Source organism: Pseudomonas botevensis (genome assembly GCF_019145475.1).
In the GTDB taxonomy this organism is placed as follows: domain Bacteria; phylum Pseudomonadota; class Gammaproteobacteria; order Pseudomonadales; family Pseudomonadaceae; genus Aquipseudomonas; species Aquipseudomonas botevensis.
The window spans coordinates 1-53,184 of the sequence record NZ_JAHTKI010000004.1 but is presented as its reverse complement, the minus strand read 5'-3'; the positions used below and the strand labels follow the sequence as shown (position 1 = coordinate 53,184).

The window sequence follows — 53,184 nt, the reverse complement described above, 5'->3', positions numbered from 1 at the left end:
CGGTTACCGCCAAGGCCGTTTCGCCAGCATTGCGCTCGAAGACGTACCCAAGGAGTACAACGTCGTCGCGGTGGCCTTCATGAAGGGCAGCGGGATTCCGACTTTCAAGCCGTTCAACGTTTCCGATGCCGAGTTTCGCCGCCAGGTCGGCGTGCTCAACAGCCAGGGGCGGGCGGTGCTGATTTCCCTCGGCGGTGCCGATGCCCACATCGAACTGCGCAGCGGCCAGGAGCGTCCTCTGGCCAACGAAATCATCCGGCTGGTGGAAACCTATGGTTTCGACGGTCTGGACATCGATCTTGAACAGAGCGCGATTGATTTCGCCGCCAACAAGACCGTGCTGCCGGCCGCGCTGAAACTGGTCAAGGATCACTACGCCGGCCAGGGCAAGCATTTCATCATCAGCATGGCGCCGGAGTTCCCGTACCTGACCAGCACCGGCAAATACGTCGGCTACCTGCAAGCGCTGGAAGGCTACTACGACTTCATCGCTCCACAGTTCTACAACCAAGGCGGTGATGGCGTCTGGGTGCCGGAAGCCAACAACGGCAACGGGGCGTGGATCGCCCAGAACAACGATGCGCTGAAAGAGGATTTCCTCTATTACCTGACAGAAAGCCTGGTGACCGGTACTCGCGGCTTTACCCGTATTCCGGCGGACAAGTTCGTCATCGGCCTGCCGGCCAACGTCGATGCGGCTGCCACCGGTTATGTGATCGACGACACTGCCGTCGGCAACGCGATGAAACGCCTGGCGATCAAAGGGCATCCGATCAAGGGCCTGATGACCTGGTCGGTGAACTGGGACAACGGCACCAGCAAGGATCGCGTGCCCTACAACTGGGAATTCAGTCGGCGCTATGGGCCGCTGATCCATGGGGCGCGGCTGTCTTCGCCAGAGTCTGATGCCGTCGCACCAGGCGTCGCCCGTCAGCAGTAAATGAATGAAAGCCCGGTAGCGCTGCCGGGCTTTTTTTCGTTCTTGGCGGGTGGTTTTTCGCCTACGATGGACGCCTTTCGATGACAAAAAAGGATCAGGCGTCATGTCTACCACAGCCGAGCGGGTCAACATTGTTGAAACCCAGGTGTTGTCCCACGACTGGTATCTGCTGAAGAAAATCACCTTCGATTACCAGCGCAACAACGGTGACTGGCAGCGTCAGACCCGTGAGGTCTACGACCGGGGCAACGGCGCGGCGATTCTGCTGTTCAACCGTGAGAAACGGACCGTGGTGCTGACCCGCCAGTTCCGCTTGCCGGTGTTCGTCAACGGTCATGACGGGTTGCTGATCGAAGTGGCAGCCGGTTTGCTGGAAGGTGCGGCACCGGAGCAACGGATTCGCGCCGAGGCCGAGGAAGAAACCGGCTACCGCGTCCATGATGTGAAGAAGGTGTTCGAGTCTTACATGAGCCCTGGCTCCGTGACCGAAAAGCTGCACTTTTTCATTGCTGAATACGATTCGGCGTCGAAGGTCGGCGACGGCGGCGGTCTGGAGGAAGAGACCGAAGAACTGGAAGTGCTGGAGTGGCATTTCGACGAGGCACTGGCGGCGTTCGCGCGTGGCGAGATCTGCGATGCCAAGACCATCATGCTGTTGCAGTACGCGGCGATGAACAAGCTCTTTAACAACTGATTGTCATGCTCCCGCATTGGCATGTGTTGCCTTTGTGGGAGTAGGCCTGCCCACGAGGGCGGCCTACATCCAGAACGAGATCAGAACAGGTCGCCCGTACGACCTGTTTCGCGAAAACCCTCAAGCGTCAGCAATCGCTCCTTGGCCTCAAGCCCGCCCGCAAACCCGGTCAGTTTTCCTGACGCCCCAATCACCCGATGACAGGGTGCAACGATCGAAATCGGATTGCGCCCGTTCGCTGCGCCTACCGCACGTACTGCCGTGGGATGACCGATCTGGCGGGCGATTTCGCTGTAGGTCCGGGTTTCACCGAAGGGAATGGTCAGCAGCGCCGCCCAGACCTTTTTCTGAAAGTCGGTGCCGACAAAGTCCAGGTCCAGCTCGAAGCCGTTGCGCGTGCCGGCAAAATATTCTGCCAGTTGCCGGGCGGTTTTCAGCAGCACCGGATTGTCCGGCGCCTCGCTCATCGGCCCCAGGCGTACCCGGTTCGGTTTGTCGTTTTCCCAGAGGATGGCCGCCAGTCGTGAACCGTTCGCGACCAGCTTCAGCTCGCCGACCGGCGAGGGCAGGGTGATGAACGTGTAGGCCATGGCGACAGACTCCGGATCGGTACGAAAACAGCCGCCAGCATACTGCCGGATCGGGGAGGCGCAAACCGCAATCCCGACCATACTGCTTGTTGCTCTCAAGTGTTCCCCCTGTGTGTTGCATCAATCCAAAACAAAAAAGAGATCGACTCATGAAGTACGAACCTTTTGCCAAGTCGCTGATAGCGACGTCACTGACACTCAGTTGCCTCATGGCCCACGCCGCTTCTGTAGCGCCGGTCGCGGCGGAAAACGGCATGGTGGTCACCGCCCAGCACCTGGCCACCCACGTTGGCGTCGATGTATTGAAAAGCGGCGGCAACGCCGTCGATGCAGCGGTTGCCGTGGGGTATGCGCTGGCGGTGGTCTATCCCGCCGCCGGTAACCTCGGTGGCGGCGGTTTCATGACCATTCAACTGGCGGACGGGCGCAAGACCTTCCTCGACTTCCGCGAAAAAGCCCCGCTGGCGGCGACCGCCGACATGTACCTCGACAAACAGGGCAACGTCATTCCCGACCTGAGTACCCGTGGCCATCTCGCGGTGGGCGTGCCGGGCACCGTGTCCGGCATGGAACTGGCGCTGACCAAGTACGGCACCAAGCCGCGCAAGGACATGATTGCCCCGGCGATCAAACTGGCCGAAGACGGCTTTGCACTGGAGCAGGGCGATGTCGATCTGCTGGATTACGCCACCGACGTGTTCAAGAAGGACATGAAGGACTCCGGCTCGATCTTCCTGAGCAACGGTGAACCGATGCAGGTCGGGCAGAAACTGGTGCAGAAGGATCTGGCGAAGACCCTGCGGACCATTTCCGAGAAGGGCGCCGACGGCTTCTACAAAGGTTGGGTGGCCGACGCCATCGTCACTTCGAGCCAGGCCAACAAGGGCATCATCACCCAGGCCGACCTCGACAAATACAAGACCCGCGAACTGGCTCCGGTGGAGTGCGACTATCGCGGTTACCACGTCGTATCGGCGCCGCCACCGAGCTCCGGTGGCGTGGTGATCTGTCAGATCATGAACATCCTCGAAGGCTATCCGATGAAGGATCTGGGCTTCCATTCGGCCCAGGGCATGCACTATCAGATCGAGGCCATGCGTCACGCTTATGTGGATCGCAACAGCTATCTGGGCGACCCGGATTTCGTCAAGAACCCGATCGAACACCTGCTGGACAAGAACTACGCGACCAAGCTGCGCGACGCCATCGCGCCGCAGAAGGCCGGTGTGTCCGCTGAACTCAAACCCGGGGTCGCGCCCCATGAAGGCAGCAACACCACCCACTATTCGATCGTCGACAAGTGGGGCAATGCGGTGTCGGTGACCTACACCCTCAACGACTGGTTCGGTGCGGGCGTGATGGCCAGCAAGACCGGGGTGATCCTCAACGACGAGATGGACGATTTCACCTCGAAGGTCGGCGTGCCGAACATGTACGGTCTGGTGCAGGGCGAGGCCAATGCCATTGCTCCGGGCAAGGCGCCGCTGTCGTCGATGAGCCCGACCATTGTCACCAAGGACGGCAAGGTGGTGATGGTGGTGGGCACACCGGGCGGCAGCCGGATCATCACCGCGACTTTGCTGACCATGCTCAACGTCATCGACTACGGCATGGGCCTGCAGGAAGCGGTCGACGCGCCACGTTTCCACCAGCAATGGATGCCGGAACAAACCAACCTCGAAGATTTCGCGGCCAGCCCGGACACGAAGAAAATCCTCGAGAGCTGGGGGCACAAGTTTGCCGGTCCTCAGGACCCCAACCACATCGCTGCGATCCTGGTTGGCGCACCGTCCCTGGGTGGCAAACCGGTCGGCAAGAACCGTTTCTACGGTGCCAATGATCCGCGTCGCAACACCGGGTTGTCATTGGGTTACTGAGAGGCGTAAAAAGGGGGCGGACACGCGTCCGCCCCTGTCTCAAAGTTCGATCAAGGAAGGCACATCATGACCACCGCATTGCTGATCATCGACGTCCAGCGCGCCCTGTGCGCGGGCGAATACGAGTGCTACGACGTCACTCGCGTGATCGACACCATCAACGCTCTCAGTACACGCGCACGCAAGGCCGGGGTTCCGGTTGTGCTGATCCAGCACGAAGAGAAGGACAGTCCGCTGGCCCACGGCGCCGAGGGCTGGCAACTGGCCGAAGGCCTGGTCACGGCATCCAGCGACTTGCGTGTCGGCAAAACCACCCGGGATTCGTTCTACCAGACCAACCTGCAAAAACTGGTGCCGCTGGAAGACTTCGACCGCCTGGTGATCTGCGGCATGCAAACCGACTACTGCGTCAACGCCACCGTGCGCCAGGCCCATCAACTGGGTTACGACGTGGAGCTTGCAGCCGACGCTCACACCACGGTCGACAACGGCAACATGAGCGCCGAAGACATCATCGCCGAACACAACAAGGACCTGGCGCACCTGACCGGTTCGGTGGCGCGGATCGACGTCAAACCGGCTGCCGACATCCTTTTCTGAAGCACACCACACCCCGCTGTCCGGGGGAGCAGGCTTGCTCGCGAAGTCGAATCGTCGCTCCCCCAGAATTTCTGTGTCACTGCGACATCGTTTGAAGAATGGAATCCAGCAATGCCCGCTTTCAAGTGCCGGTACGCCGTCGTACTGGCGTACCTCTCGCTCACCCCGATGGTCCATGCCAGCAGTTTCGATTGCGCCAGTGCCGGCAATCCCGCCGAGAAGGCGATCTGCGCAGACCCCTACACCTCAAGCCTTGATGAAAAGCTTGGTGCACTCTGGCAGACAACGCTCCCCACAGTGTCCGACTCCAAGGCCCTCAAGGCCGATCAGCGCGAGTGGCTCAAGCAGCGCAATCGATGCGCAGAGGATATTTCCTGTTTGCGCCGCCAGTATCTGATGCGTATGAAAGCACTTGAATACGCGGCCAGGCCCTTCACCTGGAATGCGACCTGGCAAATGATTCCGTGGGGCACCTCCACGGCGGCGCAAGTGACCACATCACGTCAGGACGCTACGCACATCGCCTTTGATATCTCGGCGGCAAACGGCGGCAACTCTGGAGACATGGATGGCGTCGCCACGATTGCCGGTGCTGCCGCTCATTACGAAGGCGGGAATTGCACGTTGAAGTTCAGCGCATCCAACGGTCTGCTGGACGTTGAGCAGGAGGGGGGTGAAGGGGCGTGCGGCGGCGGGGTGGGCGTCTATTACGCCGGACGTTATGTCGCGTCAGAGCAACCCATATCGATCGACTACGATTTGCTCAGTCTGGGCGTGCTGCGCACGCCGCAGGAAGATCAAGCGTTGCGTGTTCTGCTCAAAGGCGACTATCAAACCCTGCTCAACAACAGTGGTTCGATGGTGACGGGCGAGGCATCGGCCGATGTGCCGGATGGCGCGGTCGATGAGTTCTGGGTACGAGGCCTGGCTTCCAGCAATGCGGCGATCCTGATGCGTGCGCCGGGCAACCGGTTGTGGCTGGTGCTGTTGGTTTTTGACGAGCAGCGCAAAGTCAGGGCGCGCTACTACACCAACGTGGCGAAATGGAAAAAACAGGTGCCCGATGTGCTGCAGGCCTGGCACGTACGAATGACGCACGACGAAGCTCTGCCACTGGATCTGATGCCGTAATCCATTGTGAGGCGGTATCGCGTCCCCCGTTCAGGTCGCAAACATCAACATCCGGACATCCCTCACCGGCTCGGCCACCACGCCCTCCAGCACCAGTCGCGTGATGGTCTGCGTCGCGTTCTCATAATCTTCATCCAGCGGCACCTCCCGTCCGGTGATGCGGCCCATTTGCCAGCCGATGTTGGTGTAGGTGCGGGTCGCTGACCAGATGAACAGCATCAGATGCTCCGGGTCGACCGGCGCGAGCAGGCCCCGGTCGATCCAGCTGCGCAGGCAATCGACGTTGCGTCGGGCTTCGGCGTGCAGCAGGTCGCGGCATTCTTCGGGCAGTTGGCGGCCGCCGAGCAGCAATTCGCCGCTGAACACCTTGGCAATTGCCGGATGTTCGCGGGCGATGCGGATGCGGGCGGCGACATAGGCGCGCAGGCCGATCAGCGGGTCGTCGCTTTCGCGCAGCACCGCCGAGGCTTCCAGCAGCGGTTCGACAAAGCCGAGCAGCACTTTGCCGTAGAGGTTTTCCTTGCTCTGGAAGTAGTAATACAGATTGGCCTTGGGCACGCCGGCGCGAACGGCGATGTCGCGGGTCTGGGTCGCGTCGAAGCCGTTGGCGGCGAATTCCTCGCTGGCGGCGGCGAGGATGAGTTGTTGATTGCGTTCGCGGATGCTGCTCATGGAAGTACGGATTTCAAGGACGGCATGGCAAGGTTCTGGCGAATTCGGTTTCGCAATATACAAAACTATATAGCGGTTAAGCCAGCGCACTCGGTCGACAGCGCTATGCTGGTTCCATTATTGAAAGTCATCGGGGAGGGCATATGGGTATTCAGGCATTGCGCGCCAGTGCGGTTCATCTTGAGGCGGTCGCCACACTGTTTGACGCCTATCGCGGCTTTTATGGTCAGCCGCCGAACCTCGCCCAGTCGCGGGCGTTCATCGCCGAGCGCATGGCGGGTGGTGAGTCGGTGATTTTTCTGGCTGAGAACGAAAACGCTGAAGCACTCGGATTCGTACAGTTGTACCCGTCGTTTTCGTCCATCGATGCTCATCGCACCTGGCTGCTCAGCGACTTGTTCACTGCGCCTGCGGCCCGTGGGCGGGGCGTCGGCAGGCTATTGATGAACACTACGCGGGACTTTGTGTTGGCGAGCGGCGCCAAGGGGCTGGTGCTGGAAACCGCCATCGACAATTTCACCGCGCAGGGTCTGTATGAATCGCTGGGTTATGTGCGCGATACCGGTTACTACACCTACAACCTCGATTTGCGAGGCGATTGATCGACTCTGACTTTTTTCGGGTTTTTCTGTTGTTTGGTCTTTTCCCGCAGACGGGCGATCACTAGAATCCGCCCCGGCTCTCCGCAATGGAGGCTCTTTGCTATCACTTAGGGAAGACATCATGCAATTCGGGAAAATCCTGGCGCTGGGCCTGGTGCTGACACTGGGCGGTTGCGCCAGTTTTACCAAGGACGAAGTGGCGCCGGTCACGCTGCCGTCGATGGCAAGCTATGCCAACAAGCCTAATGTCTATGTCGATTTCGATTTCTATCAGGGCGAGCCGAAAAGCGCTTCCGCCGTGGAGTTGCCGCAAGCGCGGGACATGCTCAAGCCGCAACTGCAAAAAGCCCTGACGGACTCCGGCCTGTTCGGTCGCGTCACGCTGGACGAATTCGAGAAGCAACCGGGCGACTACAGTCTGCGCCTGAAGATGTACAACCATCCGCCAAATGGTGGTGAGTTGGCGCTGGCGTTCATCAGTGGTCTGAGCATGACGATCATTCCGGCCTACGCCACCGACCAGTACACCCTGAGCCTGGAAACCCTCGATCAGCAAGGGCAGCCTCTGACCACAGCGAGCAATCATGACTCGGTCGGCACCTGGATGGGCATCTGGTTCATTCCTCTGGCGTTCAATACGCCCAAGGCTGCGGTGAGTGACACGTTCACTCGCCAGGTCAATGCGTTGCTCAAAGAATGGGCTGACAGCAACCGCCCGAAATACTCGGCCCTCTGATCCGCGTTGCGCGGGTAAGCAGCCAAAAAAAGAGCCGCAATCGCGGCTCTTTTTTTACCCTTATTTCAGGGCCTGAATGAATTGCGGATCGCTGTACAGATCCTTCAGCAAATCTTTCAGCATCGGGTTGTAGGCGTTGGCGGCGTTGGGAATGGCGATGAAGCCGAAGAAGCTGCTGTTCCACTCGTGGCTGACATCCTTGGTCGCGTCGTACACCACGTCGTTGCCGTTGAGCAGCGTGAAGCGTGCGGCGATTTTGCCGTCACCGGTGCCCATGCCGGCATTCAACTGGTTTTTCACCACCAGCACTTGCAGGTGGCGGGCGGCGTTCGGGTCAAGCAGGCCGGCCTTGCGCAGTTCCTCGGTGATGGCGTCCTGGATGTGCGCCGGGATGCTGCCGGTTGGCGAGCTGATCGGGTTGGCCCGGACCATCAGCGAGCCTTCGCCCGAAGCGGCCGTCACTTGCGGATTGCTGATCGCGTGCAGCGGTGGCGTTTGCTTGAGCTTCTGAACGTTGTCGTAACTTGGCTCGTAGCGGGTCATGGTCACGCCACAACCTTGAAGCAGCAGGGCCAGCAGCGGGACGAACAGCAGAGATTTTTTCACGGCATTTCCTTGCGTGTAGAGGAGGGGGGCGAATTATGGGCAGAGTGCCATCATCGAGCAAGGGTGTTCGCCCGCCTCATTCGACCCGGCGCAACAAACCCTCGATCTGCGCCAATTCCCAGGTGCTCAGCAGGCTGACCGGATCGGTGCCGAAGCGTTGCCGGCTGTCGAGCGTCCATTCGCGGCCGTCCGGGCAGCGGCACTGGCTGCAGTGATGCAGATGCTGGCCGTCGAATTCGAGTTGCAGTTGCCAGCCTTCGATGTCGACCGATACCTGACTCGTTCCCGCGTGGATCACTTGTAACGGACGAATACCCAGGGCCGCGTCGCGCAACTGCTGGCAGACTTCGCGGCGGGTCAATTCGGTCGACATGCGGATTTCCTTCGATAAAAACAGCGCGCAAGCATAGTGCGCCAGTCATTGGCTGTCAGCGATGACTGGCCCGATCCCGGACATTTCCGTAACATCCGCAACCCTTCTTTTCCCGCGAATATCAGCGGCCGTGCCCGTCGGCCGCTCTGTCAGGTATGCCATGAAACCGATTCGTCTGCGCGCCGATGTCCTGGCCGGACTCACCACCTCGTTTGCCCTGTTGCCCGAATGCATTGCGTTTGCGCTGGTGGCGCATCTCAATCCGCTGATGGGCCTGTATGGCGCGTTCATCATTTGTACGCTGACGGCGCTGTTCGGTGGTCGGCCGGGGATGATTTCCGGGGCGGCCGGTTCGATGGCGGTAGTGATCGTGGCGCTGGTGGTGCAGCACGGCGTGCAATACCTGTTGGCGACGGTGTTGCTCGGCGGGCTGATCATGGTGGCCTTCGGTGTGTTGCGCCTGGGCAAACTGGTGCGGATGGTGCCGCATCCGGTGATGCTCGGCTTCGTCAACGGTCTGGCGATCATCATTGCGCTGGCGCAACTGGAGCATTTCAAGAGCGGTGAACACTGGCTCAGCGGCACGCCGTTGTACCTGATGACCGGGCTGGTGCTGCTGACCATGGCCATCGTCTACATCCTGCCGCGCCTGACCCGCGCGGTGCCGCCGGCACTGGTGGCGATCCTCGGCGTGGGCCTGCTGGTCTACCTGCTCGGTCTGCCGACCCGCACCCTCGGCGACATGGCGCACATTGCTGGCGGTCTGCCGACCTTCGCCCTGCCGGACATCCCGTGGAATCTGCAAACCCTGGGCATCATCGCCCCGTACGCGATTCTGATGGCGCTGGTCGGGCTGCTGGAAACCCTGCTGACCCTCAACCTTACCGATGAAATCACCGAAACGCGCGGCTACCCGGATCGCGAGTGCGTGGCACTGGGTGCGGCGAACATGGTTTCGGGTGTGTTCGGTGGCATGGGCGGCTGCGCGATGATCGGGCAGACCGTGATCAACCTCAGCTCCGGCGGGCGCGGGCGTTTGTCCGGCGTGGTGGCCGGGATGCTGATTCTGCTGTTCATTCTGTTTCTGTCGCCGCTGATCGAGCGCATTCCTCTGGCGGCGCTGGTGGGGGTGATGTTCGTGGTGTCGCAGCAGACGTTCGCCTGGGCGTCGTTGCGGGTGCTGAACAAAGTGCCGTTCAACGATGTGCTGGTCATCATCGCGGTGACCACCATCACCGTGTTCACCGACCTGGCGACGGCTGTGCTGTGCGGGATCGTCATCGCGGCGCTGAACTTCGCCTGGCAGCAGGCCCGTGAGTTGTACGCCGATGAGCATCAGGAAGCGGACGGCAGCAAACTCTATCGCCTGCACGGTACGCTGTTTTTCGCCTCGACCACGCCGTTCCTGAACCAGTTCGACCCGGCCAACGATCCGCAGCGGGTCACCCTCGATTGCCGGCATCTGATCTTCGTCGACTATTCGGCCATCGCCGCACTGAAAACCCTGCGTGAACGCTATGCCAAGGCGGGCAAGCATCTGCAGGTGTTTCATCTGTCCGAGCGCTGCAAGAAACTGCTCAAACGCGCGGGCGTCGATCACGACTGAAGGCGTCTTCCTTCAACAACGTGGGAGCGGGGTGCCCGCTCCCACGATTGTTTGTGGTGTCTGTTCAGATGGCCGGGAAGTCGATGTCGGTCAGGGCGACGTTGTTCAGGTAGTTGGTCAGGGTCTGTACGGCGACGAGGGCGATGACTTCGATGATTTTCTTGTCATCGATGCCGGCGGCGCGGGCAATGGCGATCTGCTCGTCGCTCAGGTGACCACGGGTTTCGGTCAGCTCCCGAGCGAGGGCGGCGAACGCGTTGAGGCGGCCGTGGCGGGCCTCGCCAATTTCTAGCGCCGAGAGTCCGGCCTTGCTGGCGAACAGCGAGTGCGCCGTCAGGCAATAGTCGCAACCGTTGACCTGCGAGGTGGCGAGGTACACCGCTTCTTTTTCCTTGGCGCTCAGCGAGGTCTTGCCGAGTATGGCCGAGGCTTGCAGGTAGGTATCCAGCGCGACCGGAGCCTTGGCCAGGGTGGTGAACAGATTGGGCAGGAAGCCGATTTTCTTCTGCACGCCTTCAAGCGATGGGCGGGTGGCGTCGGTGGCGGTATCGAGGCTGAGGGGGGCGATGCGGCTCATGGTGATTCTCCGAAAGTCCGTCGCGAAGTGCGCCGGGGATGGAGTTCATGCTAATCAGCGCGGCTGGTGCTTTGGGTGCAAATCGTCGAGGATATACAACAGATCGTCCAAATCTGTCACCGAGAACATCCCCCATGGATCGCCTTTCTACTTTGCTCAGCCATTTCGGCGTCAATGCCGGCACGTTCCATAGCGGCACTTTCTGCGGCATCAGCGCCTACGGTGGCGAGCAGGCGGAAGGTCATGTGCATCTGTTGCAGGCCGGTCAATTGCGGCTCAAACCGGGGAATGAGCCTGAAGTCATCCTAAGCGAACCAACGCTGATTTTCTTCCCCCGACCGTTTGCCCATCGTCTGTTTGCTGACGAAGCCATGGACACGCAACTGGTGTGCGCCTCGCTGACCTTCGACGGCGGCGCGGGGAATGCCTTGGCGGCGGCGCTGCCGGACTACCTGATACTGAAACTCGGCGAGCTGCCGGAGATGGCCAACACTCTGGAATGGTTGTTCAAGGAAGCGTTCGACGGCCACTGCGGGCGCGTGGCGGTGATGGATCGTCTGTTCGAATTGCTGGTGATTTTGCTGCTGCGTCACCTCATCGGCAGTCGCGACCAGCAACCGGGGATGATGGCGGGGCTGGCGGACCCACGATTGTCCCGCGCCCTGAACCTGATGCACGAACAACCGGCCAAAGCCTGGAGCGTCGCCGAGCTGGCGACTGCCGCGAGCATGTCCCGGGCCGCTTTCGCCGAACACTTCCGGCAGGTGGTGGGGCAGACGCCAGCGGATTATCTGGTGAACTGGCGGGTCAGCCTCGCGCAGAAACGCCTGCGCGAGGGTCGACCGATTGCCTTGATCGCCGAGGAGGTCGGCTACGAAAGTCCTTCGGCGCTGGCCCGGGCGTTTCGGCGCAAGACCGGGCTCAGTCCGAGGGAGTGGAAGGCGGGCGCCCGTTGAAGATTACCGGGCAAATTTCTTCGCCCCGGCCACGCACAGAATCACCCCCAGCGTCACGGCGAGCATGCCGATACTGACCTGTTCATGCAGCAGCGTCGCCGCCAGCGCCAGGCCGAAAAACGGCTGCAACAACTGCAACTGCCCGACCGCCGCAATCCCGCCCTGGGCCAGGCCGCGATACCAGAACACAAACCCGATCAGCATGCTGAACAGCGACACGTATGCCAGGCACATCCAGGCCGAAACACTGATGCCATGCAGCGAGGCGGGCATCCGCCAGACGCTCAGCAGCGCCATCACCGGCAGCGACAGCACCAGCGCCCAGCAGATCACTTGCCAGCCGCCGAGGGCTCGCGACAGCTTTGCGCCTTCGGCGTAACCGAGCCCGCAGGCGAGGATGGCCGCCAGCATCAGCAGATCGCCGATGGGCGAAGCACTCAGGCCCTGGGAAATAGCGAAACCGACCACCAGCGCACTACCCAGCACCGAGAAGATCCAGAACACCGGACGCGGCCGTTCGCCACCGCGCAATACACCGAAAATCGCCGTAGTCAGCGGCAACAATCCTACAAAGACAATCGAATGGGCCGACGTCACGTACTGCAGCGCCAGCGCGGTAAGCAAGGGAAAACCCAGTACCACGCCCAGCGCCACGATCAACAACGAAAACCACTGGTCCCGCGCCGGACGCCGCTCGCGAAACAGCCACAACAGGCACAGCGCCAACACTCCGGCAATGGTCGCGCGGACGACGGTGAGGAACAGCGGATCGAACTCCAGCACCGCCAGGCGCGTGGCCGGCAACGAGCCGCTGAAGATCACGACGCCGATGAAGCCGTTGATCCAGCCACTGGTTTTTTCCAGGGCCGGGCTGGGCAGATGAGAAGTGCGTTCCATACGAGTTGCGCTCTGAAGTGGGGTTGCGTCGGATAAATCCTATGACTGAGAATCAGCACAATCAAAGAATTGTCATGGATACATCCCGACATGCCACGTTCCCGCTACAAGACTCTCGTTGACCGCTACGCGGCGGATATCCGCTCCGGTCGACTGCTGCCCGGTACACGCCTGCCGACCCATCGGCAACTGGCTGCCAGCGAAGGGCTGGCGCTGGTCACGGCATCGCGGGTGTATGCCGAACTGGAGGCCATGGGCCTGGTCAGCGGCGAAACTGGGCGTGGCACCTATGTGCGTGAAATTGCCTTGCCGCCGGGGCACAGCATCGATCAGAAAGATGTTGCGGTCGGCATGGTCGACCTCAATTTCAACTACCCGTCATTGCCCGGTCAGGCTGAGCTGCTGCGCACCGCGCTGCGGCAATTGGCGCTGTCGGGCGATCTCGAAGCACTGCTGCGTTATCAGCCCCACGCCGGACGTCAGCACGAGCGCGCCTCGGTTGCGCGATATCTGCAAACTCGCGGTGTGAATGTCGATGCCGAGCAGGTGCTGATCGTCAACGGTGCGCAACAAGGGCTGGCGGTGGCGCTGATGGCATTGCTCAAACCCGGCGATGTGATTGCCGCCGATGCGTTGACCTACTCAGGCTTCAAGGTGTTGGCCGAAGCGCTGCATCTGGAGGTGGTGGCGATTCCCGTGACCGCGCAGGGACCGGATCTGCCGGCACTGGAAAAACTCTGCCGCAGCCGTTCGGTGCGCGCCGTCTACAGCATGCCGACCCTGCACAATCCTCTTGGCTGGGTGATGCCGCTTGAGGCGCGGGAGCAACTGGTGGCGATTGCCCGGACGCATGATCTGACGCTCATCGAAGACGCGGCCTACTCCTTTCTGGTCGATAACTCACCGCCACCTTTGGCTGAACTGGCGCCGGAGCGAACGATTCATGTCTCGGGTCTTTCGAAAAACATCGCCACCGGCCTGCGCGTCGGTTTCATCGCCGCGCCCGTGCCCATGGTGCCGGCGCTGGAGCGCATCATCCGCGCGACAACCTGGAACACCCCAGGCGTGATGACGGCCATCGCCTGCGGCTGGCTCGACGATGGCACCGTCACGTTGCTCGAAGCGCAAAAGCGCCGTGATGCCCAGGCGCGTCAGGCGCTGGCGGCCGAGATCCTCAAGGACTTGCCTTGCATCGGCCATCCATCCTCCTATTTCCTCTGGCTGCCACTGCCGGAAGATGCCCGCGCCGATCAAGTGGTGGTCGAGTTGATGCAGCAGCAGATCGCGGTGTCGATTGCCGAGCCGTTCGTGGTTTGCGCCCACGTGCCCCATGCGATCCGGCTGGCGCTGGGTTCGGTGAGCATGGAGGTGCTGCGTCAGGCACTGATCAAGGTTCGGCAGGTGGTTGGGGCCTACCTGTAGCTGCGCTCCTGCGTCGCAAAATTGCTACCCTGTCGCCCGCCGAATTTCTGCTCCGGAACCCTGATGAAAAACATCACCGCACTGACCTTGTTGATCCTCAACGCCAGCCTGCTCAGCGTGCCCCCCGCCCTTGCAGCCGGCGACGCCGAGGCGGGCGGCAAAATCTTCCCGCGCCTGTGCGGTGGCTGCCATCAGGTGGGTGAGTCCGCCCGTCCCGGCTTCGGCCCTCAACTCAACGGCATTTTCGGCCGGCCCGCCGGCACCTCGGCGAATTACGTGTATTCCGATGCGATGAAAAACTCGGGCGTGACCTGGAATCGCGAAACCCTGACGGCGTACCTGAAAGACCCGAAAGGCGTAGTGCCGGGGACGCGGATGATCTTCTGGGGATTGAGTGACGAGGAAAAGATCGACGACCTGTTGGCCTATCTGCAGACGTTCCCGGCGCCGTGATCGCATCAACAGGGCGCTCAAGGATCGGCCGTCGCGGGCGATAAGTCCCCTGTCATTTCCTCGAAAACCTTTCGCCATGAAAAAGCTATTCGCTGTTATCTGTGGGCTCCTGCTGCTGTCGGGCTGCGTGACCAAAAATCTGAGCACGGAAGATCGCCAGCAGATCAAGACGCTGAAGATCCTGCCGGTGTTTGTCGCCGTCGATAACTTCAAGTACACGAGCATGACCCAGGCCTGGAGCGCCGGGCTTGGCGCCGGTGCAGGTGCGGCCAGCGGCATGGCTGCCGGGGCGTCGACAGCCGGGACCAGTGCGCTGGCGGGCGCAGGCTCCGTGGCCGGGACGAAGGCGGGTGATGTGGCGACCGGGGATATTTCCCGGGCGATCCGCAATAACATGCAGGCCCATGACATTGACCTGAGCAAATTGATCCGGCAGAGCTTTGCCGACCGGGTCAGGCAGGAGCGCCTGTTCACCATCGTCGGTGAAGGCGAGCAGGCCGATGCCGAGGTGGAAATCATGGTGTCGCAGTGGGGACTGTGCCTGAAGAACTTCAGCACCGTGCTGTATCCGGTGATCGGCGCCAACGCCTCGATCAAGCGTCAGGGTTCGTCGGTGTGGCGCAATTTCGAGACGATTTCCGTGTTCAACGATGCCAACACCATTGCCTATTTGCCTGAGCAGTACGCCACGGATGGGGAGGCGCTGCGCAAGGCGTTCACTCACGTCACGGATCTGCTCGTCAACAAGCTGGTGGATGACTTGAAACAGCCGTGACGGATTGAATCACGCCACCTGGTTCCGGCCCGCTGCCTTCGCCTGATAGAGCTGTTGGTCGGCGCGTTTGATCAGGGCGGTGTGATGATTGTCCGCCGGATCGGCCAGGCCCACGCCGATGCTCACCGTGACATCGCCCACCGCCGGGAAGAGCGCGTCGGCCACCGCCGTCCGGATCTTTTCGGCGACCACTTCGGGCGTATCGGGTTTGGCGATTTCCGGCAGCAGCACGGCGAACTCTTCACCGCCATAACGGGCGACGAAGTCGGTGGCGCGGGTGCTGAGCTGAATCAGCTGCGCCAGTTGCCGCAGCACGTCATCGCCGACGGCGTGGCCGTGGGTATCGTTGATGCGTTTGAAGTGATCGGCGTCGATCAGCAGCAGGGCGAACGGTCGGCCGGTGCGGCGGAACAGCAGGCTGTACTCCGTGAGCTTTTCGTCGAAGCGGCGGCGGTTGTAGACGCCGGTCAGGGCGTCGTGGGTCGCCAGGTTCATCAGTTCGGCGTTGGCCTGGGTGAGGGCGGCGGTGCGCTGGGCGACGGTGGCTTCGAGTGAGGCATTGGCGTCTTGCAGTTCGCGCTCCTTGGCCAGCAGCGATTGGGTCATGGCGTCGATGGACTGGCCGAGCTGGGCGATTTCCTGCACCGGATGTTGCAGCGCGAAGTGCGCGCCGGGCTGGTTGTTCTGCACCTGTTTGGCCGAATGCGCCAGTTGTTCGATCGGACGGCTCAGGTACAGCGCGAGGTAATACGCCACCAGCGCAAAGACCACGGCGGCAAACACGCCCAACAGCAGCAATTTGTAGAGCAGCAGGCGTGCCGGTTGCAGCGCGGTGTCCAGCGGCTGGCGCACGGCGATCGACCACGACAGCGCCGTGCTTGAGGGCGTTGGCACCGTCACTACGCTGGTCAGGTAACCGTTGCCGGCGGTCCAGCCCGGCGACGCCGGATCATTGGCGGCCAGTTGCTGGCCGACCAGCGCTTCCGGATACAGCACCTTGCCGTCGTGATCGATGATCAAGGCTTCGATATCCGGCGCCACACCCTTGTGCGACATGGCCGCCGATTCGACGATGCGTGTCACCCAGTTCCAGTGCGCATGGGCGCCGAGCACGCCGATCACCTGACCTTCGGCATTACGGATCGGCGCGGCGAAATCGATGAAACGCAGCGGCTCGCCGTTGGGCAACCCCGGGAGCAACTTCGCCAGCAGCACCGCTTCGTGCGGATCGCCGGTGTACTCACCGCGCAGGCCGGCCTGGAACCAGGGCCGTGCCTGAACCGACTGGCCGACCAGCAAGCCGTTGACCGCCTGATGCACCTGGCCCGAGGCATCCGTCACGCCCATCCACGCATACTCGGTGCGGGCCTGGGTGCGCAACTGCATCGACCGCAGAATCAACGGATTGTCCAGGTCGCCACGTTCCAGATGCGGCGCGCGGCTGAGCAGGTAGACCTCCAGCTGCCGCTCGCGCAACTGTTCGCCCAACAACACCGCTGCCGACCGCGCGGTGCTCAACAGGGCATTGCCGCTGGCCTGTTTCATTTGCTCGGTGGCGATGTGGCCGACGTAAAAGCCCACGCTCAACAGCGTCAGCAGGGACAAACCGGCGAACCACAGGGTCAGGTGACTGCGCAGACTGGCTTTGAGCATGGGCGATGTCTGTCTTTATTGGAGTGGCGTCATGGTATGCGACATCGCCGAGTGGCGAACAGAGAACGGGTTCATGAAACTTGTCGAGAGATGATACTAATGAGCCATCATTTTGCGTAAAGTGTGCACCGCCCGAGAGATGGATCCCGGGCGTTTACCCATGGAGTCTTGCAGTGAAATACCTCAGCAAAGTAGTCGCCGCCGCACTGTTCGGTGTGGTTCTGGCAGGTTGCACCGGCACCCCGATGAACACCAGACAATATGACAGCAGCCAATACACCGTGGTTGGCCACAGCGAAGCCAGCGCTACCGGCCTGCTGCTGTTCGGCGTTATCCCGATCCGCCAGAACAACCGTTTCGTCCGCGCTCAGGACGCTGCGATCAAGGCCAAGGGCGGCGACGCGATGATCAACACCCAGGTTCAGGAAAACTGGTTCTGGGCATGGGTCCTGACCGGTTACACCACCAAGATCTCCGGTGACGTGGTCAAGCTGAAAACCGTGCAGTAACTGGCGGCTGGATGCAAAAAAGCCCGGCTGATCAGGCCGGGCTTTTTATGGGTGTTGCAGTGCAGCGGTTGATTCAGGCGACGCGGCGTTCCAGCAGACGATCAGAACCACCTTCGGCTACACGGCGTTCCAGCAGACGATCCGCACCACCTTCGGCAACGCGGCGTTCCAGCAGACGATCCGCACCACCTTCGGCAACGCGGCGTTCCAGCAGACGATCCGAGCCACCTTCGGCAACACGGCGTTCCATCAGACGATCAGAACCACCTTCGGCAACACGGCGTTCCATCAGACGATCCGAACCACCCTCGGCTACACGGCGTTCTTGCAGACGATCCGAACCACCTTCAGCCACGCGGCTTTCAATCAACCGGTCAGAACCGCCTTCGGCGATCATCGTGTGAGCGGGAGTAGCGGCAAAAGCGTTAACTGCAAAAACCGAGAAAGCGATGCTGAGGAGGGTCTGGCGTTTCATGATCGTGTGCTCCGGGGTGTTTTTGGTTGGTATGGAGCAGATGTTACGCCCGGGATTTTTTATGAGAACTTCATTGACGTGATGGTGACTATCGACGTCAGCGATGTATGCCGTCACCCCGATTCACGGGGCCGTCGCACGAATGCACAACTCCCCGGTGGCGCGGGTCAGGGCCAGTTCATGCAGCGCATCATGGGCCAGGCCATTGCGCGCCCTGGCCAGCCAGGCGGGGCAATTCGGATCGTGGCGATAGGGCGTGAAGTCGGCGTATTGCTGCAACAGACGGGTTTGCAGTTCATCCAGTCGTGGGCGAATCTGCGTGCCCAGATCCGGACGCGGCGTGTCCGGCGCCGCGCCTGCCGCTTGCCACTGCGCGAGCAAACCGTACTGCACCAGTTTGTTGGCCTCCATCTGCGCCGCGATCAACTGGGCGACATCCTCCGCATCGAGCTTGCGCCCGGCGGCGAGCGTCCGGGCATTGGCGATCACCTGAGCCTCACGCGGACTGTCCTGGATCGGCTTGCCGCTGTCCCACTTGGTCAGGGCCACGAGGTCGCCGATGTTCAGGCGTTCGTTCAGGGTAACCAGCAAGGGTTGCAGGGCGTCCGGCGCCGGGGCGGCTGCCTGGGCGGCACTGGCAAACAGGGCGAAGAGGGTGCAGGTGAGCAGGCGTGGAGAGAGGTGCATGAACAAGAGCCTTGATGGATATCCTGAGAGTGGCTTGTTTATCACAGCGGCGAGCGGACACCTATCGCGTTATTGATAAAAGATTCACCGCCCCGGCTGGAAATAAATACTTATACCTGAGATGTTCATTTGCACCTCGGATCCAACTCACCGAAGCTATCCTCCATCAGTCCCCCCAGTCGTCGAGACGGACCGCCAGTCAATGCAAAACCCCGCGCAATCCCCGCTCTGGAAAACCTACTTCCTGTTCCTGGCCCCGATGGTCCTGTCGAACTTCCTGCAGTCGATGTCAGGCACGGTCAACAGTATCTACATTGGCCAGATGCTCGGCACCCAGGCGCTGGCGGCGGTGTCGGGGATGTTTCCGATCATCTTTTTCTTCATCGCCCTGGTCATTGGTCTTGGCGCCGGTGCCGGGGTGTTGATCGGGCAGGCGTGGGGTGCGCGCGAGGGGCATATGGTGAAGGCCATTGCCGGGGCGACGCTGCTGCTGGGGGTGTTGATCGGCCTGGTGGCGGCGGTGTTGGGCAGTGTGTTCGCGCGGCAGGCGTTGCAAGGACTGGGGACGCCGGCGGATGTGCTGGACGATGCGGTGGCGTATGCCCACGTGATGATGTGGACGTTGCCGTTTGTGCTGGTGTACGTGCTGTTCACGCAGTTGCTGCGCGGGGTCAGCGATACGCTGTCGCCGATGCTGGCGCTGCTGCTCTCGACCGTGGTCGGGCTGGCGCTGACGCCGGCGTTCATTCGCGGCTGGCTCGGGCTGCCGCAACTGGGGATTCAGAGTGCCGCTTTTGCCGGGCTGTTCGGGACGCTGGCGGCGATGGCTTGGCTGGCCTGGAGTCTGATTCGCAAGAACCACCCGCTGGCGCCGGATCGCGAGTTCTTTGCAGCGCTGCGCCTGGACCGCGAGATCCTCAGCAAAGTGCTGCGCATCGGCCTGCCCACCGGGGTGCAGATGATTGTCCTGTCGCTGTCGGAGCTGGTGATTCTGGCGCTGGTCAACCAGCACGGCTCGCAGGCGACGGCGGCTTACGGTGCGGTGACGCAGATCGTCAACTACGTACAGTTTCCGGCGCTGTCGATTGCGATCACCGCGTCGATCCTCGGCGCCCAGGCGATTGGCGCCGGACGGCTGGAGCGGATGGGGCCGATCCTGCGCACCGGGCTGTGGATCAACGTCTGCCTGACCGGTGGCTTGATCGTGCTCGGTTATCTGTTGTCGCATTGGCTGCTGGGGCTGTTCCTGACCGAAGACTCGACCCGGGCGATGGCCGAACACTTGCTGCACATCATGCTGTGGAGCCTGTTGATATTCGGTTTCCAGGCGATCATCGGCGGCATCATGCGCGCCAGCGGCACGGTGCTGGTGCCGGTGGGGATCGCGATCGTCTGCGTGCTCGGCGTGCAGTTGCCGGCGGCGTACTGGCTGGATGGCCAATTCGGTTTGCAAGGCGTGTGGATGGCATTCCCGGTGGCCTACCTCGGCATGCTGGTGTTGCAGACGCTGTATTACCGGATGGTTTGGCAGCATCAGAAGATCGAGCGGCTGGTTTGATTGTCTGGACGAGCGGAGCGGAGGGCTGCCCTGTCGGGGCAGCCTTTTTTCTGGCATCCGGATTGATCGTCAGCCCGGATGCCCCACCCGGATTGGCGGCTTGCGGTGTTGCCACGGCAGCGCCTGTTCCAGCTGCCCGGCCAGACGCAACAGCATGTCCTCGGCACCAAACCGCGCGGCGAATTGCAGGCCGATCGGCAGCCCGGCGCTGGACATCCCCAGTGGCAGCGAAATCGCCGGTGTCCCTGCGACATTGAATACCGGCGTGAACGGCGAATGTTCGAACACCCGCGCCGTCCACTGCCGGCCGTCCATGTGTTCGGCGCCCAGGTTGTAAGTGCCGATGGCTTGCGGCAGGCACGGCAGGGTCGGGGTCAGCAGCACGTCAATTTCTTCAAACCACCCGGCGACCTGTCGGGCGATGCTGTTGCGTACCTCCAGCGCGGCGGCGAAATCAGTGCCACGGGAGCGCTGGCCAAAGGCGTAGCAGGCGAGGGTGGCAGGCTCCAGCGTGCGCTCATCGATCGGCCGACCGGTGGCGCCAGCGAGATGATCGATCCAGCGCACCAGACTCGCACACCAGATGTGCGCGTTGGCCTCGACGAAGGCGTCCCAGGACAGACCCAGCGGCGCTTGTACCGATTCCACCCGATGGCCGAGGGTGTCCAGTTCCCGGGCGATGCGCGAGGTGGCGTCGAGGATTTCGCCATCGACGGCGGCGCCGTTCCACGGCGTGTCGAGCAGGCCAATGCGCAGCCGCCCCGGATCGCGGCCGACCTGGGCGAGGAAACCCTCGGCCGGCGCGGCGGTGTGATACGGATCACCGGGCGCGTGGCCCTGCACGATATCCATCAGCGCGGCGCTGTCGCGTACCGAACGGGACAGGCCCAACTGCACGCCGAGCCCGGCGAACACTTCATCCATCACCGGCCCATGGGAACAGCGGCCTCGGGTCGGTTTGAGGCCGACCAGACCGTTGAACGCCGCCGGCACGCGGATTGAGCCGGCGGCGTCGGTCGCATGGGCGATCGGCACGATCCCCGCCGCCACGGCGGCACCGGCGCCACCGCTTGAACCACCGGCCGACAGCCGCGTGTCCCAGGGATTGCGCGTCGGCCCTTGCCGGGTGGAATCGGTTTCCGTGCTGAAGGCCATTTCCGGGGTCGTGGTGCGGCCAACCGTGCTCAACCCGGCGGCGTTGAAGCGTTGCATCAGGTAGGAGTCGTGTTCCGCGACCAGACCAGCAGCCAGGCGGCTGCCCAGTTCATTGCGCCGGCCAGCGGCAGTGATCGCCAGATCCTTGATCAGAAACGGCACCCCGGCGAGCGGGCCGCTGCCGGTGGAAATACTCGGCGTCCAGTGTTCGATCACGGCGTTGATCGACGGATTGATCTGCTGCACGGCTTCGATGGCCAGCGCTGCAACTTCTTGAGTGCTGACGTCGCCCGCCGCGATCAGTTGCGCCAGAGCGATGCCGTCGTGAGCGGCGTATTCGTTGAGATTCATCGTGGAGACTCCAGGTGAGAAGTCTCGATCTTAGGTCGCGTGCCTCGTCGTGATTAGCCCATAATCGCGGCATGCAATGTGCCGTCAGTGGCACAATCCTGTGCCTCTCGGGAAGGGCCTCGAATGATCCGCGATTTGAATGACACGCTGGTATTTGTGCGGGTGGTGCGCCTCGGCAGTTTCACCGCCGCCGCCCATGCGTTGCAGATCCCCAAGACTACGGTCAGCCGACGGGTGCGCGAGCTGGAACAGGCGATCGGCGTCCAGTTGCTGCGCCGCACCACCCGCCAGTTGAGCCTGACCGAGGCCGGCGCGGTGTATTACGAGCAGTGCCGGACCATCGCCGACACCCTGGAACACGCCGAGCGCGCGGTGCATCAGTTGCGCGACGGCCCGCGTGGCTGGTTGCGGGTCACGGTGCCGTTTTCTTTTGGCGCCCATTGGTTTGCGCCGATGCTGGCGGGGTTTCGCCGGGCGTACCCGGAAATTCGTCTGGAGATTCTTGCGTCCCATGTGCCGCTGGATCTGGTCGCGGAAGAGATCGACGTCGCCCTGCGCCTCGGCAGCCTGCCGGATTCGAGCCTGATCGCCCGGCGTCTGGCGAGTTTCCCCACGGGTATTTTTGCCGCGCCGGATTACCTCGCGCGCCACGGTCAGCCGGCCAGCCCCGAGGAACTGCTGCAGCATCAGACACTGATCCTGCATCAGGCCCGACGCGATGTCGGCTATGTCTGGCCGCTGCGTCGGGGCGGTGCGCGGCTGAAGGATTACCGGGTCGAACCGTCGATTCTCGCCAACGATCCGGCGCTGTTGCACGACTCGCTGCTGGCCGGGGAAGGGTTGAGCCTGGCGATGGAGCAGAGCATGGATGCCGATGTCCGGGCCGGGCGGCTGGTGCGGGTGCTGCCGGAGTGGACCGGCCCGCCCCAGGACCTCAATGCGGTGACCGCCCGCGAGCATTTGCCATCCCCCAAGGTCACCGCGCTGATCGATTACTTGAAGGCGCGGATGGCATAACCGGCGGTTGTTTGCTTAAGTCAATCGAGGCCCATTCCGGCGCCGGAGAATCCCATGTCGATCCGATGGTTGTTGGCTGCCGTGTGTTGCCTGATCGTGATGCCGGCGGCGCAGGCGGTCGAGTACACCCGAGTCAACACCACCGCCAGCCAGATCAGTTTCACCTACAACCAGATGGGCTCGCGGATGTACGGCACGTTCGGCAAGTTCGAGGCCACCCTTGAGTTCGACACCGCCAACCTCGCCGGCGCCCGTACCACGCTGCACATCGACCTCACCAGCATCGACGCCGGCAGTGAAGATGCCAACACCGAGCTGGTGAAACCGGCGTGGTTCGACACCGCGCAGTTTCCGGTGGCGCTGTTCGAGTCGACCCGTTTCAGTCAGGTCGGCGACAACCAATACCTGATCGCCGGCCGGCTCACCCTCAAAGGCATCACCCGCGACGTGCAGGTGCCGGTGCGGCTCAAGCCTGGCAGCGGCATCGGCATCTTCGACGGTGAACTGGTGCTCAAGCGTGACGAGTTCAGCCTCGGCGCGGGGGAGTGGGCGGACACCGTGGTGTCGAAGGACATCGACATCAAGTTCAAAGTGGTGGCGCCCCAGCAGTGACGGGCCTCAATAGGCGCGCCAGTGCCCCGGCACCCAGCGCCATTCGCCACCGCCCCAGCGGTAGTGGCCGGCGACCCAGTGATAGCCCGGCGCAGGCATGACCGGCACCACTTCCACCGGCGGCGGTGGCCGGTGCGGACGGGCCGGGGCGACGATGCAGCCGGACAGGGTGATTGCCACCAGCGTGGCGCCAAGCAGGGTTTTCAAGGTTCGCGACATGATTGGATTCCTGGTCGATGAGAGGGATTGGCGGATGGGCGATCAACGCACCCAATGGCCTTCAATCCAGTACCAGTTCGGCCCGCGTGCCTGCCAATGGCCCGGCTCCCAGCGCGCGCCGTGACGCACCGGCTGCCAGTGCCCCGGCACCCAGGCGTAACCGCGTCCTTCCCAGCGCCAGTGGCCGCGATCCCAGGCATAACCGGGCCGTGCGCCGGGCATGGGTTCCATGCGCATCGGCGGTGGCGCTTCGCGGATGATGACTTCGGGCTGGGCAAATGCCGGCGCACTCGACAGGGCGGCGAGCGTCAACGGCACCAGCAGCAATTTGAACAGGGAACGCAAAACGTTCATGACAACTCCTCAGGGCCTGCGTCGGGAATTGAACGCAGCTGAAGAATTGGACGCCGGATTGGCGAAAGATCCGGCGTCGGGCAGATGAAATTTTCTTCAGGGAGAATTTGAGGGCGACGGGCGAGGGCTCAGTAGTAGCGGTCCTGGTCTTTCATCGCCTGAATCTGCCAGAACGTGCGCCCCGAGATCAGCAGGAACAGCACCGCGAGCAACAGGCCGCCGGTCATGATGTAGAAGCTCGGACGATAGCTGTGCAGTTCGCTGGCGATGGCGTTCTGTTTCGGCAACCAGCGCGACACCAGCAACGCAATCGATCCGCCGACTTCATATTGGGTGTGCTCGGCGTAGCGTTCGTCGGCGTATTGATCGTCGTGGCTGAGACCCTGCTCGTCGGTGTAGCGGTAGTGAATGATTTTGCCGTTGTCGTTCAACAGGATCTCTTCCAGCGCCGTGACGGTGCCGCTGACCTGCATCGCATTGAACTGCAACGCGCCATAGCGGATGCCCTGATGACGGGCCATCCCGGCCAACAGCAAGACCACGCAACAAGCCACGGTGAGCATGACGATACGGTTGTAGAGGTGATCTCGCTGGGCTTCGCGCGGGTGGAACATCGGACGATCCTTCGTTTTTTGGAATGAGGGGAAACGTTGCATCGGCGCGACGCCGGGCAACTTTAGCCAGTGTCCGGGCCGCCGCGGGGTATGATGGCGCTGTTCGCCAGCGGCCAGGTCGTCGGCAACCCGTTTTCAGCGTTGGAGTTCACCCGCCATGCCCCGCATCACCCACTACAAATCCCCATGCCCCGAAGGCGTCAACAGCCAGATCCTGCAAATGGTGGTCGACTACCTGACCGACATCAGCGCGGTCGGACTTGGCCCGAGCAATCTGCTCTACAACGTCTATCAGTACGCGGTCGGCTACGAGGTGCATCTGTACCTGGAGGCCTTGAACGGCGAGAAGGGCACGGAAGTGGAACTGCTGGTCGCCACCGACGAGGACGACCCGGAACAGGTGATCGGCTTCCTGTTGTACCTGCCGGTGCAGGGCGATTGGGAGGCGTGCAACGTCGCCTATCTGGCGGTGCGCGAGGGGTATCGGCGTCAGGGTGTGGCGCGGGCGATGATCGGCGAGATGCTTGCGCGTTTCCCGCATGCGGAGCTGACTTGCAGCGTCGGCAAGGTCGCGTATTTCGAAGCGCTGGGCTTTGAGGTGATCGGCCAGCGTGAAACCCAGGTGCTGATGAGCACCCGGCATTACCGCAGCAACGGCCTGCGCGGATTCATCGACACGACACCGATCTACCGTTCGCTGGAGGTGCAGCAGATCCACACCTACCTGCTGCAAAAGCACGGCAAGCGGGCGATGCTCGATGCCGAGAAGCAGCGGGACCGGCATCTGGATCAGGTGACCCGCCAGACCGAAGCCTTTGTTCGCCAGCGAATGACCCTGCACTGAGCCTTTCGCACAGACAAAAAAAGAGCCTCAAGACTCTTCGATGGGGAGGAAGTGGAGCCCGTGAGGCTCAAGATGCGCATGAAGCCAGACGCGGGCTTGATTGGGGTTCAGTACACCCGCGTCTACGCGGCGATTGGGCGAACCCAATGACTGCGTAGCTCCATCGTAGGAAGGTGCGAGGAGGCGCTCAAGTACCGTCAGTCAGCTGTTTTCTGGTGCTTTCGAGCACCCATCCCGCCCAGGGTTTTGCGTCACACAGCCGTGTCGGTAACAGCCCAAAACAGTGTGGGAGTGGCTTGCTCCCACCATGAGGTGGCGTGTTGTTACAAAGACCCGCGCCAGCCTGCCTTTTCCAGTGCGCTCAACAGCGTCGCACCCTCCAGCCCCGGCACTGAATGGCCATTGCCTTCGGTGCTGTTGCTGGCGAGCAAGGCGTTGATGATCGCCTCTTCCACCGCTTCGGTCGCGGCCAGGAACAGCTCGCTGATATGGTCGTTGTTGACCATGCGCAAACCGTCGCAGGTCGGTGCGCCCTGGCTTTCGTAGGCGGCGGGCGGGATCTGCGCGTTACCGGTGGAGAACGCGATGAAAATGTCGCCGCTGTGGTCTTCGTTACCGCCGCCGGTACGCGCCAGACCGAGGCTGGCCCGTTGTGCCAGGCGGGTGCATTGGTGCGGCAGCAGCGGTGCGTCGGTGGCCAGGCAGATCACGATCGAGCCCATCCCGGGATGCGGCAACGCGGCGCGCAGAAAGGGCGAATCCTCACGCGCCATGTAACGCCCGACCGGATAGCCATCGACCCGCAATTCGCGACGAACACCATGGTTGGCCTGGACGATGGCGCCCACCGTCCAACCGCCCCGGGCGCTGTTCAACCGGCGTGAAGCGGTGCCGATGCCGCCCTTGAACTCATGGCAGATCATTCCGCTGCCGCCGCCCACTGCGCCCTCCTGTACCGGGCCATCAGCGGCGTTGCGTGACGCTTCGGCAACATGCTCGGCGGTTACGTGAAAACCATTGATATCGTTGAGCAGGCCGTCGAAGGTTTCCAGCACCACCGGCATGTTCCAGTAGAGCCGCCCGTCATCCGGTTGCTGCGCTCGATCCAGCGCAATCAAGGCATCGCGCACCACGCCCAGGCTATGGGTGTTGGTGAAGGCGATCGGGCTGGTCAGTAGTCCGGCTTCACGAATCCATTCCAGCCCGGTGGCATCACCGTTGCCGTTGAGCACATGGACCCCGGCGAAGCACGGTTGCCGGTTGGTCGAGCCGACGCGGGGTTCGATCAGGGTGACGCCGGTGCAGATGTCGCGCCCGGCGGCGCTGCGCCCCCGGACATTGCTGTGACCGACCCGCACGCCGGGCACGTCGGTGATGGCGTTGAGCGGGCCGGGTGACAGTTGACCGATGCGGATATCGAGGTCGCGGGCACGTGGTTTCATCGATGGTTCTCTCAATGGAAATCTGACGGGTTACTCATCCCCTCTGTGGGGGCGGTGTGTTTACTGGCCGTTCTTGACCTTGCTCCACACCCGGGTGCGTACCCGCTCGGTGGCTTTGGGCAACGGTTCGAGGGTGTACAGCGTGGCCATGGCCGCTGCTGGCGGATATACCGCCGGATTGTCGCGAGTGGCCGCAGCGACCAGCGCGGTGGCGGCGCGGTTGCCGTTCGGATAGGACAGGTGATCGCTGACCGGTGCGATCACCTCCGGGTGCAGCAGATAGTCGATGAATGCCAGGCCCTGGGGGCGGTTCGGCGCATCCTTGAGCAGCACCAGCGTGTCGAACCACACCGGTGCGCCTTCCTTCGGCAGGCTGTAGGCGATCTTCACGCCGTTGCCGGCCTGCTCGGCGTTGGTCTTGGCTTCAAGCATCGCCCCGGACCAGCCGACCGCCACGCAGATATTGCCGTTGGACAGGTCGCTGATGAATTTCGACGAGTTGAAGTAGGCAATGTGCGGACGTAGTTTCAGCAGCAGCGCCTCGGCCTTCTTGTAGTCCTCGGGATTAGTGCTGTTGGGCGGTAGGCCCAGGTAATGCAGGGCCACCGGCAGCATTTCCGAGGGCGAGTCGAGCATCGCCACACCGCACTCGCCAAGTTTTGCGAGGTTCTCTTCCTTGAACACCAGATCCCAGGAATCCACCGGCGCCTGGTCACCGAGGGCGGCGCGCACCTTGTCGACGTTGTAGCCGATGCCGTTGGTGCCCCACAGATAGGGCACAGCGTATTGGTTGCCGGGGTCGTTGTTGGCGAGTTTGCCCAGCAGGTCGCTGTCGAGGTTTTTCCAGCCCGGCAGTTGCTCGCGCGGCAACGGGGCGAGGGCGCCGGCCTTGATCAGGGTCGGCAGGCTGTAGTTGCTTGCCACCACCACGTCGTAGCCGCTGCGGCTGGTGAGCAGTTTGCCTTCCAGCACTTCGGCGCTGTCGAAGGTGTCGTACACCGGCTGGATGCCGCTGTCGCTTGAAGTCGTGCAGGGTATCGGGGCCGATGTAGTCATACCAGTTGTAGACATGCACGCTCGGCGCATCGGCCGCCATGGCGATTGATCCACTGGCCAGACAGGCCGCCAGGCCCAGGTTGATATACCCACGATGACGACGCATGATGCGGCACTCCTGGCCTGTGCGGCCGGTGATGAACAGGAGTGGTCAGCCTATCGGCGCGACCGCGCCTGACCCATTCCCATCATGGGTTACACAAAAGGGGTAGAGCGTGGACGCGTTGTTGCAGGAGTTGCCGGTTCACCAGAGTCTGGCGCGGGTGTTCGCCGCCGTCGGCCAGGACGGTTTCTGGCGCGCGCTGGTGGACACCGTGCGCCTGCTGGTGCCGCTGGACAACGCTCTGGTGGCGCTGATGACCGGCGGGCAGGCGCCACGATTGCTCATCGACTTCGACAGCAAGGGCGGCACCGACGAGCAGGAAGACCTGGCCGGCTACAGCGCCGGGATGTACCTGCTCGATCCGTTCTATCAGGCCGCCACCGCCGGGATCGCCGATGGCTTGCACAGCCTGGCGTCGGTCGCGCCGGACCAGTTTCTGCACAGCGAGTATTACCAGAGCTACTTCCGCTCGGTGGTTGGCGCGGACGAGTTGCAGTTCATGGTCAATGTCGATGGCGGCGTGCTGGGTCTGTCGCTGGGGCGGAGGACGGCGTTCGAGTTACAGGAGCAGGGGCGTTTGCTCTGCGTGCGGGACTGGGTGCTGGCGGCGATGCGCCGGCATGTGCAACTGCTGCCGCCACAAGGCCCGGTCACCGAAGCGGGTGTCGGTGACCTGGCAGCGTTGCTGGATCGTTTCGATGCGCGGCTGACCGGGCGGGAAATCGACACCGCGCGGTTGATCCTGCAAGGCTTTTCCAGCAAGGCTATCGCCCAGCGGATGAACATCTCGCCGGAGACCGTGAAGGTCCATCGGCGCAACCTCTATTACAAGCTCAATGTCACCGGGCATGGCGAATTGTTCGCGCTGGTGTTGCGTCCGCGTTGACCACTGGGGGGAGTGGGGTCAGAGGGTTTCGGTGCGCTTGAACACCAGCGCTTTCAAGCCGCTTTGCGGATCGATGTCCGCAAACTCCGGCGGGTTCTCCAGGCGCTGTTCGAAGCGCAGGCCCGGCGCCTCGCGGGTCACGCCATCAATCAAAAAGTCCGACCCGAACGACGGATCGTTCATGCACGCCAGCACCGTGCCTTGCGGCGTCAGCAGCTCCGGCAGGCGGCGCAGCACGCGCTGGTAATCCTTGGTCAGCAGGAAGCTGCCTTTCTGGAACGACGGTGGATCGATGATGACCAGATCATACGGGCCGCTGTTGATTACCTTGCCCCAGGACTTGAACAGGTCGTGGCCGAGAAAACTCACCTTGCTCAAGTCATGGCCGTTCAAACGGTGATTGTCGCGACCCCGGCTCAACGCGGCGCGGGACATATCGAGATTGACCACATGGCTGGCGCCGCCCTCGATCGCCGCCACCGAGAAACCGCAGGTGTAGGCAAACAGGTTCAACACCCGTTGACCTGCCGCCTGATCGCGCACCCAGTTGCGCCCGTAGCGCATGTCGAGAAACAGCCCGGCGTTTTGCTTGCGGCCCAGGTCGACCCGGTATTTCAGGCCGCCCTCGACGATGGTCATTTCGTCGATTTCCTCGCCCAGCAACCATTCGGCAGTGTTTTGCGGCAGATAACGGTGCTGGATCAGCAGGGTGTGGGCACCGGAGTCTTTCCATTGCGCGCTGTCACCGAGGGCCAGCAACAGACGCTTGAGGTCGTCCAGTTGATCCGCCGCCGGCTCCTTGAACAGCGACACCAGCACCACGCCTTGCAGCCAGTCGACGGTGAGCTGCTCCAGTCCCGGCCAGCAGCGTCCGCGCCCATGGAACAGGCGCCGGGTTTCGGCCGGTGCCGAGGTCAGCGCGGTCAGCAGGTGAGCTTGGAGAGTGGCAAGGGCTTGAGGGTTCATCAATCGGGATCGGCCGGCAAAAGGGCCGGCATTTTAACCATAAATGGGCGGGGGCGATGGGTCGCCGATCAGGCACTTCGGAAAAGACCTGTATCAAAAATGAATTTCTGTACAAGTCGCCGCTCATACCAGATAAGCAGCGGGTCAAGCCGCTAAAACGTACACGTAATTCAGGGAGTGCCAGTTCATGAGTCCAATTCCGTCGAGTACGCACCTTCATGACGGGTTGATTCTGGTGGTCGAGGATGATCCGTTGATTCTGGAGTTTCTGTGCGAAATTCTTCAGGAGGAAGGCTTCAAGGTCGAACCGCAGACCAGCGCCGATGCGGCCTCGCAATATCTGGAGGAACACGCGCCGGAAGTGGCGCTGTTGCTCACCGATATCACCATGCCCGGCACCCTCAACGGTGCGGATCTGGCGAATCTGGTCGGCGAGCGCTGGCCGGAAAAACCGGTGATGGTGATGTCCGGTTATGAGACACCGGAGACGTCCGGGGTCAAGCGTCCGGTGGCGTTCATCAAAAAGCCCTGGGCCATCGGCCAGTTGCTCGACTGCGTGGACGGCGCGTTCAAATCCAGGGCTCCGCGCCTGCACTGAGGCCTGCGCAAGTGCTACATTGCCGGGCACATTTGCCCGGCCCCTTGCCAGAGGATGCGACCCCTTGTCTGCTCTCGATGCTGTTTTCAACCGCGCGTTCGGCGCCTTCCTGTTCGACATGGACGGCACCGTCCTCAACTCCATCGCCGCCGCCGAGCGGATCTGGTCGGCCTGGGCGGTGCGTCATGGCGTCGACGTCGAAACCTTTCTGCCCACCATCCATGGTGCGCGGGCCATCGACACCATCAATCGGCTGAACCTGCCGGGCGTGGATGCCCAGGCCCAGGCAGCGTTCATCACCGAAGCGGAAATCGAAGATGTCGAAGGCATCGTGCCGATCCCCGGTGCGGCGGCGTTTCTCGACGCATTGCCGGCGGATCGCTGGGCCATGGTGACCTCGGCGCCGCGGGATCTGGCGCTGCGGCGGATGGCGGCGGCCGGGATTCCCGAGCCTGCGGTGATGATTACCGCCGAGGACGTGACCGCCGGCAAACCGGATCCGACGGGCTATCGCCTGGCGGCGAAACGCCTGGGGCTTGAACCGGCCGATTGCCTGATCTTCGAAGACGCCACCGTCGGCATCCTTGCAGCGGAGGCGGCAGGCTCGGCGCTGATGATTATCACCGCGACCCACCAGCACCCGCTCGAAACCGCTCACGCGACCATCGCCAGCTACGATGCGCTCGGGGTCAAGGTCGGCAGCGACGGCCAACTGCGCCTGCAAGCCATCTGAACCATCGCCCCTCGTGGGAGCGGGCATGTTCGGCGGTTTCAGGATTAGTAGACGCCCGGCAGCAGCCGCCAACTGCGGGTGCAGTAGGCGTCGTACTCCGCGCCAAACTGTCCCCGCAGCAGCGCTTCTTCAGAATGAATACGGGCGATCAGCGGGATCAGGGTCAGCGCCGCGAGCAAAATCCCGACCACTGAACGAAACGCCAGCGCCCAGCCCAGCGCATTGATCACCAGCCCCAGGTAACTGGGATTGCGCAGGTGCCGGTAGATGCCTTCGGTGACCAGTCGATGCCCCGGCTGGATCGCCACCAGCCCGCTGAAGCGATGCCCGAGCACAAACACCGGCCACAACCGCAGCGCGCCGCCGACGATGAACAGCAGCGCGCCGAGCCAGCGCACGCCTTCGCCGCCAAACGTCCAGAAATTGATCCGGTCGCAATAGGCCGGGAGAAATCCACTGATGACGCCAATCACGGCGAAGGCCGGAATCACCCAGCGATTGGCCCGATCCTCGCGTTCGCCGGCACTCAGGTTCACTTCGGTGAACAGCGACGCCACCACCATCGCCAGGGTCGCCAGCGCTATCAGCACCAGCGCATCGTGGGAAAAGAACACCGCCACGCCACCCATACCCCAGACCGCCAGACCCAGATAGGCGAGGGTGGCGAGCACCGCGACGACGGTCATTTGCGCAGACATTTTCATGGGCACCTCTGAGCTGATGCTGTTCAGTGTAGATCCCGGCACGATCTCCGGCGTTTACCCGATGCAAGGGCCGTGGACTAAGCTTGAACGTGGGACGTTTTGATTCACTCGCCACGATCCGACCCGGATGATGCCGGTCGTGGCGTCGTCAGGAGCCGTCATGTTGCACATCCGCACGCCTTTGATCCTGCACCCGACTTTATCGAGCGCCACGCGGCGCATCTGGTTGAAACTGGAAAACCTGCAACCCGGAGGGTCGTTCAAGATTCGCGGCATCGGCCTGCTGTGCAGCCAGGCCGAGGCGCAGGGCAAACGCAAAGTCGTCTGTCCGTCCGGTGGCAATGCCGGGCTGGCAACAGCGGTGGCGGCGACCCGCCTGGGCCTGCAAGCCTGCGTCGTGGTGCCGAACACCACGCCGGAAGCAACCCGTGATCGCATCCGCCGCACCGGCGCCGAGGTCATCGTCCACGGCAAGGTCTGGGACGAGGCCAATCAACGCGCGCAGGCGCTGGCGAGCGCGGCGGACAGCGAATACGTGCCGGCCTTCGACCATCCCGTGTTGTGGGAAGGGCACAGCTCGATGGTCGATGAAATTCTCGAAGATTGTCCGCAGGTCGATGTCCTGGTGACCTCGGTCGGCGGCGGTGGTTTGCTTGCCGGGCTGCTGGTTGGGCTGTTGCGCCATGACCGGCGGGACTGCCGGATCGTGGCCTGCGAAACCCGGGGCGCCGCTTCGTTTGCCGCCGCCCTGCAGGCCGGCCATCCGGTGCGCCTGAGCAAGATCGACAGCGTTGCCACGTCCCTTGGCGCCAGTCAGGTGGCGGCGTGGCCGGTCGAGCATATCGGCGAATTTACCCATGAGTGCCTGGTGCTGTCCGATGACGACGCGATCATGGGTGTGGTGCGTTTCGCCAATGATCTGCGGCAACTGGTGGAGCCGGCGTGCGGGGTGTCGCTGGCGACGGCGTACCTCGATCATCCGGCGCTGGCCGGGGCGCATGATGTGGTGATCATTGTCTGCGGCGGGGTCAGCATCAGTGCACAACGGGTGGCGGGGTGGGCGAGCCTTGGGGCCTGAGCGACGATCGTGCCCTCTCCCAGCAGTCCAGAGAACCGACAGTCGGCCCGACGCCCATCCCGCCAATCAACGTCTATGCTGGACGCAGCCCTTTTGTGCCTACGGTGACCCGCGATGATCAACTTAGCCACTGCCCATCTGCTCGCTGACTACAAGACCTGGGCTAATCAGCGCCTGTTCGACAGCCTGCAAGCGCTGCCGTCCGGGGAGGTCACCCGAGAACGCAAAACCGTTTTCCATAACATGCTCGGCACGCTTAACCATATCTACGTGGTCGACCGGATCTGGCAGGCGCATCTCGAAGGCCGTGACCATGGTTTCAAAACCTCCCACGATCTGGTGCATGACGACCTCGGGGACCTGCGCCAGGCACAGCAGGAGGTCGATAGCTGGTATCGCACCTGGAGCGCACGACAGACCGAGGCTTCGTTGACCCGCGAGATCGATTTCAAGTTCGTCTCCGGTGACGGCGGCACCATGAACGCCGGGGCGATCCTCATGCATGTGATCAACCACAACAACTATCACCGGGGCTGGGTGGTGCAGATGTATTTCGAGATCCCGCAGATGCCGCCGATGACTGATCTGCCGGTGTACCTGCGCGAGGCCGATCCCGGGTTCAGGCCGGTCAGTGCGCCTGCGACGGTAGCGGAGCCGACATGTGATGGGCAATCAGCGAGCGCAGCCAGCGTTCCGCCGGGTCGTTGTCGTTGACCCCGTTCCAGACCATCGACAACTCCGACGGCACGATCTGGAACGGCGGTTCGTCGGCGCGCAACACCGTACTGCCGTCGACCAGCGCGCAAGCGGCAAAATCCGGCACGGTGGCGAGCAGGTCGGTGCCGGCCAGGATTGCCCGCAACGGGGCAAATTGCGGCACCGCCAGCACGACGTTGCGGGTGCGGTTGACCCGCGCCAGATCGTTGTCGATAGAACCGTCCAGGCTGCCGGAAAACGACACCAGTGCATGGGGCCGCTCGCAGTAGTCGTCGAGGGTCAGAGCGCCGGGGCGATCGTCGCCGCGCAGGATCTTGCAGTGCAGATCCCGCAGTTTTTTGCGTTTGGCATTGGCCGGCAGTTCGGTGGTGTAGCTGACGCCAACGGAGATCTCCCCGGAGCCGAGCATCGACGACATCAGCAGAAAATTCACCCGGCGAATCACCACCACCACGTTCGGCGCATCTTCGCGCAATTGCTTGAGCAAGGGCGGCAGCAGACCGAATTCGGCGTCATCCGACAGACCGATGCGGAACACGTCGCGGCTGCTCAGCGGGTCGAAGTCCTTGGCCCGGCTGACGGCACCGGAGATCGTGTCCATCGCCGGCTGCAATTCCCTGAGGATCGCCAGCGCCCGCTGGGTCGGTTCCAGGACCCGGCCATTGCGTACCAGCAGCGGGTCATCAAACAGGTCACGCAGACGAGCGAGGGCGGCGCTCACCGCCGGCTGGCCGAGGAACAGCTTTTCCCCGGCGCGGGTCAGGTTCTTTTCGAACATCAACGTTTCGAAAATCACCAGCAGGTTCATGTCGACGCGGCGCAAGTCGTTGCGATTCATGCCGGAAGGCTCGTTCGGGTTCGGGAGCCTTCAGTGTAGGAGCTGACGACGTCTTTGCGAGCCGCTCGTCTGCGTCCTTGTTACTCCTTGACGCTCATGTATTCCTTCGCCCAACGGATGTAATCCTCCGGCAGGGTGTAGGTGTGCGTCAGTTCGGTGGCGCTGAGGTCGGAGGCCTGGGTGAAGATCTGCCGTTGTTCGCGCAGGCTGTCGTAAGTGGCCTTGATCGCGGCGAAATAGGCGCCGTGGCCGTCGATGGTCACGCGCACGCCCAGCTCGGCCAGGCGTTTGTCGTCGCGCAGCGCCGGGTTGCCGTAGGTGACCAGCATCAGCGGGACGCTCAGGTGTTCGGCGATCTGCTCGAGCTGATCGAAGTCCTGCACGCCGACCATGCAGATACCGTCAGCACCGGCAGCCTGGTATTGGCGGGTGCGGCTGATGATTTCCTGGACCGGCAGGATGCCGGCGTTGGTCCGGGCGATGATCGCCATTTCCGCATCGACCCGGGCCTCGAGTGCCGCACGGATCTTGCCGACACCTTCGGCCACGGTGATCAGGTCGGTGGACTTGCGCCCGAACTGGGCCGGCAGCAGGGTGTCTTCGATGGTCAGCGCGGCGACACCGGCGCGTTCCAGCTCAACGATGGTGCGCATCACGTTGAGGGCGTTGCCATAGCCGTGGTCGGCGTCGGCGATCACCGGCAATTGGGCGACGCGGCCGATGCGGGTGGCTTGCTCGGCGAACTCGCTGAGGGTGATCAGGGCGAAGTCCGGGGCGCCCAGTACCTGCAGGGAGGCGACCGAACCGCCGAGAATGCCGACTTCAAACCCCAGGTCAGCGGCGATGCGGGCGGACATCGGATCGAACACGGAGGCTGTGTGATAGCAGGTGTCGGACGCCAGCAGCTGACGGAAATTACGGCGCAAATCTTGATGAGAAAGCCTGGACATACGAGTTCCACCATACAAAGGAATGGAAAGGCTTGAGCAAAGGTGTCAACGCCGAAGGATGAAAAGGCTATCACGCGAATGGGTCAAGGATCATGACGAATTTGCGAGGGAGGCTGACCGGGCGCGCTGGCGCGTCCGCCCTCGCCACGGGAAGCGAGTGTTCCCGTGGGTTCAGGCGGCGGCGATTTGTTGCTGCCGGTTGGGCAGCATGACCGCGCGTACCGAGTTGCCCGGCTGCAATTGCAGGCGTTTGGCGGTGAGGCGGTCGACCACCAGGCTGCCGCCGACGCGACGTCCACGGGCGGCAGTGATGCGGCAGTTTTCCAGGCGCCGGTTGTGAATCAGCCAGAGCGGCGCCTGATCGTCCGGCGTGCCGAGGCTCAGGGTCAGTTCCAGGCTGTCGCGCACGGTTCGGATGCTGCGCACCGGGGCTTCGATCACCGGGCCGCCATCGAAAATATCGATGTAGCCTTTGTGGGCGAAACCTTCGCCCTGGAGGATTTTCAGCGCAGGCTCGGTGTTGGGGTGCGGCTGGCCGATCACCGCCTGGGCCTGTTCGGTGAGCAGGCAGGTGTACAGCGGCTGGCGTGGCATCAGTTCGGCGATGAACGCCTTGTTGCCCAGCCCCGACAGATGATCGGCGTGGCTGAAATCCATCTGGAAGAAGTGCCGTCCCAGGCTGTCCCAGAATGGCGAGCAGCCCTGTTCGTCGGCGCTGCCGCGCAGTTCGGCGATCATCTTCTCGCCGAACAGATGCGGGAACTCGGCGACAAACAGCAGTCGCCCCAGCGACAGCAGGCGACCGTTGCTGCCGTGGCGCTGATCGTGGCCGAGGAACAGCGAGCACAGCTCCGATTGGCCGGTCAGTTCATTGTTGAGAAACAGGGTCGGAATCTGCCGTTGAATCCCCAGGTTCGGAGCCGAGCTGACGGTCACGCCCACCCGGTAGTTGTACCAGGGCTCACGCAGACCGATCCCGCCGGTCAGGGCGCTGACCCCGACCAGCCGTTGCTCGTCGTCTTCGAGCACGAACAGATAATCGGCGTCGGCCCGCTCGACCTGTTCGGCGAAGGCCCGACGAGCCCAGCGTACCCGGTGAGCCAGGCGCTCTTCGTTGGCCGGCAGGGTGGTGAACCCCGGGCCGGCCTGCTGGACCAGTGCCATCAAGGCGGGCAGATCGTTGATGTGAACCGGACGGACAATCATGCTGCAACTCCTTTTGCGCGCCTGCTCGGGCACTGTCGTGGGGTAGGGGCGCGGTTCACAGGGCTGTCAGCCGTACGCTGGCGCCATCGCTGACCTGCAACGCCGCGCACATGGCCGGGGTAAGCGCCAGGGATTGACCAGGCTGGTAATCCAGTTCAGCGACGATGGCGCGGAATCCGTGCAGCGCGTCGTTGCTCAGCAGGTAGCGACCCCGGGCATCGATCTGGGCCTGCCGGCAGACGGTGACGGTCTGGCTGCGGGCGATCGAACGGATGTTCGCGGTGCGTGCATACAGGGTCGGGCCGGCATCGAACAGATCGATGTAGCTGTTGGTTTCAAAGCCTTCGCGCTCGAGGATGTCGAACGCTTCCTGGCCATCGGGGTGGATGCGGCCGATGCAGTCCTGCGCCGCCTGGGACAGCATCGGTACGTAAATCGGGTATTGCGGCATCAGTTCGGCGAGAAACGTGCGGCTCTGCAAGCCGCACAGGCGTTCGGCCTCGGCGTAGGGCAGATCGAAGAAGTGCTTGCCCAGGGCATCCCAGAACGGCGAATGGCCCTGTTCATCGCTGTAACCGACGATTTCGGTGATCACCGCTTCGGCGAAACGTTGCCCGTGGGCGGCGATGAACAGCAGCCGCGCCCGCGATAGCAATTCGGAAAACGGCGTGCGCACCAGCGCCGCGTCGATGTGGAAACCACGCAGCAGCGTGTGGCCGCTGAGGTCATGGCACAACGACAGCGCCGGCACGCCGTGCTCGATGTTCAGCTCACGCGAGGCACTGGTGAAATGGCGGTTGCGCAGGCTGTAGAACGGCTCGTCGTACCCGGCGGTGGCAAGAATCTCCGAGCAGCCGACCAGGCGCCGGTTGTCGAGGTCTTCCAGGACGAAGAAATAGTTCTCCGGGCCATGGGCGCTGCCTTCGCTGTCGAACGAATCGCGGGAGCCGGCGATCTTCTCGCCCAGGCGTTCGCTGTCGTCCGGCAGGGACGTCACGCCGACCAGGCTGTCGCGGGCCAATTGTTGCAGTTGAGGCAGGTCGGTTGGCTCGACTGGGCGTAAGACCAGCATGGATGCACTCCTGTATCAAAAGGTTCGACGAATCGCCGAACCTGACTATCACTGTCGGTTTCCACGCGTTAAATCGGCGGTCGCCTGATTTGTTGTCAGACGCCGCTCTTTTTCTTGTCAGCCATTGCTCGGGTCAGGCAGCGCGGTACTGGCGCCGAGCTTGTTCAGGAAGAACAGGTACACCAGGCCCAGTGCGATCCAGATCAGGCCGAGTTTTTGCGCATCAACACCCATGTTGTACATGATGGCCGCGACGATGACGAAGCCGATCACCGGGCAGATCAGGTGACGGATCACCTGACCGGACTTCTGCCGACGCCAGTAGTAGTTGATGACGGTCAGGTGCAGCAGCATGAAACCGCTCAGCGCGCCGAAGTTGACCAGCGAGGTCAGGGTGTCCACCGAATTGATGAACAGGTAGCAGATCACCAGCGACAACACTGCCACCAGGTAAATGCTCAGGTACGGCGTGTTGTGCTTCGGATGAACCTTGGCCAGCACTTTCGGCAGCTTGCCGTCACGGGCCATGCCGAACAGCAGGCGCGAGACGGCGGCTTGCGAGGTGATGGCCACCGCCACGCCCCAGGCCAGGGCGGTGGCGACACCGGTCAGGGTCGCCAGCCAGCTGCCGGCGGCGATTTCGGCGATTTCATAGAACGCGGTGTCGGCGGATTTGAAGCCCATGCCTGCCGCCAGATCGGTGGCGATCCAGGTTTGCACGACGAAAATCACCCCCATCACCACCAGCGTGATCAGCGCTGCCTTGCCGACGCTGCGGCCCGGATCGCCCTTGATCTCTTCGGCGAGGGTGGAGATCGCATCGAAACCGAGGAACGACAGCACGGCAATCGACACCGCTTGCATCAGCAGGGCGAAGTTGAAGGTTTCCGGGTGATACAGCGGCGCCAGGGTCAACTGGCCATTGCCGCCACCGTTGTGCAGGGCATTCCAGGCGTAGAACAGGAAAATCCCCAGCACCACCAGTTGCGCCAGCAGGAACAGGATGTTCATCCGCGCGGTGAACGTGATGCCGCGCAGGTTGACGAAGGTTGCGCTGACCAGGAACGCCAGGATGAACCCGACTTTCGGGATGTCCGGGTACAGGTGGTTGAGCGCCATCGCCGCATAAACGTAGAGCAGCGGTGGAATCAGCAGGTAATCGAGCAGCATCAGCCAGCCGGCGATGAAACCGACATGCTGATTCAAGCCCCGCTGCGCGTAGGAATACACGGAACCGGCAATCGGAAACGCCCGGGCCATGCTGCCGTAGCTCAGCGCGGTGAAGACCATCGCCACCATGCCGATGATGTAGGCCAGCGGCACCATCCCCGGTGCCTCGGCGTTGACGTAGCCGTACACGCCGAACGGGGCGATGGGGATCATGAAGATCATTCCGTACACCACCAGATCGGTCAGCGTCAGGCTGCGTTTAAGCTCCTGCTTGTAGCCGAATTCTTCTATTTCCATGAAGCGCAACTCCTTGTCAGCCAATCGGTCGTTTTAGTTGTTATATCGGTCCGTCGTTTACCGCGTCAGCAGTCTTTCAAAACAGTCTTTACAGCAGTGGAGCAAGGTATCCGGCCCAGCGTGACACCGCTTCGGGGTTGCGCAGCAGATCGTTGCGGACCTCGATCAGCACCGATTCCAGGCCTCGTGCATCGCCGTGTACCGGTACGGTCATGTCGCCCAGCGGGTCAATCCGGTACGGCTGGTTGCCAGCGACTTTCAACGGGTGTCGTTCGAGGCCGTCGAGCAGGCGTCGGGCGTAATCCTGCGCCTGACCGAACAGCACGCCCACTTCCAGATCGCGCGGCTGGCCGTAATACACCGGGGTGAAACTGTGAATCCCCACCACCCGCACCGGCAAGCCCCGGGCCAGGCGTTCATCGATCAATTGCTGCAGGCGTGCGTGAAACGGCTTGAACAGGCACTGGCGACGGTATTCGCGGGTCACTTCGTCCAGATCGCGGTTGCCCGGAACCTGATAGATCTCGCTCTGCGCCGGGATGCTGTCGGGGGCATGCCGTGGGCGGTTGAGGTCGATCAGCAGCCGCGAATAATTGGCGCTGAGCAATGTTGCACCGAGGCTTTCGGACAATTGCCCGGCCAGCTCCAGCGCTCCGATGTCCCAGGCGATGTGCTCGCGCGCAGCGGCGTCATCCAGGCCCAGGTTGTTCAGGGCGGCGGGGATGTAGCGGCTGGCGTGTTCGCACACCAGGATCAGCGGATGCGTCGAGTCTTCGCGACTCAGGTTGTAGACCGGCCGGGTGTACAGCCCCAGCTCGGCGGATTCAGTACAGGCGTGCATAGTGCTCACACAAGTCAGCGGGCGAGAGCTGTTCCGTCAGCGCCAGTTCCTCGGTTTTAAGGGCGAAAAAGGTTTCGAGCAGCGCGCTCGGCAGCGCTTCGATCAGCGCTTCGCTGCGGCGCAGGCAATCCAGTGCCTGAGCCAGGGAGGCGGGCAGGGCAACGATGCCCCGGGCCTTGCGTTGCTCGTCGTTGAGTGAATCGGGAATGTCATCGGTGATCGCATTCAGTGCCAGGCGCTGTTCGATGCCCAGGCGTCCGGCGATCAGCAGCGCGGCCATCGCCACGTGTGGCGAGGCGGTGGCGTCCATGGCGCGGAATTCGAGGTTGTACTGCGCCGCCACGGATTTGCTGCTCAGGCTCACGGTCGGGCAGATGCGCAGCGCCGCCTCGCGGTTCTGTTGGCCGAGGCAGGCATAGGACGCGCTCCAGTGATGCGGTTGCAAACGTTCGTAGGACACGGGTGTCGGCGCGGTCAACGCACACAGCGCCGGCAAGTAATGCAGCACGCCCGCCGCCCAGTGCTGGCCGAGGGTCGACAGGCCGTTGCTGGTGCCGGCGTCATAGAGCATCGGCTGACCGCCCAGATCGAGCAGACTGACGTGCAGGTGTACGCCATTGCACACCGCATCGGCGGCGGTCTTCGGGGCGAAACTCAGGTCCAGGCCCATCTGCCGGGCAATCTCGCGGGTGATCTCGCGCACGTTCACCGCGCGATCCGCCGCCGCCACGCCGAGGGTCGGCCGGCAGGTGATTTCGTATTGATGCTTGCCGTATTCGGGCAGGAACATTTCCGGCTCGACACCACCGGCGCGCAGCGCGCTGAGCAGCCAGCCACCGAATTCGGCGCCCTGGCGCTGGGCCTCGAGGGAGAACGCCAGATGCTCGGCAAAACCTGCATGCAGATTGAATTCGTGTTCGAACGCCGCGTTGACCTGCAAGCCGAGTTCATCGCGATAACGCTCGACTTCATCGCGCAACAGCGTGCGCGGGCAGGCCGCCCATGCGCGGCCATCGGTCTCGCGGATGTCGCCGTGGATGAAGTCCAGCGCCGGGGCCTGCGGATCCGGGCCATTGCCGACGGTGACGCGGCTCGACAGGTCGGGAATCAGCCGCAAGTCGCCATAGGCGCCCCACGGGTTGCTCGAGGCAATGATGTCCTGCGGCGTCAGCGCGCTGTTGGCCGGCACCCAGCCGCAACCGGCGGCCTGATAGTGCTCCAGCTCGTCGGTGGGAAACGAGCGGCCCCGGGTGATGCCGATCAGGTCAGTGGTGACGATGGTGGTCATCGGCAGCGGTGACAGGCGTTCGCTCATGGCTGCATCTCCCGCAGGCGACCGAGCACGGTGTCGGTGTCGGTGATCCAGCAATAGCCCTTGATCGCGTTGAGGCAGGCGTCGTGCCGTTCGGCGGTGTAAGTGGCGCAGGCGTCGGCGACCAGCGTGACCAGGTAGCCACGGTCGGCGGCATCGCGCACGGCCATGTCGACGCACTGATCGGTGACGATGCCGGCAATGATCAGGTGGCGGGTTTCAAGGTTGCGCAGCACGTAGTCGATGTTGGTCGAGTTGAAGACCCCGGACGAGGTCTTGGGCAGGATGATTTCGTTCTCCACCGGGGTCAGCTCGGCAATCACCTGGGCCTGCGGGCTGCCCTTGGGCAGGTGCATGTCCGACAGCTTGTGATCGAGGGAGCGGTCGCGACCGTCGGCGGTCAGGCTTTCGATGATCGTGTGCAGCACATTCTGCCGTGCCTGGCGAAAGGCCTCGAGCAGCCGGCGTTGATTGGGCACCACTTGCGTGCGGGCACGGTTCAGGAAGTACGTCGCCTGCGGGCCTTCGAGATGCGCGTCGAACTGCGGTTCGAGCCAGGCGCGCTGCATGTCCACCAGCAGCAACGCGGTGTGGCCGGTGACAAACGGCAGATCCCGCGGCGAGCGGTGGGGAAGGCTGAACATCCTTATTTATCCTCCAGCAAGTGGGTGTCGAAGTCGTTGCGCAGGGCATCGATGCCTTCCAGGCGATCGGCCAGATCGGGGTTGCGCAGCGCCAGGCAGGCGATCAGCGCCTCAATCTGCGCCATTGCCGGCACCAAAGTGTCGAACGGTGAGGCCCATTCCACCGGGGCGCTGATGATCAGGTCCGCCAGCTCACGCAGCGGCGAGGCATAGATGTCGGTAAACAGCACCACCCGTGCGTTGCTGTTCTTCGCCGCGCTGGCTACGCGCAGGGCCTGGCTCTGGTAGCGGCGATAGTCGAACACCAGCACTACGTCTTGGCGTTGCAGGTCGAACAGCCGGTCCGGCAGTTGCGCGTTGTCTTCCAGGGTGAAGCAGCCGGGGCGCAGCAGGCGCAGGTGATTGAGCAGGTAAGTCGACAGCAGGCTGCTGAAACGCCCGCCAAAGCAGTACACCTGATGCCGGGCGTCGAGCAGCCAGTCGGCAAGGATCCGCACATCTTCCGGTTGGGTCAGTGCCTGGGTTTCGACCAGCAGACGATGACTGTCCGCCAGATAATGACTCCAGGCGTCGTCGTTGTTCTGGTGCGAGCGGGGCTGCAACAGGGTGCGCGGCGAGCGCAGGCGATGATCCATGTCACTGAGAAGGGCGTCCTGGAACTCGGCATAACCGCCGAAGCCCAGCTTTTTCACCAGGCGCACGATGGTCGGATCGCTGACGCCGGCGTGTTCCGCCAGGCGTGCCATAGGACCAAGGCCATTGCGTGGATACTGATCGAGCAAGGCGCGAACGACTTTGCGCTCCGACGGCGTAAGATCCAGGCCGGGATCGGTGATCAGGTCTCTGAGAGGGGGCATCCGGGCTCCTGCTGGATGGGTATGTAGAATTCGCTTCACAATCCGTTAAAACAGTATTTATGTAATTTACGTTACATGTCTAGTGAATTTTTGACGGTTGAATGAACGCCCCAATATGGAGCGAGACGCCCGTGTAACGGGGGCTACACGGATGCCGACAGGGTTTGTAGTCCATTGCCCATAACGGTGTCAGACATTGCCGCCGGATTGCGGCATAGCCACTATCACCGACTGCCTGCAACCCGGCTGTTTCCGGCACAATTGCCGCCACATTGGCATTTTGCCGATAACTTTGATGGCTTTCCTAGCGAGTGATTGACCGTGCAGGCCACGCGTTTGACATTGATTTGCCATGCCAGAACCGTCGCACAAAAACTGGCGTGTTTTCCTACGAACGAACCCGTTGAAGAGACCGGGCTGGCGTCCGCGTCCCTGAGCGCCCGATTCATCGCGCCGCGCCGTCTGATTTGTGGCCCGGAATTGCGTACCCGGCAGACCGCCGAGTGGTTTGGCCGCGATGCGCAGATTGATCCGGCCCTGCGCGATTGCGATTGGGGCCGCTGGCAGGGCCAATCGATCAAGGCGCTGCAACGGGACGAACCCGAGGCGTTGCAGGCCTGGCTCGACGATCCTCATGCAGCGCCCCACGGCGGTGAATCCGTGGCACAACTGGGCGAGCGCGTGGCCGCGTGGCTGGCTTCCCTGCAAAACACGCCGGGTCATGTCGTGGCGGTCACCCATCCGTTTTTCATTCGCGCGGCGCTGATGCAGGTGATGCAAGGGCAGGCGTTGCACAGTATCGATGTCGAGCCGCTGGCGGCGGTCGAGTTGCGTTTCGCCGGGCGCTGGCGGCTACGCTTGTGTGCGATCGAACCTGAAGGAGTTCTTTAATGAAGCGATTGCTGGTCATCGGCATTGGCGCCGGCAACCCGGACTACATCACGATGCAGGCGGTGAAGGCGCTGAATCGGGTGGACGTGTTTTTCCTGATGGACAAGGGCCAGAGCAAAGACAAGTTGATCGACCTGCGCCGGGACATCTGCGAGCGCTACATCACCGATCACCCTTATCGTTTCGCCGAAGCCCACAGCCCGGAGCGCGAGCGTGGTGAAGTGGACTACACCACCAGCGTCGATGATCTGAACCGCGCCAAGCAGCAGACCTTCGAACGCCTGATCGATGACGAGTTGGCTGACGGCCAGTGCGGCGGTTTTCTGGTGTGGGGCGATCCGGCGTTGTACGACAGCACCGTTCGCATCCTGCAAGCGATTCTGGCGGACGGGCACTGTCAGTTCGAGTTCGAGGTGATCCCCGGCATCACCAGCGTTCAAGCCCTGGCGGCGCAGCACAAGGTGCCGCTGAACACCATCGGGCGTTCGATTGAAATCACCACCGGCCGGCGTCTGGCGGCGGGGCAGGTGAGTGGCACGGACAGCCTGGTGGTGATGCTCGATGCCGAAGATTCCTACCATCATGTGGCGGACCCGGAGACCGAGATTTACTGGGGCGCCTACCTCGGGACGCCGGATGAGATCCTGATCAGCGGCAAGCTGGGCGAGGTCGCCGATGAGATCGAGCGGGTGCGCAAGGCGGCCCGGCTGGCGCATGGGTGGATCATGGATACCTATCTGTTGCGCAAGCCTTGAGGCAGGGGGTTGATCGAGCCTGCCTCTTCGCGGACACCTCAGGAAATCACCCTGGCCTCGCGCCCGAACCGCTCCCGATACACCGAGGGCGGCACGCCGACCACGCTGCGAAACGCCACGCGAAAACTTTCCACTGAACGGTAACCACAGCGCAGGGCGATCTGCTCGGTGTTGTGCGGGCTGCTTTCGAGCAGTTCCCGTGCGCGGGCCAGGCGCTCGTGCTGCAGCCAGGTCTTGGGCGACTGGCCGCTGGCCTCGGTGAATCTTCGTAAAAAGGTTCGCTCGCTCATCGCGGCTTCACTGGCCAGGTCGCGCACTTCCAGTGGCTCATGTAAACGCTCGCGGGCCCATTGCATGACCCGCGACAGATCGCTGCGCGGTGTCGGGCTGACCGGGGTGGGAATGAATTGCGCCTGGCCGCCGGTGCGCTGCGGCGACATCACCAGCCGCCGCGCCACCGCGTTGGCGATCTGCGTGCCGAAATCCCGCGCCACCAGATGCAGGCAGGCGTCGATCCCGGCCGCGCTGCCCGCCGACGTAATCAACTGCCCGGCGTCGACATAGAGCACATCCGGGTCCACCGCAATCTCTGGAAACCGCTCGGCCAGTTCCGCCGCGTAGCGCCAATGGGTGGTGGCGCCGTGCCCGTTGAGCAAGCCGCTGGCCGCCAGTACAAACACCCCGGAGCAGATCGACAGCAGGCGTGCGCCGCGTGCATGGGCCTGGCGCAATGCATCGAGCAACGGTTCCGGCACCGGGGCGCTGCGGTCGCGCCAGCCGGGAATGATGACGGTGCGCGCCTCGGCCAGCAATTCCAGACCACCGTCGGCCAGCACTTGAATCCCGCCCATGGCGCGCATCGGGCCTTGATCGACCGCCGCGATACGATGCGTGTACCAAGGGAAATCGAACTCTGGTCGAGCGAGGCCGAAGACCTCCACGGCGATGCCGAATTCGAAGGTGCAGAGGCCATCGTAGGCCAGGATCGCGACCAATCCAGGGGAGGCAGGCATTTGGCGGAAAATTCCCGGTGAGTGTCTTGTGCGCCACTGTAGCGGCAAGCGGCAGCTCGATAAAGTCTGTTCACACCCACACAGACGTAGGAGCAACACCCCCATGACCAGCCTGGTTCGCGAAATTCCTGCTGCCCCCTCCGCCATTGCCCTGATGCATTTCAGCAACCGTCTGACTTTCGAAACCGATTGTTCCGACGTCTTCAGCAGCCAGGAGGCGGGTGAACTGGATTTTGTGCTGCTGGATGTACGCGGGCCACAGGCCTTCGAGCGCGGACACGTACCGGGGGCGATCAACCTGCCGGGGCGTCTGCTGAATGCCGAGACGCTGGCGGCATACCCGAAAACCACGCTGTTCGTGGTCTATTGCGCCGGCCCCCATTGCAACGGCGCCAACAAGGCAGCGGTGAAACTGGCGGCGCTGGGGTATCCGGTCAAGGAGATGATCGGCGGCGTGACCGGGTGGCTGGATGAGGGCTTCACATTGAGCGTGCCGGTGACGACTGCGATCAGTTGCGCCTGCTGAAACCGGCAGCCAATGTGATCGCTTGCAGGTCTTGTCCTACAGCTTTCGCACCGACATGGCGCACTCTTTTCCGATGCTGAAAGGTGCGCCGATTTTCTATAAGTATTTGTCGCTTAAAAACAATTTGCCCCGTGCGCGCCGCCATAGACTCCGGCCACTTCGGTTTTTGCTTTGAAAAAGCCATGACCGGACGCTGAATCCAAAGCTGCCAATAAAAGCCTCCGCACACGGGAGTAATAAATGAAAAAGCTGGTTATGTTCGGTGCCCTGGCACTGTCGATGTTGTCCCTGACGGCCGTGGCCGAAGACGCCAAGCCGATCCGCATCGGTATCGAAGCGGGTTACCCGCCATTCTCGATGAAAACCCCTGACGGCAAACTGACCGGTTTCGACGTGGACATCGGCGATGCGCTGTGTGAGCAGATGAAAGTCAAATGCACCTGGGTCGAGCAGGAGTTCGACGGCCTGATCCCGGCGCTGAAAGTGAAGAAGATCGACGCGATCCTGTCGTCCATGACCATCACTGACGACCGCAAGAAAAACGTCGACTTCACCATCAAGTACTACCACACCCCGGCGCGCTTCGTGATGAAGGAAGGCTCGGGCGTCAAAGACCCGCTGACCGAACTCAAGGGCAAGAAAGTCGGCGTGCTGCGTGCCAGTACCCATGACCGCTACGCCACCGAAGTGCTGGTCCCGGCCGGGATCGACCTGGTGCGTTACGGCTCGCAACAGGAAGCCAACCTGGACATGGTGGCCGGGCGTATCGACGCGATGCTGGCCGACTCGGTCAACCTGAGCGACGGTTTCCTGAAAACCGACGCCGGCAAAGGCTTCGAATTCGTCGGCCCGACCTACGAAGACGCCAAGTACTTCGGCGGCGGCGCCGGTATCGCCGTGCGCAAGGGCGACAAGGAGCTGGCGGACAAATTCAACACCGCCATCGGCGAAATTCGCGCCAACGGCAAGTACAAGGCCGTGCAGGACAAGTATTTCGATTTTGATGTTTACGGCCATTGATACGCCGTAAAAAATAAGTGGTCGCCCGCCGAGGGCGACCACTTTTTTCATCCAGACGAAATACCTGTGGAAGCGGGCTTGCCAGCGAATGCGGTCAGACATTCAACCTCTTTGTTGACCGTCAAATCTCATTCGCGAGCAAGCCCGCTCCCACAGGTGATTTTCGCCGTTCAAGCATTCTGGAGAACGCCCATGCAACGCATCGATCATCTTCTGCCGTGGAGCCACCTGGGCAGCGAACGCTCCCTCAGCGTGTTCCGTTACGGCGCCGGCCCGCGCAAGGTTTACATCCAGGCCAGCCTGCACGCCGACGAACTGCCGGGGATGCGCACCGCCTGGGAGCTGAAAAAACGCCTTGCCGAACTCGAACAGCAGGGCCGTCTGCAAGGGGTAATCGAACTGGTGCCGGTGGCCAACCCGATTGGCCTCGACCAGCATTTGCAGGGCAGCCACATGGGCCGTTTCGAGCTGGGCAGCGGCAAGAATTTCAACCGTGCCTTCGTTGAACTCAGTGCTCCGGTTGCGGCGTTGATCGGTGAGCGTCTGGGCAGCGATGCCGAGGCCAACATCGTCCTGATTCGCCAGACCATGGGCCAGGTGCTCGACGACCTGCCGGCACCGGCCTCGCAACTGGAAGCGCTGCATCGTTTGTTGCTGCGTCACGCCTGCGATGCCGACATCACGCTGGATCTGCATTGCGATTTCGACGCGGCGATTCATATTTATGCACTGCCGCAACACTGGCCACAGTGGCAATCCCTGGCCGCACGCCTGAAGGCTGGCGTGGCGCTGCTGTGCGAGGACTCCGGCGGCAGTTCGTTCGACGAGTCGTGTTCGTCGCCGTGGCTGCGGCTGGCGCGGGCGTTCCCGAACGCGGCAATCCCGGCGGCCAACCTGGCGACCACGCTTGAGCTGGGCAGCATGGGTGACACCCGTGTCGATCAGGCCCAGGCCAATTGCGAAGCGATTCTGGGCTTCCTGGCCGAGCAGGGTTTCATCAGCGGTGAATGGCCGGCGGCACCGGGCGAATGCTGCGAAGGCATGCCGTTCGAAGGCACCGAGTATCTGTTCGCGCCGCACCATGGCGTGGTGAGTTTCCTGCGTGATGCCGGGGAATGGGTGGAGAAGGGCGATGCCCTGTTTGAAGTGGTCGATCCGTTGAACGACCGGGTGACCACCGTGCGCGCCGGCACCAGCGGAGTGCTGTTTGCCATCGATCGCGGGCGCTACACCCAGCCGGGGATCTGGCAGGCGAAAGTGGCCGGGCGCGAGCCGATCCGGGTGGGCAAGCTGATCAACGACTGACGGGGCTTCGCTGGATTGATCGGCTGCCACAGATTTTCGGCGGAACACAACATGTGTGGACACCGCCTTGTGGGAGCCGGACTTGCCGGCGAAGGGGTATCAGCGACACCGCCACATTTGGATCCTGTCCTCACAGTGTTAGGCTCTGCCCCGAACCCTGCACCTCTGTGAAGGAAGGCTTATGTTGAAGGTGTTTGCTCTGCTGACCCTCCTGGCGTCCAGCGCCGTCCAGGCTCAAACCTCGCTGCAAAGCGATCTGCCGCTCAACTACCTGGCACAGGTTCATCCTGATACCGAGTGGCGGCCGCTGGTGATTTTCCTGCACGGCTACGGCAGTAACGAAGCCGATCTGATCGGTATGAAATTTCAGCTGCCCCCGCAGTACAACTACCTGTCGGTGCAGGCTCCGATGGCGCTGGGCGAAGGGCGTTTCCAGTGGTTTCGCAAGAAGGGCGACGGTGCCTACAACGGCGAGAGCGATGATCTGAAGGCCAGCAGCCAGAAACTGCGGGCATTCATCGCGGCAGCGGCGCAGAAGTATCACGCCCGGCCGGACAAGGTGTACCTGATCGGCTTCAGCCAGGGCGCGATGATGACGTACGAGGTGGGGTTGCGGCAGCCGGCGGCGGTCGGGGGCATCGCCGCGTTGAGCGGGCGTGTGTTGCCGGTACTCAAGAATGAGCTGAAGACCGATCCGCCACCGGCGTCGCTGGCGATCTTCATCGGCCATGGCACCGCCGACGACCGCGTGCCTTACAGCGGCGGCACCGAGGCCGATGCGCTGTTGCAACGCCTGGCCTACCAGCCGCAGTTCCATGCCTATCCGGGTGTCGGCCACAGCATCAGCGCGGCCGAATTGCGGGATTTGAACGGCTGGTTGCAGACGCTCAATCCCTGACGGTCACTGACCGGAAACGATCCGGTTGACCAATTCGTCGTGACCCTTGGTGTCGGTCGGGCGCGAGATGATCTGCACGATCGCCATGCGGTTGCCCGAGCCGGCCATCAGCGTGGTGGTGAGGGTCAAACCGCCGCCCTGGGTCACGGTGCTGTCGACCTGACGCACACCCAGCCCGGAGTTTTTCAGGGTCAGGCTCTTTTCGCTGAGCTTGTTGAAGTCCGACAGGCCCTTGCGTTGCTCCTTGACGAACGAGTCGACGGTGTCATCGAGGAATGCGCTGTCGTTGTCCTTGAGGTTGGGTTGGCCCGGCAGATCGTTCTCGGCGGCGATCACCACGGTTTTTGTCGTCTGGTTGGTGTACATGTTGCCGTTGGCACCGGTCGGTCCCGGAGGGATCGGGTCGCCGATAAAGCCTTTGGGCAGGGTGAAGATGAATTTGCCGCCGAGCATCGATACGCTGGCGGCGACGGCTTTTTCCTTGGCCTTGGCCGCCTGGGCGTTGATGGCGCCGAAACCGGCAACCGCCGCCAGCAACAGGACGACGGCTTTCTTGGACAGCAATGACATTTGAAACTCCGAAGGGTGATCGCGCTTGGGCGGCGATCATCCCACGGAGCATGTCTGACACTCCAGCGCGATTCGTCTGTCAGCTTTTACTGAGGCAGGCTCTGTTTCGGGGCCGGGCGGGCGAGCAACTGCCGGGTGACGCCCAGCATCGCCACGGACACCGCCACGCCAACGGCAAACCCGCCGAGGCCCAGGCTTGGCAAGGTCAGCGCCGTCACCAGGCAGAACGCGGAAAACGAGTACATCCCGATGGCCGTCGCCCGCAGCAAGGCGGCGGTGAAGGCCGGGCCGCGAGTCTGCTGGGAGAACACCGCCATCACGCTGCCGAGCACCGGGAACACCGCGAGCAGACCGCTCCAGCGTTCGCCGACGGTGCTGGCGAGCATTGTCACCACCAGGGTCAACGCTGCGCCGGCGATCATCCGCCAGATCAGCCTGTCCGACTTCGGCGCCGGGCCGCCGATCACCGGTTGCACGTTGGGAAACAGATGAGGCGCGGCGAGTAACGCCGTCGCCGCTGCAGCGACCGAAAAGGGCAGCGACGCCGGAATCAGCGACAACACCAGCGCGATCACGGCCCACACCGTCAGCGAAATCATCAACGCCCACGGCCAGTTCGCCCGTTGCGCCACCTGCGCGTAGGTGATGCAGAACGCGATCATCGCAAACATGGCCGAAAGCGCGGCCACTGCCGATTGCGCGGCAAATGTCGGGCCTTGCTCGATGGCGAGAAAAAACAGAATCGGCCCGACCACCACCGGCAACCCCGACAGCCACCCGGCGACACTCGGCCCCCAGCGTTTTCCCGCCAGGGAAATCAGCAGCAGAAAACCGGGAATCAGCAGCAACTTGAGGATCAGCACGCGGGAGTCTCCGTGGTGTGAGAGGCGGTCACGGTAGCACTGCTGATAACCGATTGCTGCATGTGTCTGCAATTTTTGTATACAAAGTGCCCGGTGCAATCGCCGACTATGCTCTGACTATCAGGGTTTCCCGGAGTCGATACGCAATGAACAGGGCGCCGAGGGTGTTTCGTGGATGTTGCGGAATCGGCTTGTGGGCCTTGTTGCTGACGCCGACCTGGGCGAGTTGGCAGGACGCGTTGCCCGGTGCGCAAATCATCGGCAGCGGTGACTTCAGTGTGTTCGGGTTCGATGTTTACAACGCTCGCCTTTGGAGTTCCGCGCGGCCCTTGGCGGAGGGCCAGCCGTTCGCGCTGGAACTGATTTATCGGCGCACCATTTCCCGGGACGATCTGGTCAAGGCCAGCGTCGATGAAATCAAGCGTCTGGCGGGTGCCACTGTCAGCCCTGCGCAATTGGCCGGGTGGCAAACGCAGATGCAACAGTCGTTTGTCGATGTGCAGGCCGGCACGCGAATCACCGGCGTTTATCTGCCGGGCCGGGGCGCGCGGTTTTTCGTCGGGCAGCAATTGCAGCATGAAATTGATGATCCGCTGTTTGCCCGCGCGTTTTTCGATATCTGGTTTGACCCGCGTACGCGCAGTCCGCAGTTGCGTCAGCAGTTGCTGGGTGGCGGTCGACCTTAGCCGCAATCGTTGCGATGCAGGTGCGCGCTACACGACACAAGTCGAAACGTCTAAGCTGCGTCTTTCGACTTGTTTCTGGATGTGTGCGTGAAATTCAGTTTGCCCAAAATCGCCACGGCGCCGTTCTGTCCGCCGGAAGTGGCCGGCAGTGTCCCGGTTGATCCCAACGCCTCGTTCTTCAAGCGCGTGCTGCGCTTTGCCGGCCCCGGTTTGCTGGTGTCGATCGGCTACATGGACCCGGGCAATTGGGCGACAGCCATCGAGGCCGGTTCGCGCTTCGGTTACAGCCTGTTGTTCGTGGTGTTGCTGGCGAGTCTGGCGGGGATGGTCGTGCAATGCCTGTGCTCGCGCCTGGGCATCGCCACCGGGCGCGATCTGGCGCAACTGTGCCGCGAGCGCTACAGCACGCCGACCGCACGCCTGCAATGGGTGCTGGCGGAGATCTCGATCATCGCCACCGACCTGGCCGAAGTGCTCGGTTGCGCCCTGGCGTTTCACTTGTTATTGGGCTGTTCGCTGACCTTCGGCATCGCCCTGACCGCGTTCGACACCTTGCTGGTGCTGGCCTTGCAGAACCGTGGTTTTCGGCGGCTGGAGGCGATCATGCTGGTGCTGGTTGCCACCATTGGCGCCTGTTTCTTCGTCGAGCTGCTGTTGATCAAACCGTTCTGGCCGGACGTCGCCCAGGGCTTCAAACCTTCGCTGTCGGCCATCAGCGATGCCGCGCCGCTGTACCTGGCCATCGGCATCCTTGGCGCCACGGTGATGCCGCACAACCTGTACCTGCACACTTCGATCGTGCAGACCCGGCTGATCGGCAAGGATCTGCCGAGCAAGCAGGACGCGGTGAAACTGGCGCGCATCGACACTATCGGTTCGCTGGCGCTGGCGTTGCTGGTCAACGCGGCGATCCTGATTCTGGCGGCGGCAGCGTTTCATCAGTCCGGGCATACCGATGTGGTGGATATTCAGGACGCGTATCACTTGCTCGACCCGCTGGTGGGCGGGGCGCTGGCGAGTGTGTTGTTTGGCGTGGCGTTGCTGGCGTCGGGGCAGAGTTCGACCTTTACCGGGACGATTGCCGGGCAGGTGATCATGGAGGGCTATCTCAATCTGCGGATTCCTTGCTGGCAGCGGCGTCTGATTACGCGCGGGCTGGCGCTGATCCCGGCGTTCATTGGCGTTTGGCTGATGGGCGATGGGGCGGTGGGCAAGTTGTTGGTGTTGAGTCAGGTGGTGTTGAGTCTGCAGTTGCCGTTTGCGCTTTATCCGTTGATCCGGATGACCAATGACCGGCGGTTGATGGGTGGTTTTGTGAATCGGTTGCCGACGCGGGTTTTGGCCTGGGGGTTGTTCGGGGTGATCAGTGGGGCTAATGGGTGGTTGATTTTGCAGTTGATGGGGTGAGGGTTGGGGATTGGGATTGGGATTGGGATTGGGATTGGGATTGGGATTGGGTGAATATCCGTTGCTGCGGGTGTTTTTGCTGGCGGTTTCGCCCTTACGGCGAGTCACCTTTTTCAAACGCCAAAAAGGTAACCCAAAAGGCTTTGCCCCGGCGTACGGCCCCTCGCTGAGGCTCGGGGTTCCTTCGTTCCGGGATTCATCCGGGGGCATCGCCTACGGTTTGCT

58 protein-coding genes and 2 pseudogenes (1 of these 60 only partly in view) are annotated in these 53,184 nt (G+C 62.5%); 31 read left to right on the top strand and 29 right to left on the bottom strand.

What is annotated here, in order from left to right; all coding sequences use genetic code 11:
• Positions 1-877: pseudogene (locus tag KVQ74_RS07415) on the top strand (chitinase); its annotated part reaches 128 nt to the left of the window's first position; the annotation flags it as partial.
• Between the two features lie 166 nt (positions 878-1,043).
• Complete coding sequence (locus KVQ74_RS07410) at positions 1,044-1,634, top strand: NUDIX domain-containing protein (RefSeq protein ID WP_217830428.1); 591 nt, start codon at positions 1,044-1,046, stop codon at positions 1,632-1,634.
• A gap of 80 nt (positions 1,635-1,714) precedes the next feature.
• Here KVQ74_RS07410 and KVQ74_RS07405 read toward each other — a convergent pair whose 3' ends face one another.
• Complete coding sequence (locus tag KVQ74_RS07405) at positions 1,715-2,224, bottom strand: methylated-DNA--[protein]-cysteine S-methyltransferase (RefSeq protein ID WP_217830427.1); 510 nt, start codon at positions 2,222-2,224, stop codon at positions 1,715-1,717.
• Positions 2,225-2,373: 149 nt separating this feature from the next.
• Between KVQ74_RS07405 and ggt the strand changes: the two genes are divergently transcribed.
• From ggt to KVQ74_RS07390, 3 genes are all read left to right on the top strand, one after another.
• A complete protein-coding gene (ggt, locus tag KVQ74_RS07400; RefSeq protein WP_217830426.1) occupies positions 2,374-4,101 on the top strand; it encodes a gamma-glutamyltransferase in 1,728 nt (575 codons plus the stop codon).
• A 66-nt stretch (positions 4,102-4,167) separates the two neighbouring features.
• The gene (locus KVQ74_RS07395; protein WP_217830425.1) at positions 4,168-4,701 is read left to right on the top strand and encodes a cysteine hydrolase family protein; all 534 of its coding nucleotides are present in this window, start codon (positions 4,168-4,170) and stop codon (positions 4,699-4,701) included.
• A gap of 111 nt (positions 4,702-4,812) precedes the next feature.
• A complete protein-coding gene (locus KVQ74_RS07390; protein ID WP_217830423.1) occupies positions 4,813-5,832 on the top strand; it encodes a lysozyme inhibitor LprI family protein in 1,020 nt (339 codons plus the stop codon).
• A 30-nt stretch (positions 5,833-5,862) separates the two neighbouring features.
• Here the strand turns inward: KVQ74_RS07390 and KVQ74_RS07385 are convergent, their stop codons facing one another.
• Positions 5,863-6,504 carry a TetR/AcrR family transcriptional regulator gene (locus KVQ74_RS07385; RefSeq protein WP_217830422.1) on the bottom strand — a complete coding sequence of 214 codons (642 nt, stop codon included), beginning with the start codon at positions 6,502-6,504 and terminating at the stop codon, positions 5,863-5,865.
• A 143-nt stretch (positions 6,505-6,647) separates the two neighbouring features.
• On the opposite strand from KVQ74_RS07385, the gene KVQ74_RS07380 reads away from it, so the two are divergent.
• The gene (locus KVQ74_RS07380; protein ID WP_217830420.1) at positions 6,648-7,106 is read left to right on the top strand and encodes a GNAT family N-acetyltransferase; all 459 of its coding nucleotides are present in this window, start codon (positions 6,648-6,650) and stop codon (positions 7,104-7,106) included.
• A 121-nt stretch (positions 7,107-7,227) separates the two neighbouring features.
• The gene (locus KVQ74_RS07375) at positions 7,228-7,842 is read left to right on the top strand and encodes a hypothetical protein (protein WP_217830419.1); all 615 of its coding nucleotides are present in this window, start codon (positions 7,228-7,230) and stop codon (positions 7,840-7,842) included.
• A gap of 60 nt (positions 7,843-7,902) precedes the next feature.
• Here KVQ74_RS07375 and KVQ74_RS07370 read toward each other — a convergent pair whose 3' ends face one another.
• Both KVQ74_RS07370 and KVQ74_RS07365 read right to left on the bottom strand, forming a co-directional pair.
• Entirely contained in the window at positions 7,903-8,448 is a 546-nt protein-coding gene (locus tag KVQ74_RS07370; protein ID WP_217830418.1) for a hypothetical protein, read from the bottom strand.
• Positions 8,449-8,524: 76 nt separating this feature from the next.
• Complete coding sequence (locus KVQ74_RS07365; protein ID WP_217830417.1) at positions 8,525-8,821, bottom strand: DUF7693 family protein; 297 nt, start codon at positions 8,819-8,821, stop codon at positions 8,525-8,527.
• Between the two features lie 160 nt (positions 8,822-8,981).
• Here KVQ74_RS07365 and KVQ74_RS07360 point away from each other — a divergent pair, with 160 nt between their 5' ends.
• Entirely contained in the window at positions 8,982-10,427 is a 1,446-nt protein-coding gene (locus tag KVQ74_RS07360) for a SulP family inorganic anion transporter (protein ID WP_217830416.1), read from the top strand.
• A gap of 64 nt (positions 10,428-10,491) precedes the next feature.
• Here the strand turns inward: KVQ74_RS07360 and KVQ74_RS07355 are convergent, their stop codons facing one another.
• On the bottom strand, positions 10,492-11,004 hold the full coding sequence (locus tag KVQ74_RS07355; protein WP_217830415.1) for a carboxymuconolactone decarboxylase family protein: 513 nt from the start codon (positions 11,002-11,004) through the stop codon (positions 10,492-10,494).
• Positions 11,005-11,138: 134 nt separating this feature from the next.
• On the opposite strand from KVQ74_RS07355, the gene KVQ74_RS07350 reads away from it, so the two are divergent.
• On the top strand, positions 11,139-11,960 hold the full coding sequence (locus KVQ74_RS07350) for a cupin domain-containing protein (protein ID WP_217830414.1): 822 nt from the start codon (positions 11,139-11,141) through the stop codon (positions 11,958-11,960).
• Between the two features lie 3 nt (positions 11,961-11,963).
• Here the strand turns inward: KVQ74_RS07350 and KVQ74_RS07345 are convergent, their stop codons facing one another.
• Positions 11,964-12,857, bottom strand: coding sequence for a DMT family transporter (locus KVQ74_RS07345; protein WP_217830412.1), 894 nt, complete (start codon positions 12,855-12,857; stop codon positions 11,964-11,966).
• A gap of 90 nt (positions 12,858-12,947) precedes the next feature.
• Between KVQ74_RS07345 and KVQ74_RS07340 the strand changes: the two genes are divergently transcribed.
• The 3 genes from KVQ74_RS07340 to KVQ74_RS07330 all read left to right on the top strand — a co-directional run bounded on the left by KVQ74_RS07340 (position 12,948) and on the right by KVQ74_RS07330 (position 15,507).
• Positions 12,948-14,279, top strand: coding sequence for an aminotransferase-like domain-containing protein (locus KVQ74_RS07340; RefSeq protein WP_217830410.1), 1,332 nt, complete (start codon positions 12,948-12,950; stop codon positions 14,277-14,279).
• A 63-nt stretch (positions 14,280-14,342) separates the two neighbouring features.
• Positions 14,343-14,732, top strand: a complete 390-nt coding sequence (locus tag KVQ74_RS07335) for a c-type cytochrome (RefSeq protein ID WP_217830408.1) — start codon at positions 14,343-14,345, stop codon at positions 14,730-14,732.
• A 76-nt stretch (positions 14,733-14,808) separates the two neighbouring features.
• Entirely contained in the window at positions 14,809-15,507 is a 699-nt protein-coding gene (locus KVQ74_RS07330) for a hypothetical protein (protein WP_217830407.1), read from the top strand.
• 9 nt (positions 15,508-15,516) lie between these two features.
• On the opposite strand, the gene KVQ74_RS07325 is transcribed toward KVQ74_RS07330, so the two are convergent.
• Positions 15,517-17,160: a sensor domain-containing diguanylate cyclase gene (locus KVQ74_RS07325; RefSeq protein ID WP_217830405.1), complete on the bottom strand. Its 1,644-nt coding sequence runs from the start codon at positions 17,158-17,160 to the stop codon at positions 15,517-15,519.
• A 173-nt stretch (positions 17,161-17,333) separates the two neighbouring features.
• On the opposite strand from KVQ74_RS07325, the gene KVQ74_RS07320 reads away from it, so the two are divergent.
• Positions 17,334-17,669, top strand: a complete 336-nt coding sequence (locus KVQ74_RS07320) for a hypothetical protein (RefSeq protein ID WP_217830403.1) — start codon at positions 17,334-17,336, stop codon at positions 17,667-17,669.
• A 73-nt stretch (positions 17,670-17,742) separates the two neighbouring features.
• Here KVQ74_RS07320 and KVQ74_RS07315 read toward each other — a convergent pair whose 3' ends face one another.
• Positions 17,743-18,144, bottom strand: a complete 402-nt coding sequence (locus KVQ74_RS07315) for a hypothetical protein (RefSeq protein ID WP_217830402.1) — start codon at positions 18,142-18,144, stop codon at positions 17,743-17,745.
• A gap of 123 nt (positions 18,145-18,267) precedes the next feature.
• The gene (locus KVQ74_RS07310; RefSeq protein WP_217830401.1) at positions 18,268-18,831 is read right to left on the bottom strand and encodes a chorismate mutase; all 564 of its coding nucleotides are present in this window, start codon (positions 18,829-18,831) and stop codon (positions 18,268-18,270) included.
• 202 nt (positions 18,832-19,033) lie between these two features.
• Here KVQ74_RS07310 and KVQ74_RS07305 point away from each other — a divergent pair, with 202 nt between their 5' ends.
• On the top strand, positions 19,034-20,389 hold the full coding sequence (locus tag KVQ74_RS07305) for an MATE family efflux transporter (RefSeq protein WP_217830398.1): 1,356 nt from the start codon (positions 19,034-19,036) through the stop codon (positions 20,387-20,389).
• A 69-nt stretch (positions 20,390-20,458) separates the two neighbouring features.
• Here the strand turns inward: KVQ74_RS07305 and KVQ74_RS07300 are convergent, their stop codons facing one another.
• Positions 20,459-21,895, bottom strand: a complete 1,437-nt coding sequence (locus tag KVQ74_RS07300) for an amidase (RefSeq protein WP_217830396.1) — start codon at positions 21,893-21,895, stop codon at positions 20,459-20,461.
• Between the two features lie 123 nt (positions 21,896-22,018).
• Here KVQ74_RS07300 and KVQ74_RS07295 point away from each other — a divergent pair, with 123 nt between their 5' ends.
• Positions 22,019-22,912, top strand: coding sequence for a LysR family transcriptional regulator (locus tag KVQ74_RS07295; protein ID WP_217830394.1), 894 nt, complete (start codon positions 22,019-22,021; stop codon positions 22,910-22,912).
• A 54-nt stretch (positions 22,913-22,966) separates the two neighbouring features.
• Complete coding sequence (locus KVQ74_RS07290) at positions 22,967-23,524, top strand: YceI family protein (RefSeq protein ID WP_217830393.1); 558 nt, start codon at positions 22,967-22,969, stop codon at positions 23,522-23,524.
• A gap of 6 nt (positions 23,525-23,530) precedes the next feature.
• On the opposite strand, the gene KVQ74_RS07285 is transcribed toward KVQ74_RS07290, so the two are convergent.
• The 3 genes from KVQ74_RS07285 to KVQ74_RS07275 form a co-directional block, all read right to left on the bottom strand.
• Positions 23,531-23,743, bottom strand: coding sequence for a YXWGXW repeat-containing protein (locus tag KVQ74_RS07285; RefSeq protein ID WP_217830390.1), 213 nt, complete (start codon positions 23,741-23,743; stop codon positions 23,531-23,533).
• A 42-nt stretch (positions 23,744-23,785) separates the two neighbouring features.
• Positions 23,786-24,097, bottom strand: a complete 312-nt coding sequence (locus tag KVQ74_RS07280; protein ID WP_217830389.1) for a YXWGXW repeat-containing protein — start codon at positions 24,095-24,097, stop codon at positions 23,786-23,788.
• Between the two features lie 128 nt (positions 24,098-24,225).
• A complete protein-coding gene (locus tag KVQ74_RS07275; RefSeq protein ID WP_217830387.1) occupies positions 24,226-24,711 on the bottom strand; it encodes a hypothetical protein in 486 nt (161 codons plus the stop codon).
• Positions 24,712-24,868: 157 nt separating this feature from the next.
• Between KVQ74_RS07275 and KVQ74_RS07270 the strand changes: the two genes are divergently transcribed.
• A complete protein-coding gene (locus KVQ74_RS07270; protein ID WP_217830385.1) occupies positions 24,869-25,555 on the top strand; it encodes a GNAT family N-acetyltransferase in 687 nt (228 codons plus the stop codon).
• 323 nt (positions 25,556-25,878) lie between these two features.
• Here KVQ74_RS07270 and KVQ74_RS07265 read toward each other — a convergent pair whose 3' ends face one another.
• Complete coding sequence (locus KVQ74_RS07265; RefSeq protein WP_217830383.1) at positions 25,879-26,997, bottom strand: DmpA family aminopeptidase; 1,119 nt, start codon at positions 26,995-26,997, stop codon at positions 25,879-25,881.
• 60 nt (positions 26,998-27,057) lie between these two features.
• Positions 27,058-28,159: pseudogene (locus KVQ74_RS07260) on the bottom strand (polyamine ABC transporter substrate-binding protein).
• A 109-nt stretch (positions 28,160-28,268) separates the two neighbouring features.
• On the opposite strand from KVQ74_RS07260, the gene KVQ74_RS07255 reads away from it, so the two are divergent.
• Positions 28,269-29,042 carry a helix-turn-helix transcriptional regulator gene (locus KVQ74_RS07255; protein WP_217830382.1) on the top strand — a complete coding sequence of 258 codons (774 nt, stop codon included), beginning with the start codon at positions 28,269-28,271 and terminating at the stop codon, positions 29,040-29,042.
• An 18-nt stretch (positions 29,043-29,060) separates the two neighbouring features.
• Here KVQ74_RS07255 and KVQ74_RS07250 read toward each other — a convergent pair whose 3' ends face one another.
• Positions 29,061-30,008 carry a class I SAM-dependent methyltransferase gene (locus tag KVQ74_RS07250; RefSeq protein WP_217830379.1) on the bottom strand — a complete coding sequence of 316 codons (948 nt, stop codon included), beginning with the start codon at positions 30,006-30,008 and terminating at the stop codon, positions 29,061-29,063.
• A 187-nt stretch (positions 30,009-30,195) separates the two neighbouring features.
• On the opposite strand from KVQ74_RS07250, the gene KVQ74_RS07245 reads away from it, so the two are divergent.
• Both KVQ74_RS07245 and KVQ74_RS07240 read left to right on the top strand, forming a co-directional pair.
• The gene (locus KVQ74_RS07245; RefSeq protein WP_217830378.1) at positions 30,196-30,606 is read left to right on the top strand and encodes a response regulator; all 411 of its coding nucleotides are present in this window, start codon (positions 30,196-30,198) and stop codon (positions 30,604-30,606) included.
• A 64-nt stretch (positions 30,607-30,670) separates the two neighbouring features.
• Positions 30,671-31,339, top strand: coding sequence for an HAD family hydrolase (locus KVQ74_RS07240; protein ID WP_217830377.1), 669 nt, complete (start codon positions 30,671-30,673; stop codon positions 31,337-31,339).
• A gap of 44 nt (positions 31,340-31,383) precedes the next feature.
• Here the strand turns inward: KVQ74_RS07240 and KVQ74_RS07235 are convergent, their stop codons facing one another.
• The gene (locus tag KVQ74_RS07235) at positions 31,384-32,043 is read right to left on the bottom strand and encodes a methyltransferase family protein (protein WP_217830376.1); all 660 of its coding nucleotides are present in this window, start codon (positions 32,041-32,043) and stop codon (positions 31,384-31,386) included.
• A gap of 160 nt (positions 32,044-32,203) precedes the next feature.
• Between KVQ74_RS07235 and KVQ74_RS07230 the strand changes: the two genes are divergently transcribed.
• Positions 32,204-33,121, top strand: coding sequence for a pyridoxal-phosphate dependent enzyme (locus KVQ74_RS07230; RefSeq protein WP_217830375.1), 918 nt, complete (start codon positions 32,204-32,206; stop codon positions 33,119-33,121).
• A 114-nt stretch (positions 33,122-33,235) separates the two neighbouring features.
• Complete coding sequence (locus KVQ74_RS07225; RefSeq protein ID WP_217830373.1) at positions 33,236-33,835, top strand: DinB family protein; 600 nt, start codon at positions 33,236-33,238, stop codon at positions 33,833-33,835.
• Here the strand turns inward: KVQ74_RS07225 and KVQ74_RS07220 are convergent.
• The 9 genes from KVQ74_RS07220 to KVQ74_RS07180 all read right to left on the bottom strand — a co-directional run bounded on the left by KVQ74_RS07220 (position 33,750) and on the right by KVQ74_RS07180 (position 43,025).
• Positions 33,750-34,676, bottom strand: a complete 927-nt coding sequence (locus tag KVQ74_RS07220) for a LysR substrate-binding domain-containing protein (RefSeq protein ID WP_217830371.1) — start codon at positions 34,674-34,676, stop codon at positions 33,750-33,752. The two genes, KVQ74_RS07225 and KVQ74_RS07220, sit on opposite strands and share 86 nt — an antisense overlap.
• An 80-nt stretch (positions 34,677-34,756) precedes the next feature.
• The gene (locus KVQ74_RS07215; RefSeq protein WP_217830370.1) at positions 34,757-35,626 is read right to left on the bottom strand and encodes an isocitrate lyase/PEP mutase family protein; all 870 of its coding nucleotides are present in this window, start codon (positions 35,624-35,626) and stop codon (positions 34,757-34,759) included.
• A gap of 171 nt (positions 35,627-35,797) precedes the next feature.
• Entirely contained in the window at positions 35,798-36,832 is a 1,035-nt protein-coding gene (astA, locus tag KVQ74_RS07210; protein ID WP_217830368.1) for an arginine N-succinyltransferase, read from the bottom strand.
• A gap of 55 nt (positions 36,833-36,887) precedes the next feature.
• Positions 36,888-37,904, bottom strand: a complete 1,017-nt coding sequence (locus tag KVQ74_RS07205; protein WP_217830366.1) for an arginine N-succinyltransferase — start codon at positions 37,902-37,904, stop codon at positions 36,888-36,890.
• 117 nt (positions 37,905-38,021) lie between these two features.
• Positions 38,022-39,371, bottom strand: a complete 1,350-nt coding sequence (locus KVQ74_RS07200; protein ID WP_217830364.1) for an APC family permease — start codon at positions 39,369-39,371, stop codon at positions 38,022-38,024.
• An 88-nt stretch (positions 39,372-39,459) separates the two neighbouring features.
• On the bottom strand, positions 39,460-40,212 hold the full coding sequence (locus KVQ74_RS07195) for an N-formylglutamate amidohydrolase (RefSeq protein ID WP_217830362.1): 753 nt from the start codon (positions 40,210-40,212) through the stop codon (positions 39,460-39,462).
• On the bottom strand, positions 40,196-41,527 hold the full coding sequence (locus KVQ74_RS07190; RefSeq protein ID WP_217830360.1) for a type I glutamate--ammonia ligase: 1,332 nt from the start codon (positions 41,525-41,527) through the stop codon (positions 40,196-40,198). Before KVQ74_RS07190 ends, KVQ74_RS07195 begins: the two co-directional genes overlap by 17 nt.
• Positions 41,524-42,168, bottom strand: a complete 645-nt coding sequence (locus tag KVQ74_RS07185) for an isochorismatase family cysteine hydrolase (protein WP_217830359.1) — start codon at positions 42,166-42,168, stop codon at positions 41,524-41,526. The genes KVQ74_RS07190 and KVQ74_RS07185 overlap by 4 nt, the downstream gene beginning before the upstream one ends.
• Positions 42,169-42,170: 2 nt before the next feature.
• Positions 42,171-43,025, bottom strand: a complete 855-nt coding sequence (locus KVQ74_RS07180) for a MurR/RpiR family transcriptional regulator (protein WP_217830357.1) — start codon at positions 43,023-43,025, stop codon at positions 42,171-42,173.
• 321 nt (positions 43,026-43,346) lie between these two features.
• On the opposite strand from KVQ74_RS07180, the gene KVQ74_RS07175 reads away from it, so the two are divergent.
• Together KVQ74_RS07175 and cobF are read left to right on the top strand one after the other, a co-directional pair.
• The gene (locus tag KVQ74_RS07175) at positions 43,347-43,916 is read left to right on the top strand and encodes a histidine phosphatase family protein (protein ID WP_217830356.1); all 570 of its coding nucleotides are present in this window, start codon (positions 43,347-43,349) and stop codon (positions 43,914-43,916) included.
• Positions 43,916-44,671, top strand: a complete 756-nt coding sequence (gene cobF / locus KVQ74_RS07170; RefSeq protein ID WP_217830354.1) for a precorrin-6A synthase (deacetylating) — start codon at positions 43,916-43,918, stop codon at positions 44,669-44,671. Before KVQ74_RS07175 ends, cobF begins: the two co-directional genes overlap by 1 nt.
• A gap of 38 nt (positions 44,672-44,709) precedes the next feature.
• Here the strand turns inward: cobF and ftrA are convergent, their stop codons facing one another.
• On the bottom strand, positions 44,710-45,684 hold the full coding sequence (gene ftrA / locus KVQ74_RS07165; RefSeq protein ID WP_217830351.1) for a transcriptional regulator FtrA: 975 nt from the start codon (positions 45,682-45,684) through the stop codon (positions 44,710-44,712).
• 103 nt (positions 45,685-45,787) lie between these two features.
• Between ftrA and KVQ74_RS07160 the strand changes: the two genes are divergently transcribed.
• The 4 genes from KVQ74_RS07160 (at position 45,788) to KVQ74_RS07145 (ending at position 49,433) form a co-directional block, all read left to right on the top strand.
• The gene (locus KVQ74_RS07160; protein ID WP_217830348.1) at positions 45,788-46,210 is read left to right on the top strand and encodes a rhodanese-like domain-containing protein; all 423 of its coding nucleotides are present in this window, start codon (positions 45,788-45,790) and stop codon (positions 46,208-46,210) included.
• A 240-nt stretch (positions 46,211-46,450) separates the two neighbouring features.
• Positions 46,451-47,230, top strand: a complete 780-nt coding sequence (locus KVQ74_RS07155) for an ABC transporter substrate-binding protein (protein ID WP_217830345.1) — start codon at positions 46,451-46,453, stop codon at positions 47,228-47,230.
• A 192-nt stretch (positions 47,231-47,422) separates the two neighbouring features.
• A complete protein-coding gene (locus KVQ74_RS07150) occupies positions 47,423-48,535 on the top strand; it encodes a succinylglutamate desuccinylase/aspartoacylase family protein (protein ID WP_217830343.1) in 1,113 nt (370 codons plus the stop codon).
• A 181-nt stretch (positions 48,536-48,716) separates the two neighbouring features.
• Entirely contained in the window at positions 48,717-49,433 is a 717-nt protein-coding gene (locus KVQ74_RS07145; protein ID WP_217830341.1) for an alpha/beta hydrolase, read from the top strand.
• 3 nt (positions 49,434-49,436) lie between these two features.
• Here KVQ74_RS07145 and KVQ74_RS07140 read toward each other — a convergent pair whose 3' ends face one another.
• Positions 49,437-50,003, bottom strand: a complete 567-nt coding sequence (locus KVQ74_RS07140; protein ID WP_217830329.1) for a DcrB/PsbP domain-containing protein — start codon at positions 50,001-50,003, stop codon at positions 49,437-49,439.
• 86 nt (positions 50,004-50,089) lie between these two features.
• Positions 50,090-50,866, bottom strand: coding sequence for a hypothetical protein (locus KVQ74_RS07135; RefSeq protein ID WP_217830327.1), 777 nt, complete (start codon positions 50,864-50,866; stop codon positions 50,090-50,092).
• Between the two features lie 146 nt (positions 50,867-51,012).
• Here KVQ74_RS07135 and KVQ74_RS07130 point away from each other — a divergent pair, with 146 nt between their 5' ends.
• The 3 genes from KVQ74_RS07130 to KVQ74_RS07120 all read left to right on the top strand — a co-directional run.
• The gene (locus KVQ74_RS07130; protein ID WP_217830324.1) at positions 51,013-51,552 is read left to right on the top strand and encodes a chalcone isomerase family protein; all 540 of its coding nucleotides are present in this window, start codon (positions 51,013-51,015) and stop codon (positions 51,550-51,552) included.
• A 138-nt stretch (positions 51,553-51,690) separates the two neighbouring features.
• Positions 51,691-52,959, top strand: coding sequence for an Nramp family divalent metal transporter (locus tag KVQ74_RS07125; protein ID WP_404822665.1), 1,269 nt, complete (start codon positions 51,691-51,693; stop codon positions 52,957-52,959).
• 16 nt (positions 52,960-52,975) lie between these two features.
• Positions 52,976-53,184: hypothetical protein (locus tag KVQ74_RS07120; protein WP_217830322.1), on the top strand; the 209-nt coding region annotated here is incomplete at its 3' end.

What these genes read in the sequence shown, in the direction of transcription:
- KVQ74_RS07410 (WP_217830428.1), top strand. Translation starts at nt 1,044, where the DNA reads ATGTCTACCACAGCCGAGCGGGTCAACATTGTTGAAACCCAGGTGTTG.
- KVQ74_RS07180 (WP_217830357.1), bottom strand. Translation starts at nt 43,025, where the DNA reads ATGCCCCCTCTCAGAGACCTGATCACCGATCCCGGCCTGGATCTTACG.
- KVQ74_RS07220 (WP_217830371.1), bottom strand. Translation starts at nt 34,676, where the DNA reads ATGAATCGCAACGACTTGCGCCGCGTCGACATGAACCTGCTGGTGATT.
- KVQ74_RS07215 (WP_217830370.1), bottom strand. Translation starts at nt 35,626, where the DNA reads ATGTCCAGGCTTTCTCATCAAGATTTGCGCCGTAATTTCCGTCAGCTG.
- KVQ74_RS07225 (WP_217830373.1), top strand. Translation starts at nt 33,236, where the DNA reads ATGATCAACTTAGCCACTGCCCATCTGCTCGCTGACTACAAGACCTGG.
- KVQ74_RS07405 (WP_217830427.1), bottom strand. Translation starts at nt 2,224, where the DNA reads ATGGCCTACACGTTCATCACCCTGCCCTCGCCGGTCGGCGAGCTGAAG.
- KVQ74_RS07310 (WP_217830401.1), bottom strand. Translation starts at nt 18,831, where the DNA reads ATGCACCTCTCTCCACGCCTGCTCACCTGCACCCTCTTCGCCCTGTTT.
- KVQ74_RS07305 (WP_217830398.1), top strand. Translation starts at nt 19,034, where the DNA reads ATGCAAAACCCCGCGCAATCCCCGCTCTGGAAAACCTACTTCCTGTTC.
- KVQ74_RS07275 (WP_217830387.1), bottom strand. Translation starts at nt 24,711, where the DNA reads ATGTTCCACCCGCGCGAAGCCCAGCGAGATCACCTCTACAACCGTATC.
- KVQ74_RS07315 (WP_217830402.1), bottom strand. Translation starts at nt 18,144, where the DNA reads ATGAAACGCCAGACCCTCCTCAGCATCGCTTTCTCGGTTTTTGCAGTT.
- KVQ74_RS07395 (WP_217830425.1), top strand. Translation starts at nt 4,168, where the DNA reads ATGACCACCGCATTGCTGATCATCGACGTCCAGCGCGCCCTGTGCGCG.
- KVQ74_RS07250 (WP_217830379.1), bottom strand. Translation starts at nt 30,008, where the DNA reads ATGAACCCTCAAGCCCTTGCCACTCTCCAAGCTCACCTGCTGACCGCG.
- KVQ74_RS07195 (WP_217830362.1), bottom strand. Translation starts at nt 40,212, where the DNA reads ATGCACGCCTGTACTGAATCCGCCGAGCTGGGGCTGTACACCCGGCCG.
- KVQ74_RS07295 (WP_217830394.1), top strand. Translation starts at nt 22,019, where the DNA reads ATGATCCGCGATTTGAATGACACGCTGGTATTTGTGCGGGTGGTGCGC.
- astA (WP_217830368.1), bottom strand. Translation starts at nt 36,832, where the DNA reads ATGATTGTCCGTCCGGTTCACATCAACGATCTGCCCGCCTTGATGGCA.
- KVQ74_RS07355 (WP_217830415.1), bottom strand. Translation starts at nt 11,004, where the DNA reads ATGAGCCGCATCGCCCCCCTCAGCCTCGATACCGCCACCGACGCCACC.
- KVQ74_RS07230 (WP_217830375.1), top strand. Translation starts at nt 32,204, where the DNA reads ATGTTGCACATCCGCACGCCTTTGATCCTGCACCCGACTTTATCGAGC.
- cobF (WP_217830354.1), top strand. Translation starts at nt 43,916, where the DNA reads ATGAAGCGATTGCTGGTCATCGGCATTGGCGCCGGCAACCCGGACTAC.
- KVQ74_RS07235 (WP_217830376.1), bottom strand. Translation starts at nt 32,043, where the DNA reads ATGAAAATGTCTGCGCAAATGACCGTCGTCGCGGTGCTCGCCACCCTC.
- ggt (WP_217830426.1), top strand. Translation starts at nt 2,374, where the DNA reads ATGAAGTACGAACCTTTTGCCAAGTCGCTGATAGCGACGTCACTGACA.
- KVQ74_RS07200 (WP_217830364.1), bottom strand. Translation starts at nt 39,371, where the DNA reads ATGGAAATAGAAGAATTCGGCTACAAGCAGGAGCTTAAACGCAGCCTG.
- KVQ74_RS07365 (WP_217830417.1), bottom strand. Translation starts at nt 8,821, where the DNA reads ATGTCGACCGAATTGACCCGCCGCGAAGTCTGCCAGCAGTTGCGCGAC.
- KVQ74_RS07340 (WP_217830410.1), top strand. Translation starts at nt 12,948, where the DNA reads ATGCCACGTTCCCGCTACAAGACTCTCGTTGACCGCTACGCGGCGGAT.
- KVQ74_RS07330 (WP_217830407.1), top strand. Translation starts at nt 14,809, where the DNA reads ATGAAAAAGCTATTCGCTGTTATCTGTGGGCTCCTGCTGCTGTCGGGC.
- KVQ74_RS07265 (WP_217830383.1), bottom strand. Translation starts at nt 26,997, where the DNA reads ATGAAACCACGTGCCCGCGACCTCGATATCCGCATCGGTCAACTGTCA.
- KVQ74_RS07205 (WP_217830366.1), bottom strand. Translation starts at nt 37,904, where the DNA reads ATGCTGGTCTTACGCCCAGTCGAGCCAACCGACCTGCCTCAACTGCAA.
- KVQ74_RS07380 (WP_217830420.1), top strand. Translation starts at nt 6,648, where the DNA reads ATGGGTATTCAGGCATTGCGCGCCAGTGCGGTTCATCTTGAGGCGGTC.
- KVQ74_RS07150 (WP_217830343.1), top strand. Translation starts at nt 47,423, where the DNA reads ATGCAACGCATCGATCATCTTCTGCCGTGGAGCCACCTGGGCAGCGAA.
- KVQ74_RS07140 (WP_217830329.1), bottom strand. Translation starts at nt 50,003, where the DNA reads ATGTCATTGCTGTCCAAGAAAGCCGTCGTCCTGTTGCTGGCGGCGGTT.
- ftrA (WP_217830351.1), bottom strand. Translation starts at nt 45,684, where the DNA reads ATGCCTGCCTCCCCTGGATTGGTCGCGATCCTGGCCTACGATGGCCTC.
- KVQ74_RS07160 (WP_217830348.1), top strand. Translation starts at nt 45,788, where the DNA reads ATGACCAGCCTGGTTCGCGAAATTCCTGCTGCCCCCTCCGCCATTGCC.
- KVQ74_RS07190 (WP_217830360.1), bottom strand. Translation starts at nt 41,527, where the DNA reads ATGAGCGAACGCCTGTCACCGCTGCCGATGACCACCATCGTCACCACT.
- KVQ74_RS07270 (WP_217830385.1), top strand. Translation starts at nt 24,869, where the DNA reads ATGCCCCGCATCACCCACTACAAATCCCCATGCCCCGAAGGCGTCAAC.
- KVQ74_RS07390 (WP_217830423.1), top strand. Translation starts at nt 4,813, where the DNA reads ATGCCCGCTTTCAAGTGCCGGTACGCCGTCGTACTGGCGTACCTCTCG.
- KVQ74_RS07155 (WP_217830345.1), top strand. Translation starts at nt 46,451, where the DNA reads ATGAAAAAGCTGGTTATGTTCGGTGCCCTGGCACTGTCGATGTTGTCC.
- KVQ74_RS07145 (WP_217830341.1), top strand. Translation starts at nt 48,717, where the DNA reads ATGTTGAAGGTGTTTGCTCTGCTGACCCTCCTGGCGTCCAGCGCCGTC.
- KVQ74_RS07245 (WP_217830378.1), top strand. Translation starts at nt 30,196, where the DNA reads ATGAGTCCAATTCCGTCGAGTACGCACCTTCATGACGGGTTGATTCTG.
- KVQ74_RS07335 (WP_217830408.1), top strand. Translation starts at nt 14,343, where the DNA reads ATGAAAAACATCACCGCACTGACCTTGTTGATCCTCAACGCCAGCCTG.
- KVQ74_RS07350 (WP_217830414.1), top strand. Translation starts at nt 11,139, where the DNA reads ATGGATCGCCTTTCTACTTTGCTCAGCCATTTCGGCGTCAATGCCGGC.
- KVQ74_RS07300 (WP_217830396.1), bottom strand. Translation starts at nt 21,895, where the DNA reads ATGAATCTCAACGAATACGCCGCTCACGACGGCATCGCTCTGGCGCAA.
- KVQ74_RS07280 (WP_217830389.1), bottom strand. Translation starts at nt 24,097, where the DNA reads ATGAACGTTTTGCGTTCCCTGTTCAAATTGCTGCTGGTGCCGTTGACG.
- KVQ74_RS07290 (WP_217830393.1), top strand. Translation starts at nt 22,967, where the DNA reads ATGTCGATCCGATGGTTGTTGGCTGCCGTGTGTTGCCTGATCGTGATG.
- KVQ74_RS07385 (WP_217830422.1), bottom strand. Translation starts at nt 6,504, where the DNA reads ATGAGCAGCATCCGCGAACGCAATCAACAACTCATCCTCGCCGCCGCC.
- KVQ74_RS07375 (WP_217830419.1), top strand. Translation starts at nt 7,228, where the DNA reads ATGCAATTCGGGAAAATCCTGGCGCTGGGCCTGGTGCTGACACTGGGC.
- KVQ74_RS07360 (WP_217830416.1), top strand. Translation starts at nt 8,982, where the DNA reads ATGAAACCGATTCGTCTGCGCGCCGATGTCCTGGCCGGACTCACCACC.
- KVQ74_RS07345 (WP_217830412.1), bottom strand. Translation starts at nt 12,857, where the DNA reads ATGGAACGCACTTCTCATCTGCCCAGCCCGGCCCTGGAAAAAACCAGT.
- KVQ74_RS07185 (WP_217830359.1), bottom strand. Translation starts at nt 42,168, where the DNA reads ATGTTCAGCCTTCCCCACCGCTCGCCGCGGGATCTGCCGTTTGTCACC.
- KVQ74_RS07325 (WP_217830405.1), bottom strand. Translation starts at nt 17,160, where the DNA reads ATGCTCAAAGCCAGTCTGCGCAGTCACCTGACCCTGTGGTTCGCCGGT.
- KVQ74_RS07130 (WP_217830324.1), top strand. Translation starts at nt 51,013, where the DNA reads ATGAACAGGGCGCCGAGGGTGTTTCGTGGATGTTGCGGAATCGGCTTG.
- KVQ74_RS07285 (WP_217830390.1), bottom strand. Translation starts at nt 23,743, where the DNA reads ATGTCGCGAACCTTGAAAACCCTGCTTGGCGCCACGCTGGTGGCAATC.